Source organism: Streptacidiphilus melanogenes, assembly GCF_000787835.1.
GTDB lineage: Bacteria > Actinomycetota > Actinomycetes > Streptomycetales > Streptomycetaceae > Streptacidiphilus > Streptacidiphilus melanogenes.
Window position 1 is genome coordinate 1,151 of the sequence record NZ_BBPP01000011.1, and the last position, 56,877, is coordinate 58,027.

Here is a 56,877-nt window from a genome sequence, read left to right on the forward strand (position 1 = left end):
GAGTTGCCCGTCGTGGTCCAGGAGTCCGAGGACTTCAGCGACGAGGCGGCATAAGTCCCGTTCGCACCCGAAGCCGTACTCGTCGCAGCCAGCACCAGCGGCTCAACCTGGACTGCCTGGGCCTCAGAAGCGCCCCGGCGAGGCCCGGAGTCACCCGTCACACCAGGCAGCGCGACGGTCGCCACCAGGCGCCGGTCCTTGCGGTCGTTCACCGTCCGCACCGGCGTCTCCACCCGGCAGGCAGCCCGCGCCGGCGTGGTCAGCGCACAAGCCGGCAAGGACACCAACGTCAACCGCCCGGCGAAGTCCCCGCCGAACGCCTCCGCCCAACTCCCGTACGCGACAGAGACATCAGCGCTGCCGGAGGACGTCGATCCGTCGCCCGCGCCACCTGGACCACGATCCCGCGCACACCCGCCGCCACGGCCGCCCGATGATCGGCCACCACGACACGGACCGAGGCCGGACCGCTCCCAATCACCGCCCGCTTCGCGCCCCCCACGGCCGTCGCCAGAGTGCCCGCCGGGGCCACCGTCACGCCCACAGCCGCCCCGAGGTTGCCCGCGCCGGTAGCGGGCGTCTTCGACGCCACCGCCTTACCCGAAACCGCCGCTTGGCCAAGCGTCACCGAGAACGTCGACGCCGCTGGCCACACCGGCTTCACCGGCGCCTGCGAGACCACATGCGTGACAGTGTCCGTGCCATGCGCCGGCGTGCCCTTGACCGGGTGCGAACTCGGCAGGCCCTTCACATCCCGCGGCTTCCACACCTTCTGCGGATGCGGCCGCCCCCCGTGCCTCTCCACCGCCGCAGCCTGCTGCGCCAGCACAGGAAGCGGCGCGGCCAGCAACCCCACCAGGACCGCCAACACCGTCACCAACGTCCACCGACGCCGTCCGCCCGCACGCCGTCCGCCCGGACGCCGTCGCCCGGACGACGCGGACGCAACGACCCCCACGGCCGCCCTCCACAGTCCCATGCCCCCGCCAACCCCTTCGTCGAGAACCACTCCGGCGAACTGGTGACGCCCCAGGGCCCGAAAACCCGCCCTCCACGACGTCGCACCGGGCAGTGAAACACCCTCGACCGGGTCCACATCAGGCGCGCCGGGCCCATCTGGCATCAAGCTGTCAGCTTTCGTGCACGACCGGGATTCCGGCGCGTCCGTGCTCCTACAGTCCGGACGATCGCGCCGACTTGGCGGTCGGTGCCCTGACCACAGTGATCTGGAGGACCGGTGAGAGGATCACCTCCCACTCGACGACGAACGCGCCTCAGTCTGGCGACCGCCGCCGTGGCCGTGGTGCTGGTCGGCGCGCTGCCGTCCAGCGCCCTGGCGGCCGACACCCCCACGGTGCCGTCGGGCGGCAGCTCCAACACCGCCACGGCGTCTTCGACGCAGTCGGCCAAGCCGTCGAAGGCGCCCGGCAAGAGCTCCGCGCCGTCCGCCGGCAAGGGGAAGGCGCAGGCCGGCACCGCGCGGCCGGCCACGACCAACCCGCTGCTCAGCGGCATGGCCACCGCGATGGCGAAGGCCAAGAAGACGCACAAGCCGGTGCAGGTGGACGTCGCGACAAACCCCTACACCACCCTGACGGCCAACCCCGCCGGGCACTTCACCGCGCAGGAGTTCCTCAACCCGCAACGGGCCAAGGTGGGGGGTTCCTGGAAGCCGATCGACACCACGCTCGTGAAGAACGCGGACGGGAGCGTCCGGTCCAAGGTCACCCTGGCGTCGGTCAAGCTCTCCGGCGGCGGGAGCGGCCCGCTCGCCGTGGTGGACGACGGCGCCGGGCACGTCCTGACCTTCACCTGGCCCGGCGGCGCGCTGCCTGCTCCGACACTCTCGGGCGCCACGGCGACGTATGCCAACGTGTACCCGGGCGTGGATCTGAACCTGGTGGCGCTGCCGACCGGCGTGCAGGACGTGCTGGTGGTCCACAACGCCAAGGCCGCCGCCAACCCGGCGCTGAAGTCCATCCGACTGGGTGTCACGGGCCAGGGGCTGTCGGTCGGTTCCACGTCCGCTGGCGGGGTGACGGCCAAGGACGCGAAGGGGCACGAGGTCTTCGGCGGACCCGCGCCCGCCATGTGGGACTCGTCCGGCGCACCGGCGCCCGGCGCCGCGACGGGCAAGGACGCGCCGCACGCCGACGCTGCCGCCAGCCCGCACATGGCGAAGATGCAGGTCGCGGTCGCGCACGGGTCGGTGACCGTGACGCCGGACCAGTCCATGCTGACCTCGAAGTCCACGGTCTGGCCGGTCGAGATCGACCCGCAGTGGGTCGAGAACCCGCAGAACTGGCTGGAGCTCTGGTCCAACGGGAACTCCGTCTACGACGGCAACCCGTGGCCCTACAGCGGCTACGACACCTCGGCCGTCCGGGTCGGCAACTCCGCGGGCACCCTGGTGCGCTCGCTGATGTCGTTCTCGGCGTTCAACCTGCCCAAGCCCCCTGACTTCAGCGCGTACCCCGGTGACCAGAGCAAGAACGTCACCTTCGTGACGGGGGCGTTCCTGAACCTGATCTCGCAGAGTGCCACCTGCCCCTCGACCCAGGCGTGGCGGGCCAACCAGTTCAACACCGGCTCCAACTGGTCGAACCAGAACGGCGGCAGTGACACCAACCTGTGGCCGACCTCGGGCAGCGACTTCACCAACCCGATCAGCACCTTCGGCGGGTCGACCAACTGCAAGAACAACTGGTTCAGCGTCAACATCACCCAACAGGTGCGGGACGTCTACAACGCCGGCGGCGGGACATACACCATCGGTCTGCGTGCGGCGAACGAGGGTTCGACGACGAACAACTACGGCTCGTACTTCGTGCAGAACGCGGGCGGCAACAACCCCAACGTGACCGTCAACTTCGTCTCCGAGCCCTGGTGGGGCACCCCGTCGGTGACCAACACGCCGATCGGTAACCACAGCGGGTCCAAGAACCCGTGCGGCTCCACCCAGCAGACGGCCGGCTATCTGCCGGTCCAGGCGGCCAACGTCGGTATCAGCATTCCGCTGAACGACCTGGACTCCCGGCAGGCGTCCTGGGCGCTGATGCTCGACGACTACCCCGGCGGCCCCCAATCGAGCTACTACGCCGGGACGCTGACCACGGGCTACGGGTACCAAGTCGCGCCGACCACGGTCACCGGGCAGATGCTGACCCAGGTCTCCCCGACCGGCGGCAACGGATTCGACGGCAGCCCGGTCACGCTGCAGGACGGCCACACATACGGGCTCTGGGGCCAGGCCCTCGACGACGAGTGGATGACCAACGGCACGTTCGTGAACCCGAACGGCCAGGACCTGTACAACGCCTGGAACAACAACGGCAACCCCTACCCGGCGCCGGCCAGCCCCAAGTGCTGGTTCACAGCCGCGCTGACTCCGCCCAACCAGCCCACCGTCACCCAGTCCACCTTCCCTGCCACTGGCAAGCAGCTGGCCTCGTACCCGACCGTGGGCACCGGCGGCACGATCACGATCAACGCCACCGCGCCCACCACCGGGATCGACCACTTCGACTGGGCGCTCAACACCACCAGCACGAACGAGGGCGCCGGGAACTGCACCGGCATCGCCAACGCCGCCTGCGGCACCGTCAACGCCAGCGCCTCCGGCACGTCCGGCCTGGGCACCACCAACGCCACCGTGCCGATCACCCTGGCGTCCGGCGCGGGTGACGGCGAGCACTGGGGCACCAACTACCTGTACGTCTCCGCAGTGGACAAGGCCGGCAACGTCTCGGCCTACATGCGCTACGACTTCTTCCTGGCGCAGGCCTTCCAGCCCGTGTCCTTCGGCAACGTCAGCGGTGACGGCACCCCGAACCTGATGGGCGCCGACAAGAACGGCAACCTGATCATCTACCCGACCAACCTTGACCCGGCAGGCTCCGTCAACGCCGTCCAGGCGGCACCGGCGGCGTCCGCGCCCAACGGGAGCTCGTGGTCGACCGCCTTGATCACGCACCGCGGCGCCGAACGGGTTCAGCCCACGGACGACCTTTTCGCCTTCGACAGGGACAGTTCCGGCAACGGACACCTCTCCTACTACTACAACTCCCAGACCGCGTCGGCCAGCACCCAGCCCGGCTACACCCCGCCGACGACCTTGAACGCCTTCGCGCAGACCCAGCAGGCCGTGGTCACCCGGCCGAGCTGTACGCCGGGGGCGCTCAACGGCGGCTGCGTCGGCTACGACCCGACCTGGAACTCCGTCCAGCAGATCATCGCCCTCGGGCCGGTGCGCGGCGGCTGCACCATCAGCCTTCCCACCACGGCGTGCAAGACCAACCTGGTGACCGTCGAGAGCTACCAGGGCAACACCCGGGTCTGGCTGTTCTCGCCGGCCGGCACCGGCCAGGTCACCAACCCCGTGCTGCTCTCGGTCTCCCAGCCGGGCTGGGACTGGTCGCGGATGCGGGTCATGGCCCCGGGCAACGCGGCGGGTCACCCCGGCGGCTCGGGCGGCATGCCCGACCTGTGGGCGGAGGACCCCGCCGGTACCCTGTGGCAGTTCACCAACCACTCGGACACCGGCACCCTCGGCGCGGGTCTTGGCGACCTCAGCAACAAGCAGCAGTTGGGCAGCACGGGCCAGTTCGCCCCCTACACCTGGGTCAACACCGCCGGTGACCTCAACGGCGACGGCAACCCGGACCTGTGGGCGATGAGCCCGGACGGACAGGTCTCCGTCCTGCTCGGCCCGATCGGCAGCAACCTGGCCTCCCAGGGCCAGACCACCGCCACCGCCATCAACTGGGGCGCCACCGCGGGTGTGAGCAACCTGCAGGGCACACCCATCACCAGCGGCATCAACGGCCAGATCGTCAACGACGTCACCGGCGGCCCCTCCGGTCAGAAGTGCGTGGACGACGAGTACGGCAGCACGGCCAACGGCACCACCATCGAGCTGTACGACTGCAACGGCACCCGTCCGCAGGGGTGGGCCTTCCACCCGGACGGCACGATCAGGTTCATGGGCGGCGACGGTCAGCAGAACACCTGCATGGACACGAGCGGCTCCCTGGTCCAGGCCACCAAGGTCACGCTGCAGGCCTGTGACCTGGTCAACCGGGCCTCGTACCAGACCTGGCGGATCATCCCCTCGCCCTCGGCCGCCGGCCACTACTGGATCTACAACCCGGCCGCGGGCATGTGCCTGGACGACTCGGGCGCCAGCAACAGCAACCTCAACCCGTTCCAGCTGTGGCCGTGCTGGGACACGGCGAGCAACCCGGACCCCGCCCAGCGCTTCGTCCTGCCCACCGGTCAGGGCCAGACCCAGACCGTCGAGGCCGAGTCCACCTGGGGAAGCGTCAACGGTCCGGCGACCCAGATCCAGGGCAACTGCTGCGGCATCTCGCTCTCCAACGGCGAGCAGCTCTACTTCCCCGGCACCGCCCAGAACCAGTCGGTCACGATGAACTACTTCGTGGCGAACGCGGGGACGTACTCCGTCACCGCGGCACTGACCAAGACCAACGACCGCGGCCAGGTGTCGGTCGCCGTCGACTCCGGTACGGCGCAGGCGACCACACTGCCGTTGACCTACGACGCCTACCAGGCGTCGGGCGTGTCCATCGTCCCGGTCCACTTCGGGACGGTGACGCTCAGCGCCGGAATGCACAGTTTCACGTTCACCATGACCGGGACCAACGCGGCGAGCGTCGGCAACCGGTACGTCATCGGCATCGACACGCTGAGTCTGGTTCCGACCGTCGGCAACGGCCCGAGCCTCGGGCTGAACATCCCGGCCACCGGGCTGACGGGCGTGCCGGTCACCGCGGACTCGACCGCGACCTACCCGGGCACGACCGCCGTCACGGGGTACAGCTTCGACTTCGGCGACGGCACCGTCGTCGGACCGCAGGCGGCGGCCTCCGCGAGCCACACCTACACCTCGACCGGGACCTACACGGTCAAGGTCACCGCCACCGACGCCGGCGGCGTCACCGCCACCAGCTCGGCCTCGGTCGTGGTGACCGGCGGCGCGACCAGCCAGTGGAAGCTCTCGGACGGCAGCGGGACGACCGCCGCCGACACCGGCAGCCCCGGTGGTGACGCCGGTACGCTCAGCACCTCCGGCGTGACCTGGAGCCCCAACGGATCGGCGGCCTTCGACGGCACGGGTCAGATCACCGCGGCGCCGAGCGTCGACACCTCGAAGTCGTTCTCCGCCGCGGCCTGGGTCAATCTCCGGGACACCTCCACCTACCACTTCGTCCTGGCCCAGGCCGGGACCAACATGGAGTCGTTCTACCTGGACTACGACCCGCCGCAGCACTCCTGGGCGATGGTCATGCCCACCAGCGACAACCCGGGCCCCGGTTGGACCTGGGCCGCGGCCCCGGCCTCGGACGTGTCCCTCAACACCTGGACTCATCTGGTCGGCACGTTCGACGCGACCAGCGGCACCATCCGCCTCTACGTCAACGGTCAGCTGGCCGGCACCGGAACCACCCACGCGGCCTGGAACAGCGCCACCAAGACCGGCAGCGCGCTGGTGATCGGCGCGTCCGACCGCGCCGGAACCCTCGCGTACCGCTTCAACGGCAGCATCGCGGACGCCCGCGTCTACCAGCAGACCCTGACGCCCGACCAGGTCTCCTGGCTCTTCCAGAACAGCGCGTTCACCTCCACCAAGACGAGCGGGTCGTTCTACAGCCCGACCCTGACCGGCAAGTGCATAGACGACTACACCGCCAACCAGACCGACGGCACCCACGTCAACGAGTGGGACTGCAACGGCGGATCCGCACAGAACTGGACGCTGAGCCCCAACGGGTCCCTCTCCCTGACAGCCTCCAACGGCACCAAGTGCCTGGACATCACGGGAGGGTCCAGCGCCACCGCCAACGGCACGCTGGTGGAGTTGTGGGACTGCCAAGGCGGGGCCAACCAGCAGTGGGTCGCCCAGTCCGACGGCAACGGCAACGTCCACCTGCTCAATCCGAACTCCGGGCGCTGCCTGGACGACCCGGGCGGCTCCCTGAGCAACGGCACCCAGCTGCAGATCTACGACTGCCTGGGCAACGCCAATCAGGCCTGGACTCCCCCGCTGGGTACCAACCTGGCGGCCGGCGGCGTGGCGACTGCCTCCAGCCAGCTCACCGGCTGGGAAGCCACCCAGCTGACCGACGGCATCTACCGGGGCGCCGGGACGGTGCGCGGCTACTCCAGCCAGAAGGACAGCAGCGCCAACACCAATGAGTGGGCCCAGGTCGACCTCGGCACCACGCACCAGATCGGCGAGGTCGACCTCTACCCGCGCGACGAGGCCGCCAACGCCATCGGCATGTGCTTCCCGGTCACCTTCACGATCCAGACCAGCGTGGACGGCACGAACTGGACCACGGTGGCCAACGAGGTCAACTACCCCAAGCCCGGCGACGCACCGCAGCAGTTCCGCTTCAACGCGACGGGGGCGAGGTACGTCAAGGTCAACGCCACGGTCCTGAACGCCGACCAGTACGGCGACCACTACCTGCAACTGCGCCAGATCGGCGTCCAGGGAACCTGATCGGCCCTGTGCGACACGACACGACGGCCCGCCTCGGCATTCTCCGAGGCGGGCCGCCGCCGTCCGTCCGGGTCAGATCCACCGACGTCGCGCGGCCTTGACCCCGGCCTCGAACCGGCCGCTCGCGCCCAGCCGGCGCATCAGCTCGGCCACCATCCTGCGCTCGGTCCGCAGCGACATGTTGAGCCGCTTGGCGACCGTGGCATCGGTCAGTCCCTGGGCGAGCAGAGCCAGCAACTCCCGCTCCAGATCGGTGGGCCCGCCGCAGCCCTGACGGCTCCCCGTCGGCGACGAGGCGCACTCCGGACAGGCATGGGTGATCAACTGATGCATGTTTCCCCCCGGTTTCCCACCGACGCATGCAGCTCCGACGGCAGGTGATCAGACACGCTCATGACAAAGTACCAACGCGATCAAGCCGCGAAACGCCCCTGACGTCGGCGATTCAACCCGTCCGACATGGCCGCAGGCGTCCTCGTGACCGAAGTCCCGGAACCACGATCGACGGTCGCCATCCCGACAGCCAGACTTTTGCGTGGGCGTGCAAAGGCTCTGCGACCGGGCCACCGTGCTCCGGAACGCATCCTCAACTCCCGCTCAACAAAACGCGACAGGCGCATGCCCGGGCACCGCCTGGGTATCGAGGTCCGTACGGACGCGCCCGATCCGCGGGAGGAACGTGTTCCGGATCGGGGTACGGGGGTGCCGATTGTTCGGGGACAGCCGCGTGCGCCGCGGCGTGCTGCTGCTCTGCGCGGTGATCGGCGTCGTGGCGGGGATGTGCATCTGGTTCGCGCGGGGGCTCCCGGACTTCCGGGAGAACCTGCTGCTGAACCTGGCGCCGGAGATGCTCACCACAATGGTCACCCTGCTGGTCATCCAGCCGGTCCTGACCCGGCTGGAGGAGGAGCGCGTCCGCGAGCACCTCAGGCTCGACTACCCCTCGTTCTGCGACAAGGTGGCACAGACCGGCGACATCGTCTGCGTGCTCGACACCTTCTCCTACCTGCTGTCCGGTGCGAGCGCCATGCGCTTCGCGGAGGCGGCGCGGACCGCGATCCGGCGGGGCGCGACCGTGCGCGTGATGTTGCTCGACCCGGACTCGATGGCGGCCCGCCAGCGTTCGCACGAGCTCAGCGCGGACGTGCGCCGCGAGGTCATGCGCAACCTGCGGGAGCTGCGCCGTCTGGAGGCGCAGCTCCCCGAGGAGCAGCGGGACCGGCTGCAGGTGCGGGTGTACGCCGCCGCGCCGTCCATCCAGCTGTACCGGTGCGGGGAACGGATGATGGTGAGCTTCTACCCGGTGGACCGGCTCTCGGGCGAGGGGCAGCAGTTGGAGGTGCGGATCACCACGCCGCTCGGCTCCTTCGTCTCCGAGCGATTCGCCGAGCTGTGGAGCCGCTCCCGCAGCGTGAACGAGGTGCTGACCCGGCACGTGCAGTTCGTCGACCCGGACACCGGGGAGTCGGGATCCCCCATGTGGCTGGAGTACGTCGACGACGACGGCGTCCTGTACCTGAGCGACCAGCGGCTCGTCGTGGAGCTGGCCCGGCACCGGGACCGCCCGGTGACGGTGCGGGTGGACGGCGGTACGGAACAGGACCACGAGCTGGAGCTGATCGACACCGAGGAGGTCGCCCTCCTCGGGCGGCTGCGGGCCGCGTTCACCGAGAAGTACGGCGTGGACGCGGAGGTGTTCGTGCGGATCAAGGGCCTCCCCCGTGCGATGATTGAGGTGACGTCGGCCGAGCGTGCGCCGGGAGGGCGCGGCACGGCGGAGAGCCAAAGAGGTTCAGTGCGTGGCAGTGCAGAACGGTGATCGGCCGGTGTTCCGGGCTCTTGCCCTCCCCCATCTCGACGCGCTCCTCGCGCGGGCCGGCCTGGACGAGGCGGACCGCCTTCGGGCCAGGGCCGTCGCCGAGGTACTGCCGTTCCGGACCAACTCCTACGTCGTCGACGAGCTGATCGACTGGCAGGCGGCGCCCGAGGACCCGATGTACCGGCTGGTCTTCCCGCAACCGGACATGCTGCCTCGTGCGGACGTCGACCGCGTCGCACGGATGCTGCGTGACGGCGCGTCCCCCGACCGGCTGCGGACGGACGTGCGCGAGATCCGGCTGCGGCTGAACCCCCACCCGAGCGGCCAGCGGGATCTCAACGCGCCGCTGCTGGACGGCGAACCGGTCGAGGGCATGCAGCACAAGTACGCCGAGACGCTGCTGTTCTTCCCCCGGCAGGGCCAGACCTGCCACGCATACTGCTCGTACTGCTTCCGCTGGCCGCAGTTCGTGGGCGAGCCGGACCTGCGGATGGCGAGCGGGGACGCGGCGGCGCTGACCGCGTACGTGCGCGCCCATCCGGAGATCACCGGCGTCCTGATCACCGGCGGGGATCCGCTGATCATGAGCAGCGCCGTGCTGGCCCGCTACGTCGACCCGCTGCTGGAGATCCCGCATCTGGAGTCGGTCCGGATCGGCACCAAGGCGCTGTCGTACTGGCCGCACCGCTTCCTGACCGACCCGGACGCGGACGAGCTGCTGCGGCTGTTCGAGCGGGTCGTCCGCAGCGGACGCAACCTGGCGCTGATGGGCCACTACTCGCACCCGCGCGAGCTGGAGCCGGAGGCGGCCGTGCGGGCGCTGCACCGGGTCCAGGGCACGGGCGCGGTGGTGCGCTGTCAGGCGCCGCTGATCCGCGGCGTGAACGACAGGGCCGAGGACTGGGCGGTGCTGTGGCGGCGGCTGGTCGCCCAGGGCGCGGTCCCGTACTACATGTTCGTCGAGCGCGACACGGGTCCGCAGGACTACTTCGCGGTGCCGCTGGCCCGCGCGTACGAGCTGTTCCGGGAGGCGTACGCGCAGGTCTCCGGGCTGGCCCGGACGGTGCGCGGTCCGATCATGTCGGCGACGCCGGGCAAGGTGCAGGTCGACGGCGTGGCGGAGGTCGGCGGGCGGCGGTCGTTCGTGCTCCACTACGTCCAGGCGCGCGACCCGGAGCTGGTGGGGCGTCCGTTCTTCGCCTCCTACGACCCGGACGCCCGCTGGCTGACCGACCTCAAACCGCTGCCGGGCGACGGCCCGCTGCCCGGCCTGGACTGACGCCACCGCCGCGTTCGGCCCGGCGGGTCGTCACGGCGGCCCGCTCTGGCGCGGGTTGGGGAAGAGCAGCCGACGGCGCGGTCGGGGCCCGGCGGCGACGAGGCGGTCCCACTCGGGGTCCGGGATTCCGGGCACGGTGCGGCCCAGCGCGGTCCAGGACGCCGCGATGGCGTGGAACAGCGGCGTGTCGCTCGACCGTGCGGCACCGGAGGGGGCGCGCCGCGAAAACGGTTCCGCAGAAGTCACGCAAGGGTCAACGAAGCGGGAGGGGCTGCGGGCACGCGGCGTCAGCCTGCCGGGCGAGCGTGCCGCGACCGGCGGAGCGCCCCCGACCCGGAACCCCGCGCCTCCGGCACGGCCGTCGGCGGCCGCGGTCGGGTGCCCTCACGCCAGGTGCGCGGGCTCCGCGCGGTGGGGCGGGGTGGAGATCTTCTCGGAGCGGACCACGGTGACCTTGAGGTGCTTCATGATCGGCTGGTCGCTCTGGGTGCTGTAGTCGCCGATGGCGCACAGCACGTTCATCTCCGGCATGTAGCCCGCCGCGCAGCCGCGCGGGATGTCGTAGGGGACGGCGAGGTAGCCCGCGAGGGAGCGGGTGGAGCCGTCCCGGGCGGTGGCGGTGACGTCGACGGGGTCGAACTCGGTGATGCCGCGTTCGCGCATGTCGTCGGGGTTCATGAAGACCAGGGTGCGCAGGTTCCGGATGCCGCGGTAGCGGTCGTCGTCGGAGTAGATCGTGGTGTTCCACTGGTCGTGCGAGCGCATCGTGCCGAGTGCGAGCATGCCGGGCGCGGGGACGACGTCCGGCAGCGCGGCGGCGGAGAACTCGGCCTTGCCGGACGGGGTCTCGAAGACCAGCTCGCGGGCCGGCTGCTTGATCCGGAAGCCCAGCGGCAGGCGCACCCGCCGGTTGAAGTCCTCGAAGCCGTCCAGGACCTCGGCCATGGTGTCACGGATGCGGTCGTAGTCCTCGACGTACCACTCCCACGGGGTGCTGCTGCCGGGCAGGGCGGCGCGGGCGATGCCCGCGATGATCGCGGGTTCGGACAGCAGGTGTGGCGAGGCGGGCTGCTTCATGCCGCGCGAGAGGTGGACCATGCTCATCGAGTCCTCGACGGACATCGCCTGCTCGCCGGTGCGCTGCCGGTTTTTCTCGGTGCGCCCGAGGCACGGCAGGATCAACGCCTGGCGTCCGTGGACGAGGTGACTGCGGTTGAGCTTGGTGCTGACGTGCACGGTCAGCTCGCAGTTGCGCAACCCGGTGTAGGTGTAGGGCGTGTCGGGCGCGGCGAGGGCGAAGTTGCCGCCCATGCCCACGAAGACCTTCAGCTCGCCGCGGTGCATGGCCTCGATCGTGGCCACCGTGTCTTTGCCGTGCGCGCGCGGCGGGTCGATGCGGCAGACCTGGCCCAGACGGTCCAGGAACTCCGCCGTCGGGCGGTGGTCGATGCCGCAGGTGCGGTTGCCCTGGACGTTGCTGTGGCCGCGCACCGGGGAAGGGCCCGCGCCCTCGCGGCCCAGGTTGCCGCGCAGGAGCAGCAGGTTGACGATCTCACGGACGGTGTCGACACCGTGCTCGTGCTGGGTGACGCCCAGACACCAGCTGACGATGCTGCGGTCGGCGTCGCGGTAGACGCGGGCGGCCGTAAGGATGTCCGCGCGCGGCACGCCGGACTGACGTTCCAGCTCCTCCCAGGAGGTCGCCTCGCAGACCTTCCGGTACTCCTCGAAGCCGTGGGTGTGCCGGTCGATGAAGAGCTGGTCCAGCGCCTTGGCGTCGGTCCTCGCCTGCTCCAGGATCGCCTTGGCCATGCCGCGCAGCAGCGCCATGTCGCCGCCGATGCGCGGCTGGATGTTCAGCGTGCTGGTCCTCGTCGACTTGTTCAGCGCCATGTCGACGAAGTCGTGCGGGATGATCGCGCGCCGCGCGGCGGCCTCGACCAGTGGGTTGACGTGGACGATCTGCGCGCCCCGCTGATAGGCCTCGGCGAGCGCGGTGAGCATCCGCGGCGCGTTGGAGGCGGCGTTGACGCCCATGATGAACAGCGCGTCCGTGGTCTCCCAGTCCTTGAGGTCCACGGTGCCCTTGCCGGTGCCGAGGGAGGCGGTGAGCGCCCGGCCACTGGCCTCGTGGCACATGTTGGAGCAGTCGGGCAGGTTGTTGGTGCCCAGTTCGCGGGCCATCAACTGGTAGAGGAACGTGGCCTCGTTGCCGAGCCGGCCCGAGGTGTAGAACGCCGCCTGGTTCGGATCGTCCAGTGCGCGCAGCGCGCCGCCGACGCGTTCGAAGGCGTCCTTCCAACTGATCGGCACGTAGTGGTCGGTGGACGCGTCGTAGACCATGGGCTCGGTCAGCCGGCCCTGGTCCTCCAGCGCGAAGTCGCTCCACTGCGAGAGTTCCTCCACCGTGTGGGCCGCGAAGAACGCGCGGTCCACACGCTTGCGGGTCATCTCCCAGGTGACGTGCTTGATGCCGTTCTCGCACAGGTCGAGCTTCAGGCCCTTGACGTCGTCGGGCCAGGCGCAGCCGGGGCAGTCGAAGCCCCCGTTCTCGTGGTTCATCTTCATGACCGCGCGCGGTCCGTCGACGTACTCGCCCGCGCGCATCAGGAACTTGGTGACGCTCTTGGCCGCGCCCCAGCCGGCGGCCGGATGGTGGTAGGGCCGGAACTCCGGGCGCTCCGTGGGCGGGGCTCCCACGCTGGGCTCCATGTCGGCCCGGGGAGACTGCTCCTGCTGCGGGTCCTCGGAGTTGTTCATGACACTCACCTTCCCGGCTGGTGGAAACAGGCTAATCCCGTTGATCAACGCGGGCCAGACGATCAGCGTGAGCCCGTTTGCGAGGCCATCGCGATGGGGCTTGAGTGGGGAGTAGTCGTCCCGAGGAGGAGCCATGTCGCACCACAAGTCGAACAAGGCCGTCGAGGGCGACCCGGACACCGGCCACGGCGGCGGTCTGCCCCGGCGTCCCGACGAGGACGAGCTGGAGGAGCGCACCGAACTGGACCGCGAGGAGGTCGGCCTCGACCCCGAACCGGAGGACGACGACGCCTGAGGCCCTGCGGGCCGTGCCTGCGGCGCTCAGGGCCGCAGCACCACGACGGCCTCGTCCGTGTAGGTGAGGAAGGTCAGCGTCTGCTGGAAGTACAGCTCGACGCTGTCCTTGTCGTGCGCGGTGTAGCCGATCGACAGGTCCTGCCCCAGCCGCAGCTCGAAGTCGCCACCGCGGGTGGACAGGACGTAGCCGCCGCTGAGCGCGGGCGCCCAGATCAGCTCGCTGTCGACCAGGCGCTCGACGTGCTTGGCGACGGGGTAGCCGTGGTCGGAGGTCTCGCTGACGGAGGTGTACTGGTCGGCGCCCAGCAGCACCGCGTACGGGCCGTCGACGCCCGCCAGGCGCAGCGCGGTCAGCGCGCTGCTGACCACGTCGGGGAAGGCCTCGGGTTCCGGCGGGAGGCTGATCGCGGGGTTGGAGCTGCGCACGCGCAGACCGTCGATGCCCGCCGCCGGATAGCCGTCGAAGATCGCCTGGTCCTCGGCGAAGGCCATCACCCGGGCCGCGTCCTTGACCGGCTGCCAGTCGGAGTCCTGCGCGCCGCGCTCCACGTCGTCGACCGCGGCGCGGCCGACCGTGAACGGCACCCGCAGCTCGACCAGCTGCCGCGCCTCCCGCAGGCGCGCGGTGACACGCGCCGCCGGCGGCTCGACGTCGGTGAGGTGTCCCGTCCCGACGGCCGCCAGCTCCGGGCCGCTCGGGCCCGACACGTCCACGACGCGCCGCCCCGCGACATGCCGTCGGAAGGACCGCCGCGCCTCCTCCTCGATCTGCGCCCAGGCCGCGGCCGTGATCGGGGCGAGCTCCCGGTGCAGGTTGTTCATGCCGCTGCTGGCCGCCATCATGACGCTCCTTTGAGACTGCCGATGCCCAGGGACCCACTCGCCTCGGCACCGGCGGGGACGCCGTCGAGGAAGTCCGCGCTCGGCACGAAGAACAGGCATCCGGTGACGGGGGTGGAGAAGTCGAGGATCCGGTCGGTGTTGCCCGGCGGGTCGCCGAGGAACATGTTGCGGAGCATCCGCTCGGTCACCTCGGGCGAGCGCGCGTAGCCGATGAAGTAGGTGCCGAACTCGCCGCGCCCCACCGCGCCGAACGGCATGTTGTCGCGGACGATCTGCCGCTGCCGCCCGTCCTCGCCGACGATCGTGTTCAGCGCGACGTGCGAGTTCGCGGGCTTGACGTCGTCGGGCATCTCCACGTTGGAGTCCTTGCTGCGCCCGATCACCCGCTCCTGCTCCTCGGTCGGCAGGTCGGCCCAGGCGGCCATGTCGTGGAGGTACTTCTGCACGATCACGTAGCTGCCGCCGCGGAACCGCGGGTCCTCGTCGGTGATGTACACCGCCGCCTCGGCGGCCTGGTCCTCGGGGTTCTCGCTGCCGTCGACGAAGCCGAGCAGGTCGCGCTCGTCGAAGTACGTGAAGCCGTGCACCTCGTCGACGACGGTGACGACGTCGAGCAGGCGGTCGGTGATCAGGCGGGCCAGCTCGAAGCACAGATCCATGCGCCGGGCGCGGATATGGAAGAGCAGGTCGCCCGGTGTCGCCGGCGCGTGGTGCACCGGGCCGTCGAGCGCGGGGAACGGGTGCAGGTCGCGCGGCCGCGGTCCGTCGAAGAGCCGGTCCCAGGCGTCCGAGCCGATGCCGGCCACGCAGGTGAGCCCGTCGGTCGGGGCCCGGAAGCCCACGGACCGCACGATGCCCGCCAGGTCCTGGAGCAGTTCCCGCACGCTCTCCTCGCCGCCGTCGGCGATGGTCCCGACGAGGAAGACGGCGGCCGGGGTCAGGGGTCTGACGATGCTCTGCGGTGTCGGCATGGGGCTCCTAGACTGGTGGGGCTCGTTCGACGTCGGCCCGGAAGGGAGGCGGTCCGCATGCAAGCCGCCAGAGGCGACTGGCTGTCGATGCAGGGCCGCGCCGCGGCGTACGGCAGGATCGCGCGGGTCACCGAGGTGCTGGGCGAGGCCGGCGCCCCGCCCTACCGGGTGGAGTACCCGGACGGCCGCTCGGCCGTCGTGGGGCCCGGGCCCGGCTCGCACATCCGCTGCGTCAAGCAGCGTGTGGAGACCATCCACCCCGACGCGTCGTATCTCTGATCCTCCCGCCTGTCCGTCCGTGCGAGCTGACCGTCCGTGCCAGGACGTGCCACGGCCGCCGTACGTGAACGGCGGCCGCAGTGGTGCGTCGGGCGCGTCCTCGATCCGTCCCTGACCGCTGAACGGGTGATGCCACCTTGGCGTCTGCTCGACGTCCGCGCCGTCAGCCGACGGCTCCCGCTCCGTGCTCCTTGGGATGCTCCAGTTCGCAGTCGGACCCGGGATACACCTCGGCCTGGTGCCCGTCGTCGAACTCGACCAGGTACGGAGGGCCGCCGTCCGGCCCGATCACCTTCAGGACCCGCCCGTAGTGGTCCGGGGTGCCCACCTGATGTCCGAGAAATCGCAGCCGGTCCCCTGCCTTGGCCTTCATCTGCCCCTCACCGCCTTCTTCCTCGCGTCCTTCAAGCTCACCACCCTGCCGGGGGACCAGCAACCGATGCCCGGCCCCGACAGCCCACGCGCGGGATAGCGTGCCGCCATGCAGCAGCATCGAGTGAACGAGACGGACACCGCGATCGCACTGGGCAGCGGGGATGTGCCGGTGCTGGCCACGCCGCGGCTGATCGCCTGGATGGAGGCGGCCACCGTCGAGGCGGCCGGACCGTTCGTGGGGCCGGAGCAGACGAGCGTCGGGACGGCCGTGCGGGTGGACCACGTGCGGGCCACGCCCGTCGGCGGGCGGGTGGAGGTCCACGCCACGGCCGGACCGGCGGACGGGCGACGTCTGACGTTCGAGGTGCGCGCCGTCGACGGGGACGGACGGCTCGTCGGCGCCGGCGAGATCCAGCGGGTCGTCGTCGACCGGGGGCGCTTCCTCGGCGCGCTCGAACGCCCCGCCGGCGGCGGGGCGTGACCCGCGTCGTCGGCGTCGCGGATTCGGCGCTGCTCGGGGCACGGGTGATCCAGCTGCTGCGCCGTCTGAACGGCTGGTCCGCGTCGCTGGACTGCGAGTTCACCCCGCAGGTGGCCGAGATGGCGGCGCTTGCGCTGACCTGCGCGGCGCCGGAGAGCCATCCGCGGGAGCTGCTGCCCGCCGCTGTGAACGTGGTGTGGGCGCAGACCGTCGACGACCGGTTCGACGTCGACGCGAAGAGCGCCGACGACGTCGAGCGGCTGATCGCCCGCTGCCGGGCGGTGGCGCGCGGCGCGGCGCCCGATCCGGGCGACGCCGTCGAGGCGGCGCTCGCCTCCCTCGTGGGCCGGTTGTCGGCCACCGCGCTCGCGCCCGCCCTGATGCCGGTCTGGCTGCGGCGGCTGGACCTGATGATGGACGCCTGCCGCTTCGAGTGGCTGCTCGGCCGGGCCGGGGTGGAGGCGGAGCGCCCCACGCTGGAGGAGTACCTCGCCCACCACCACAGCGTCGGCTTCGGCACGATCTGCGTGGCCTGGTGGATGTCGACCGGCGGCCCCGAGCTCCCCGGCCGTCTCGACGCCCTGCTCGCAGCGGCCGACGAGATGGAGTGCGCGGTGCGGCTGGCCAACGACCGGCGCACCGCGCCGCGCGAGAGCGCCGTCGAGGGTTGCGCGGCCAACGCCACGGCTCTCGGCGCGGACGCCGTGTGGCTGGACGAGCGCATCCACGCCTACCTCGACGCAGGCCACGCCCTGCTGCGGCCGCTGGAGGCGACGCTGCCGCAGGCACGGCAGCTGGGACGGGTCGCGGACTGGCTGGTCGGCCTGTACGGGGTCACCGAGGCCCGCCTGGGCGGCCGGGTTCCCGGTCAGGGCGGATGAGAGCCCCCGTGTCGTAGGGCGCGGCTACGATCGGACCTGCCCGTCGTGATCGTCTCGATCGCGGCGATCGGGGACCCGAGGGAGACACCCATGAGCAAGGCGAAGCGCGAGGACCGGCCGTCTCCCTCAGGGGGCGGCGGCGCCGACACCCATGACGTGATCCGCGTCCACGGTGCGCGCGAGAACAACCTCAAGGACGTCGCGGTCGAGATCCCCAAGCGCCGGCTGACGGTGTTCACCGGGGTCTCCGGCTCCGGCAAGAGCTCGCTCGTCTTCGACACGATCGCCGCCGAGTCGCAGCGGCTGATCAACGAGACCTACAGCGCCTTCGTACAGGGCTTCATGCCGACCCTGGCGCGGCCCGACGTCGACGTGCTGGAGGGGCTGACCACGGCGATCCTGGTCGACCAGCAGCGCATGGGCGGCGACCCGCGCTCGACGGTCGGCACGGCCACCGACGCGAACGCGATGCTGCGCATCCTGTTCAGCCGGCTCGGGAAGCCGCACATCGGCTCGCCGAAGGCGTACTCCTTCAACGTGCCCTCGATCAGCGGCGCGGGCGCGGTCACCCTCGAGCGCGGCGGCAAGCAGGTCAAGGAGCGGCGCAGCTTCAGCATCACCGGCGGCATGTGTCCGCGCTGCGAGGGCCGCGGCTCGGTCTCGGACATCGACCTGACCCAGCTCTTCGACGAGTCCAAGTCGCTCGCCGAGGGCGCGCTGACCGTGCCCGGGTACACGCCGGGCGGCTGGAACTACCGCCTCTACGCCGCGTCCGGCTTCGTCGACGAGGACAAGCCGATCCGGAAGTACACCAAGAAGGAGCGCAACGACTTCCTGTACCACGAGCCGGTACGGATGAAGATCGCGGGCATCAACATGACCTACGAGGGTCTGGTGCCGCGCATCCAGAAGTCGATGCTCTCCAAGGACCAGGACTCGCTGCAGCCGCACATCCGCGCGTTCGTGGACCGGGCGGTCACCTTCGCGGTCTGCCCGGAGTGCGGCGGCTCGCGGCTGAGCGAGGCGGCACGGTCGTCGAAGGTCGACGGGAAGAACATCGGCGACGTCTGCGCCATGCAGATCAGCGACCTGGCGGAGTGGGTGCGCGGCCTGGACGAGCCCTCGGTCGCGCCGCTGCTGGAGTCGCTGCGGCACCTGCTCGACTCCTTCGTCGAGATCGGCCTCGGCTACCTCTCGCTGGACCGCCCTTCGGGGACGCTCTCGGGCGGCGAGGCGCAGCGGGTGAAGATGATCCGCCATCTCGGGTCCTCGCTGACCGACGTCACCTACGTCTTCGACGAGCCGACGATCGGCCTGCACCCGCACGACATCCAGCGGATGAACGAGCTGCTGCTGCGCCTGCGCGACAAGGGCAACACGGTGCTGGTGGTGGAGCACAAGCCGGAGGCGATCGCGATCGCCGACCACGTCGTCGACCTCGGCCCCGGCGCCGGTTCGGCCGGCGGCACGGTGTGCTTCGAGGGCACGGTCGACGGGCTGCGCGCGAGCGGGACGGTGACGGGCCGTCATCTCGACGACCGGGCGGCGGTGAAGGAGTCGGTGCGCAAGCCGACCGGGACGCTGCCGATCCGCGGGGCGTCGACGAACAACCTGCGCGACGTGGACGTGGACATCCCGCTCGGGGTGCTGGTCGTGGTGACGGGCGTCGCCGGCTCCGGCAAGAGCTCGCTGCTGCACGGCTCGCTGCCGAAGCAGTCGGAGGCGACGGCGACGGGCGTGGTCTCGATCGACCAGGCGCCCATCCGCGGTTCGCGGCGCAGCAATCCGGCCACGTACTCGGGTCTGCTGGAACCGATCCGCAAGGCGTTCGCGAAGGCGAACGGGGTGAAGCCGGCGCTGTTCAGCTCCAACTCGGAGGGCGCCTGCCCGAACTGCAACGGCGCGGGCGTCATCTACACGGACCTCGGCATGATGGCGACGGTCTCCAGCGTCTGCGAGGAGTGCGACGGCAAGCGGTTCGACTCCTCGGTGCTCGACTACCGCCTCGGCGGCAAGGACATCAGCGAGGTGCTGGCGATGCCGGTGGCCGAGGCGGAGGAGTTCTTCGGCTCGGGCGACGCGAAGACGCCCGCGGCGCACGCCATCCTGGCACGCCTGGCCGACGTCGGCCTCGGCTATCTGACACTCGGCCAGCCGCTGACCACGCTCTCGGGCGGCGAGCGGCAGCGGCTCAAGCTGGCCACGCAGATGGCGGAGAAGGGCGGCGTCTACATCCTGGACGAGCCCACCACCGGCCTCCATCTCGCGGACGTGGAGCAGCTGTTGGGCCTTCTGGACCGGATCGTGGACGCGGGCAAGTCGGTGGTGGTCATCGAGCACCACCAGGCGGTCATGGCCCACGCCGACTGGATCGTCGACCTCGGTCCGGGAGCCGGCCACGACGGCGGCCGCGTCGTCTTCGAGGGCACCCCGGCGGACCTCGTCGCCGCCCGCTCCACCCTCACGGGCGAGCATCTGGCCGCGTACGTGGGCGCCTGAGCCCGCCGCCGCGGCCCCAGGCGCCCTGCTTCCGCCGCCCTCAGCGCTCCGGGCGGCGGGCCCAGGCGAGGACGGAGCGGTTGAGGGTGGCGTGGAACGCACCCGCGTCGGACAGCTGGTGTTGTTCCGTCAGGAACGCGTCCGCGCGGGCGCGGTCGAGCGTGCCCCTCTCGACCGCACGGGCTGCGGCGCGGGCGAGGCCGATGATGTTGGCCAGATCCTCCTGGGTGCTGTAGACGACGAGTTCGACGTCGGTCCGCACTTCCGCGAAGCCTGCGCCGACCAAGTGGCGGCGCAGGTGGCGGCCGATGTCGCGGTGGGCGATGTCCGCGCCCACCGCGTCGGCGACCGCGCGGGCCGCCTCGGGGTCCGTCGCGGCGAGGGTGAAGGACGCCCAGTCCGGCTCCAGGATCGCGACCGCGCCGCCCGGCCGCAGCACACGGAGGATCTCCCCGAGCACGGCCGCGGGGCTCGCGACGTGCTGCAGCACCCGCTCGACCCGGCAGCCGTCGAAGGACGCGTCGGCGAAGGGCAGTCGAGCGCCGTCGGCGACGGCCAGCCGGACCGGGCGGCCGCAGGCGCCGAGGCGTTCGCGGCCCGCGCGGAGCATCTCCGCGCTGAAGTCCACGCCGACGGCGTCGAAGCCGTCGTGTTCCAGCCGCACGAGCTCGTGGCCGGTGCCGCAGCCGAGGTCGAGGACCCGGCCGCCGGGCCGCGCCTCGAAGCCCGCACGCAGCGTCCTCTTCGGTGCGTGCAGGCCGCGGTCGGCGTGGTCGAGGTACCGCACGAGTTCGGCGGCGCGGCTGCTGGCGTCGACGTCCGAGAAGGCGTTCACCCCGGCCGCCTCCACCGGCACGGTCACGGGCACCGCCCGCAGAGGCGGAGTTCGGCGTCGGCGAGGGTCACGCCCGTTTCGGCGCAGGTCTCGTCGGGGTCGGCGGTGACATCATCGTGGCGCGGGTTCGGGTCATACGGGTTCAGATCGTGCGGGATCGCGTGGTGCGGGTTCACTGCAGGGCCTCCTTCGGGCGGGTGACGAAACGGCGGTCGATGAGAGCCGGGACGAGGGCGGTGAGCATCGCGAGGGCGGTCAGCGCGAAGGCCCACGGGTAGCCGGTGGCGGAGGCGATCTGGCCGAAGGCGAGGGCGCCGACACCCATGCCCGCGTCGTAGGCGAAGTTCCACAGCCCGCTGACGGTGCCGAACCCGGCCGCGGGGACGCGGGTGTACATCAGCGTCAGGGTGGAGTTCTGGGCGAAGCCGAAGCCCGCGCCGAACACCGCCATCGCGACGACGACGCCCACCGGCCCGTCGGAAGCGGTCCCCGCCAGGGCCATCAGCAGCGTGCCGAGGACGGCCAGCAGCAGCCCGGGGATCACCAGGCCGGCGGGGCCGCGCCGGTCGCCGCGGCGGCCCGCGACCCAGCGGGCGGCCGTGGCGGCGGCGGGTTGGACGAGCAGCCCGGCGGTGACGGTCCCGCTCTGCGCGCGCGGGACGATCAGCGGGAGGAAGGTGACGACGATCCCGGCCGCGAGCGTGGTGGCGGCGAACACCAGGGCGGGACGCAGCAGTTCGCCGCTGCGAAGGCCCTGGCTCATGCTGACGCGGCGTCCCGACTCCTTGATCCGGTCGGGCAGGCCCGGCACGGAGACGATCGCGGCCAGGGCGGCCGCCGCGCCGGTGGTGAACACCACGCCGTAACCGGCGTGTGCGGCCAGCCAGACGCCCAGCGGCAGCGCGACGAGCGCGGGAACACCGCTGACGATCCCGACCAACGCCAGGCCCTCGCCCCGCCGTTCGGCGGGGACCAGGGACGCCGTGAGCGCGCCGCCCGCGACGACGGTGAACGCGAAGCCGACGCCGCGCAGCACACACACGGACACGACGAGCCACAGCGCGCCGGACGCGGCGAGGGCCGGAGCGGGCGCACCGAGCAGCGCCAACCCGGCTGCCAGCACGACGCGGTAGCCGAGCCGGCCGACCAGGGCCGGGGTGACCAGCTCACCGGCGACGGTGGAGAGCATCAGGGCGCCCGTGGCCAGCCCGGCCGTCCCTCCCCCGCCGCCGTGGGCCGCGGCGAAGTCGGGGACGGCGGAGAGCAGCAGGTAGAAGCTGGTCGAGCCGCCGAGCAGGGAGACGAAGCGCAGCAACAACGGCCGGGTCACCAGCGGCGGTCGGGGCGCGACGGCGGGAGGGGAGGAAGCGACGGTGTTGGTCACGGCAGGACGTTAAGCGGCCGACCGGACCGCCGGTAAGCTCCAGTTCCGTGCCTCCGGAGTGGTCCAGTTCCTCGCCCGAGCTGCTGCTGACCGTGGACCGGTCCAGCGGCCGGCCGCTGCGCGCGCAGGTGGAGCAGGCGCTGCGCGACGCGATCCGGTCGGGGCGGCTGCGGGTGGGCGAGCGGCTGCCGTCCTCGCGCGAGCTCGCGCGGACGGCGGGGGTCTCGCGGGGCCTGGTGCAGGAGTGCTACGCCCAACTCCAGGCCGAGGGCTACCTGGTGAGCCGTCCCGGCTCTGCGACGCGGGTTGCGGCGGGTGCGGGCGCGCCCTCGGGCGCCGCGCGGTCGTGCCCGGCCGGGGAGCGGCTGCTGGCCGACTTCCGCTGGGGCGTTCCCGATCTGCGGTCGTTCCCCGTACAGGACTGGCTCTGGGCGACGCGCGAGGCGGCCCGCGCGATGCCCGTGTCCGCGTTCGGCTACGGCGACGCGCGTGGCAGCGCGGAGCTGCGGGAGGTGCTGGCCGGGTACCTGCGCCGGGTGCGGGCCGCCGCGGCCGATCCGGAGCGGATCGTGGTGTGCAACGGGTACGCCCAGGGCCTGGGCCTGACGCTGCGGGTTCTCGCGGACGGCGGCGCTCGGACGGTGGCCTTCGAGGACCCGGGCTCCCCTGTCACCGTCGGGGCGGCCGCGGCGGCGGCCGGTCTGCGCGCGGTGCCCGTCCCCGTGGACGCGCACGGCCTCGACGTGGCGGCGCTCGGGCGGACCGACGCGCGGGCGGTGGTGGTCACCCCGGCGCACCAGTGGCCGACCGGCGTCGCGCTCGCCCCGGAGCGGCGGCTGGCGCTGCTGGCGTGGGCCCGCGAGCGCGACGGGTTCGTCATCGAGGACGACTACGACGCCGAGCACCGCTACGACCGTGAGCCGGTCGGTGCGCTCCAGGGGCTGGCGCCGGACCGCGTCGTCTCCCTCGGCACGGTCAGCAAGTCCCTCGCCCCGGCGCTGCGGATCGGCTGGATGCTCTGCCCGCCGCAGCTCACGGACGCCGTCGCCGAGCAGAAGGGCCTGAGCGACCGCGGCACGCCGACGCTCGAACAGCTCGCCCTGGCACGGCTGATGGAGTCCGGCCGATTCGACCGCCACCTGCGCCGGATGCGCGCGACCTACGCGTCGCGTCGCGACGCCCTGCTGGACGCGCTGGCCGAGCACGCCCCGGACGTGCGGGTGACGGGCCTGGCGGCCGGGTTCCATGCGGTCGCCCATCTGCCGGAGGGGGCCGAGGAGCAGCGGGTGGTCGCGGCCGCGCGGGCCCGGTCGGTGGGCCTGCACGGCATGAGCGCGTGCCGCGCCTCGCGCGACACCCGCCCGCCACAGCTTGTCCTCGGCTTCGGCGACGTCGGCCTCCGCGCCCTCACGGCGGGCGTCGCCGCCGTCGGCGACCTGCTCGGCGACCCCTCCCGCCCCCGCTAGCCCGTCGACGCGTCGGCCCGCCCCGGCCTCCGACAGCCCCGCCAGGACCAGGGGCCCTCAGCCAGGTCGCCCCACGCCCGCCGGCCCGGCGCCCGCCCGTTTGAGTGCCCCGCCCCCCGCGCGCGGCGCGGCAGACCAGGACTGATGACAGTGGCTGACATCGGGTGTTACCGTAGTTGATGTCAGCCACTGACATAGTCCAGGAAGGACCCCTGCCATGCGCGTCTTCATCACCGGCGCTTCCGGCTGGATCGGCTCGGCCGTCACCGACGAACTGCTCGCCCACGGCCACCAGGTCGTCGGGCTCGCCCGCTCCGACGAGAGCGCGGCCGCGCTCGAAGCCAAGGGCGCCACCGCCCACCGGGGCAGCCTCGACGACCCCGAGAGCCTCGCCAAGGCGGCGGGCGCCGCCGACGGCGTGATCCACCTCGCCTTCAAGCACGACTTCACCGACTACGCGGGCGCAGGCCGCACCGAGCACGCCGCCGTCGAGCGGATGCTCGACGCGCTGGAGGGCAGCGAGCGGCCGTTCCTGCTCGCCTCGGGCCTGGCCTCCGGCGTGACCGGACGCCCGGTGAGCGAGGAGGACCCCTCCCCCTTCCACGGCGTCGACTCCATGCGCGGCGGCAGCGAGAACCTCGCCCTCGCCGCCGCGGATCGCGGCGTCCGCGCGGTCGCGCTGCGCTTCTCCCCGACCGTCCACGGCCTCGGCGGCGACCACGGGTTCATCGCGGTGCTCGCGAAGATCGCCAAGGAGCGCGGCGCGGCCGGCTACATCGGCGACGGCGCGAGCCACTGGGCCGCCGTGCACCGCACCGACGCCGCCCGAATGGTCCGGCTCGCGCTGGAGAAGGCCCCCGCAGGGTCTCGGATGCACGCGGTGGGCGAGAGCGGGATCCCCTCCCGCGACATCGCCGCCGCCCTCGGCGACCAGCTCGGCGTGCCGACCACCACGGTCGCCCCCGAGGACGCCGAGAGCCACTTCGGCTGGATCGGGCACTTCTTCGGCATGGACATCACCGCGTCCAACGCCCGCACCCGGGAGCTGCTCGACTGGACCCCGACGGGCCCGACCCTGATGGAGGACATCGCCGCAGGGGCGTACGCGGTGTAGGGGCAGCCTCAGACGGCGCAGTCCGCGGTGGCGCGTGCGGGCGGCTGCTCGGAAGCCGCCTCCACGGCAGGCTCGGCGGAGCGTGGCGGCTGAACGGGTTCCGAGCGGGCACCGCTGCGGGTCGCGCCCACGCCGGCGGTGACCACGAGGGCGACGCCGAGCGCCGGCCCCGCGCCGGGCACCTGGTGCAGCACCACGACGCCGATCAGCAGGGCGATCGCGGGCTCCAGGCTCATCAGGGTGCCGAAGGAGGAGGCGGTGAGCCGTCGCAGGGCCTGGAACTCCAGCGCGAACGGCACGAGCGGGCTCAGCACCGCGAGGCCGAGCATGATCAGCGCGGGCCCCCAGGAGAGCCGTCCGTCGAGCGTCGGCGCGGCCACCAGCATGGAGACGACTCCGGCCACCGGGATGGAGACGGCGAGGCCGCTCAGGCCGGTGACGCGGTCGCCGACGTGCTGGGTGAGCAGGATGTAGGCCGCCCAGCAGCAGGCGGCGGCCAGCGCGAAGGCGAGGCCGACGGGGTCGACTCCGCCGTGCCAGGGCTCGGTGAGCAGGACGACGCCGAGCCCGGCGGCGACGGTCCACACCCGGCGACCGTGTCCAGGGCCGAACAGGGACACCGCGAGCGGGCCGAGGAACTCCAGGGCGCTGGCGGTGCCGAGGGGCAGGCGGGCGATGGCGAGCGCGAAGAACACCATCAGCCCCGAGGTCACCACGCCGAGGACGACGCAGGCGGCGAAGTCGCGGCCCTCGAAGTCGCGGCGGCGCGGTCGGACCAGCACCAGCAGCACGATCCCGGCCCACACCAGCCGCATCCCGGCGGTGCCGAGGACGCCGAGCGTGGCGAACATCGGGACGGTGAGCGCCGCGCCGAGCTGGACGGTGCTCATGGAGGCCACACCCATCAGCGTCCCCGTGCGGGCGGCGCGGCGGGGGCCGACGCCGGAGGGGGAGGCCGTCGGGGCGGGGTGGTGGCTGGTGGTGCTCATGAGTCGAGTACACCGCGCGACAAACGTTCACGTCCACGTGCGGATCATGGACGTACCGTCCAGGAATCCCGAACGATGGCGAGGATGTCCCCGACAATGGCCCCATGGAGACACGCCGCCTGCAGGTTCTCGTGGAGCTGGCCCGCCTCGGCTCGATGCGGGCCGTGGCCGACGCCCTGCGCACCACGACCTCCACGGTCTCGCAGCAGATCGCCACGCTGGCGCGGGAGACCGGCGCACCGCTGATCGAACCGCACGGACGGCTGGTGCGGCTCACGCCCGCCGGGCGGCGTCTGGTCGAGCACGCGACCGTCATCCTGGCCGCCGTGGAGGCGGCGCAGCGCGACCTCTCCCCGGAAGCGGAGCCCAGCGGCACCCTGCGCGTGGCCGGCTTCGCGACGGCGCTGCGCGCCCACGTGCTGCCGATCGTGGCGGGGCTCGCCGACGAGCATCCGCGTCTGCACGTCCTGGTGCGCGAGCACGAGCCCGCCGAGGCGCTGGCCATGCTGGCGGAGGACGAAGTGGATCTGGCCCTCGTCTACGACTACAACCTCGCGCCCGCGACCGCGGACCCGACCGTGGCCGGCGTTCCGCTGTGGACCGCGGCCTGGGGTCTGGGTGTCCCGGCGAGCGAGCCCGACGCGGGGAAGGCCACCTCGGCGGAGGTCTTCGCCCGCTTCCGCTCGGCGGACTGGATCGGCAACTCCCGCAACACCGCGGACGAGACCGTGATCCGCACGCTCGCCTCGATGGCCGGGTTCAGCCCACGGATCACGCACCGCTCGGACAGCCTCGACCTGGTCGAAGCCATGATCACCGCAGGTCTCGGTGTCGGCCTGCTGCCGATGGGCCGCGCCACCGTTCCGGGCGTCCGCCTCCTGACCCTGACCGACCCGCAGGTGTCCCTGCGCGCCTACGCCGTGACCCGTCGCGGACGTTCGGACTGGCCCCCGCTCGCCCTCCTCGCCGACCTGATCCGCCGCCGCGCCCGGCGCGACCGCCCGGACGGGCCGGATCGCGCCGGCGAGTGGCCGGTCCCAAGGCTGTGAACGGCACCGGCGCTGCCGGCGGACCGTCAGCCGCCCGCGTGCGGGTCCATGGTGACGAACCGTGCGGCGGGCAGCGCGGCCTTGCCCGTGCAGGGAGTGCCGGTCGGCGCCGGCCAGGCGCTGAAGTCCACCGCGCCGTCGGCGGCCCGGGCGAGGCGGATGTCCAGACAGCCACCGCCCGGCTGCGGGACGGCCAGGACCGCGAGGGCGCCGGTCGAGACGTACGCGTCCGCGCCGAGCGCGGGCGGTGACGCGGCGGGTGTCGTGGCGGGTGACCGGACGTCAGCCGGTCGCCCGGCGCGCGGTGCGGCCGGACGGACTTCCCGGACGATACCGGTCACCCGTTCCGCCTGGGCAACGGTCGCGGGCCAGGGGGTGTCCGCGGAGGTCCGGGTGTCGTAGCGCCTGGCGACGGCCAGGAGCGCCGCCTGGCGCGTCGCGGCCGCGCCGATTTCTGCGACCGCGAGGCCGGTGGGGCAGGTGAGGTCGCGGGGTGCAGCGGTCGGGCCGTGCGGGCCGACCGTGAAGCGGTAGCACCGCAGGTCCGCCGGGCCGAGGTCGGTCTCGCCCTGGACGGTGGCCCGCACCGGCCCGGGACCGAGCGCCGCGTCGATCACGAGCGCGGGGCCGCCGCCCGGGGTGTCCGTCGTCGTGCCCAACGAGGTGACCGCGCCGCCGCCGTACCTGACCACGACCGCCGCGAAGGTCGCCGCGGTCAGCGGCCCGTCGGAGGCGGCGTTGCCCAGCATCAACTGCACCGCGTCCGCACGCGCCTGGGTCACCCCGGCCCGCGCCGGGACGTCGGCGGCGCTCGCGCACCCGGCCGCGCCCGTCACGAGCGCCAGCACCAGGGTCGCCGCAGCGGTCCGCCCGCACCGACCTGTCGGCACGCCGCTCCCCCTTCCGTGCGGCCGCCGCTCCGGCGCCCACTCTCGCACGCAACTGGCCTGCGGTGCCGTGGAGTCGGCCGGATCCGGCCACGCACGTGACCAAGGACACGGCAGAGCTGCGGGGACATGCCGATAGGGTGTGCCGATGGCCGAAACCGTTCGCTCCGCCCGGACCCGTCTCTACCGCGACGGCAAGCTCGTCCTGGAGGACTTTCCGCTCCCGGAGATATCCGATCACCTCGCCGAGTCCGGCACGGTGGTGTGGCTCGACCTGTGCGCGCCGACGCCGTCCGACTTCGAGACGATCACCGAGGAGTTCGGCCTGCACGAGCTGGCCGTCGAGGACGCGCGGCACGAGCACCAGCGGCCCAAGCTGGACCGGTACGGGGACCACTGCTTCCTCAGCATGTACGCGGTGTGCGCGGGCCGCGGCGGCGAGGAGCTGAACATCAGCGAGCTGTCGGTGTTCGTCACCGCGAAGGCGCTGATCACCGTCCGCCCCGACGACCGGTTCGACATGGACGACGTGGTGGTGCGCTGGGACAACGCCCCCGCGCTCGCCGAACACGGCGTCGGCTTCCTGCTCCACGGTCTGCTCGACCAGGTGGTCGACGGGCACTTCCGGGCCGTGCAGGAGATGGACGACCGGATCGAGGAGATCGAGGAGGGCCTCTTCGACGGCACCGCCGGCGAGGTCCAGGACATCCAGCGGGCGGCGTTCGCGCTGCGCAAGAACCTGGTGCGGCTGCGCCGGATCGTGCTGCCCATGCGCGAGATGGTCAACACCCTGATGCGCCGCGACCTGCACTTCGTCAACGACTCGATGGTGCCGTACTACCAGGACGTCTACGACCACGTGCTGCGGGTGTCGGAGTGGACGGAGTCGCTGCGGGACATGGTGGGCTCGATCATGGAGACCAACCTGACCATCCAGGGCAACCGGATGAACATGATCATGAAGAAGGTGACCAGCTGGGCGTCGATCGTCGCCGTCCCGACCGCCGTCACCGGCTTCTACGGCCAGAACGTCCCCTACCCCGGATTCAACACCACCTGGGGTTTCTGGTGCTCCACCGGCGTCACCGTCGCACTCTCGGTCGCCCTCTACTTCAGCTTCAAGCGCCGCGACTGGATCTGATCACCACGGCACCGGCGTGCCGTCCCACGACAGGAACGCGCCCGTCGGGCCGTCCTCGGGGAGCAGCGCCAGTCGGACCGCGCCGGCCGCGGCCTCGGCCGGGTCGCCGTCGCTGGCGGCGGCGCGCTCGTTGAGGTCGGTACGCCGCAGACCGGGCGCGAGGGCGTTCACCTTGAAGCCCTCGGGAGCCAGGGTCTGGGCGTAGAAGAGGGTGAGCGCGTTGAGGGCGGTCTTGGAGCTGCGGTAGGCCGCCCCGGAGCCCGCCGCGAGCGCGAACTCGCGGGCCGGGTCCGCGCTCCAGGCGAGCGAGCCGGTGCCGCTGGAGATGTTGACGATCCTCGGCGCGGGCGAACGGCGCAGCGCCGGGAGGAAGGCGTTGGTGACCGTCAGCACCCCGAAGAGGTTGGTCTCGAAGGTCCGCCGGAAGGCGTCGAGGTCCGCGTCGGGCGCGGTGCTGCCCTCGGCCATCATCCCGGCGTTGTTGACCAGGATGTCCAGCCGCTCGACCTCGGCGGCGGCCTTCGCGACACCGCTCGGGTCGGTGACGTCGAGCACGAGCAGCCGCACGTCCCCCGTCCCCTCCCCCTCGGCGTTCAACTCCGCGACGGCCTCCCGCCCGCGCCCGGCGTCGCGCGCCCCGAGCAGCACGCGCACGCCGGACGCTGCGAGCTGCCGGGCGATCTCCTTGCCGATCCCTTTGTTGGCGCCGGTCACGAGTGCGGTGGTTGATGCGTTGTCCATGCCCCCCAGCCTTCCCGACCGGCCGCCGGGTAGCCAGGTGGGAACTGTGCCTGGCTACGGACCGTGAACCGTTGCGACCACGGCTCTTGGGGTCGGCGCGCACGCGCCACGGCAGGGACCGGGCCGGCCCCCCTACAGGTCGGCGAAGCGGCTCCCGTCGTGGTGAACTGCGGTGCGTCCTGGAAGAGGAAGGCGTGGCCTGCGTCAGGCAGAGGAGGACACGGGCGTGGCGGAGGGGGGCGGCGAGGTCGGTTGCGTTGGGGGACGGGTCGAAGGCGTCCTCGGCGCCGTCGGCGACCAGGACGGGGGCGTGGTTGCGGTCCGTGTGGCGGCCGGTCGGGTCCTGGCCGGACATCCAGCGGGCGATCGCCGCGTCCCCCGCGGCCCGGGACCGCCGACGTGGATTCGGCCAACCTGGCTTTCGGGCGCGCCACTTCGTGCCACTGTGCCCCCTCTGCGCGCATCCGTGCGCCCGCTGCCGGTAGGGATAGCCGGGTAGGGCATGTGTCAGGGGCACAACCACAGGAGGGGGCCGGATGAGCGGCGAGACAGCCGGACGCTGGGGCAGGGCCGTCGTCGTGGGCGGAGGCTTCGCGGGGTTGGTCGCGGCCCGCGTGCTGGCGGACCGGTTCGACGAGGTGACGGTGCTGGAACAGGACCAGGTGACCCCTGAGACGGGGGTGCACCCACACGCGCCGCAGGGGTGGCACGCCCACGCCCTGCTGGCGAAGGGCGCGGAGGTGCTGGAGCGGCTCTTCCCCGGCCTGCGCGCCGAGCTCCGTGAGCAGGGCGCGCCGGTCTACGACTACGGGGAGCGCGTCAGCTTCCTGCTGCCGACCGGCTACGCGCCGCGCGCCCGCACCGGCGTGCTGATCCAGTCGTTCACCCGCGACCTGCTGGAACGCGGCATCCGCCGCCGCGTGCTGACGCTGCCGCAGGTGCGGTCCGTCGCGCCGGTCCGGTGCGAGCAGCTGACGGCCGGGCCGGACGGACGGGTGACCGGAGTCCGCTACCGGGTGCTCGGCGACGAGGGCGCGGGCGCAGGCGCGGCCGCGGGCGCGGAGCTCGTCGAACTCGAGGCGGACCTGGTGGTGGACGCCTCGGGCCGCTCGGGGCGGCTCGAGGACCGGCTGCGGGCGTTCGGCGTGCACGCCCCGGCGCCCCGGGTGCTGGACGCGCGGATCACCTACACCACCGTGCACCTGCCGCGCCCGGACGGTCTGGACTACGACGTCGCCTACCAGATGACGTTCGCGCCCGGCATCCCGCGCGGCGGCGTCCTGCTCGCCGTCGAGCACGGGCGCTGGACCTGCTCGCTGTTCGGCTACGGCGACCAGACGCCGCCGACGGACCCCGAGGGGTATCTGGACTTCGCGCACTCGCTCGGCAACCCGCATCTGGGCGAACAGCTCGCGGACCGCGCCGGCGGCGAGCCCGTCCACCGGTACACCAACGTCAACAGCCGTTGGTTCCAGTACCACCGCAGTCACGACTGGCCGGAGCGGCTAGTCTCGCTGGGCGACGCCGTATGCGTCTTCGACCCCGTCTACGGGCAGGGCCTGACCGTCGCGGCCTTGGAGGCGGACCTGCTGCGCCGGATGCTCGCGGAGCGCCGGGACGCCGGAAAGGGGCTGGACGGGCTCGCCCGTCGCTACCAGCGCGGGGTGGCCCGGGTGGTGCTCGCGCCGTGGACGGTGTCGGGCAACTCCGACCTGATGTGGGACCCGGAGCACCGGCCGCTGGGCGCGCGCATCGCCCACGCCTACAACCGCAGGCTCTTCGCCGCGGCGGTGCACGACCCGGCCGTGTGGGCGCGCTTCGCCCGGGTGGTGAACATGGTCGCCTCACCGGCGACCTTGTTCCATCCGTCCGTGCTGGCCAAGGTCCTGCGGCCGGGCGCGGACCGGCGCGCGGCGTCGACGCTCCCGGCGGGGACGCCGCACCCCGCCCCGGCACAGGCGGGAGCGCAGTCGGTGTCGGCCGGTCAGGCGGGTGCGGACGCGTCGGACTGACCCCTGCCGGGCGGGATCACTCGTCCGAGTGGTCGGTCCTGCTGCAGGCCAGCACACCGGGGAGGGCGGCGATGTGCAGCTGAAGCCGCTGCGGGTCGCCGCTGCCTTCCACGGCGATGGAGATCTCGACGGTGGGCTCGTCCATCTGCTCGAAGAAGAGCGTGGCCCCGGCGGGCCGGCCCGCCGAGAGCGTCGCCAGCTCCGCCAGCACGAAGTCCCGGTCCAGGCAGGCCTCGACCAGCTCGCGCAGCATGCCCAGGCGCTGGACGTAGGTGATGCGGTAGGTGTACCGGGTGATGCGCAGCGAGGGCAGCAGGTGGACGAGCGGACGCAGCGCGAAGGTGGCGAGCAGGTACCCGGCGGTGGCGACGGAGGCGAGGATCGGCAGTTCGGCCCCGGCGGCCGCGCCGATCGCGGCGACGAGCCAGATGCTGGCCGCGGTCGTCAGGCCGTGCACGGACGTTCGCTGGACGAAGATGACGCCCGCGCCGATGAAGCCGACGCCGGAGACGATCTGGGCGGCCATCGTGGCCGGGTTGATGTGGATCGCGCTCCCGTAGCGGGTCATGTCGAGGAAGCCGTACTTGCTGACCATCACGAAGAGGGCGGCGCCGACCCCGACCACCATGTAGGTGCGCAGCCCGGCCGCCTTCTGCCGCAGTTCCCGCTCCAGGCCGATGACACCGGACAGCAGGAAGGCGAAGGCCAGGCCCAGGAGCTGGCTCCATCCCTCGCCGAGCGGCTGGGTGACCTCGAGGGCGGTGAACTGTGCCATGGCGCCATCGTGCCCCGGCCGACGCCGTCGGCGGCGGAGGTCGGCCCGGTGTCGCGCGGCCGCGTCAGGGGGCGTGGGAGTCCAGTCGGGCCCGGTGCCGTTCGCGGGCGGCGGCCAGCTGCCGGCCGAGGTCCTCGTGGTGATGGGACTGGTGCCATCTGAGGATCACGTCGCGTCCCGGGATCCCCGCACGTTCCCGTTCGACGACCAGGCGGCGGATCTCCTCCAGCTCCGGTTCCGTCGAACACTCCCACACGCGGTCGAGCGCGAGGAGCCGGTCGAGTTCGTAGCGCGTCCGGCACTCCGGGCACTTCGGCAGGTTCTTCTCCTCCGCACGCACCATCGCCTTCAGGGCCTCGCGCAGCGGGCCCGAGGTCCGCGCGCTTCGGGCCCGGAAGCCGAGGAGCGCGTCCCTCTTCACCCACTCGACGGTGATCAGCCGCTGTTCCCTGACCTGCTCCGCGCCGTCCGGGCCCCGGCCCAGCAGGTGCGCCCGGTACAGCCGCAGCTCCCTGCCTTCCACGCCGATGGTGGGATGGTCGGCCGGATCGAGCTGCCACTCCAGCCGGTACTCGCGGCTGACCGCCCCGGGACCGAGCTCCACCTGGAGGTCGAGACTCCGCGGGTCGTCGCCACACGGAACGGCCGCCGCGTCGTGCTCCGGGCCGAGCGGCGAGCCGTCCGGTCCGAGGTCCCGGCAGCGCAGCAGCGTCAACTGCGCGAGGTAGCGGCGCAACCGGAGGGCCGTCCAGGCCGGGCGCTTCGGCGGGCGGACGCGGACCAGGGCCTCCCCCCGCACCGTGCCTGTCGCCTCGTGGGCGGAGAAGTCCACCGTCAGGCAGTCGCGTTGGTCCGTCGGCGCCGTCACCTCCGCTACGACGCCCGACGCCCTCCGGCCGGTTGCGGTCGGAGGGCGTCAGGTGAGCGGGTCGGCGCCGCAGGGGTCAGCCGTTGAGGTCGCTGTCGGGGATCCAGGAGCCGTGGATGCCGGCCGTGACGCGGCGCGGCAGGTGGACGGCGGCGATCTGGTCGAGGCCGGAGGCGTCGAGGACCAGCAGCTGGGAGGCGTCCTGCTTGAGGTCGGAGACGACGGTGAGCAGGTAGCCGTCGTCCTCGGCGGAGGCCGAGGCGGAGGGGACGAACACCGCCTCGCTCGGCATCCGGGCGTCGCCGATCTGACGGATCCGGCGGGCGCCGGTGGTGCGGTCGTACTTGACGACGCCGTAGCCGCCGAAGCCCTTCTCGTCGGGGAAGGAGATCGCGTACTGGTAGCGGTTCTCCGCACCCAGGTAGTCCTCGTTCAGGGTGGGGAACTCCACCGGCAGGTCGTCGATGATCTGCTCGTCGACGGTACCGGCGGCCAGATCGATCACCCAGCGGCGGGTGTAGGAGCGGGCGTTGGGCTCGGTGCCGCGGCCCGGGGCGCCGACCCACCAGTTCCAGGAGAGCTGGAAGCCCTCGCGGTCCACGGTGGGGCCCTCCAGGACGATGCGGCCCTGGCCGTCCTCATAGGCGTTGGCGGTGTGCAGCATGTTGCCCGGCTCGACGGAGAACCAGCGGATGCTCCCGGCACCCTGCGGGCCGCGCGGCATCACGCCGATCCGGGCGGGCTGCTGGTCGTTCCAGCCGTAGGGGATGCCGGAGTGCTCGTTCGGGTCGAAGGTGACGGTGCCCTCGACGAAGACGACGTGGTGGCGGGTGATGGCGAAGTCGTGCTTGAGGGAGGCGGTGGCGCCGGGGATCTCGGCGCTGTGGACGATCTCCCCCTTGGCGTCGGCGACGTAGTGGACCAGGAACGGCGGGAACGGGGAGGAGGCGAAGAAGTGCAGCTCACCGGTGACCGGGTCGGTCTTGGGGTGGGCGGTCATGGCGCTGCGCAGCTTGCCGTCGAAGTCGTAGGCGCCGACGGTCTCCAGCTCGGGGGTGAGCTCGAAGGGCAGGTTCGCCTCGCACAGCGCGAGCAGGCGGCCACCGTGCTCGATGACGTGGGTGCCGGCGACGCTGGCGGTCAGGTCGGGGCCGTGCTCGGTCATGTAGGGCGCGCCGTCGAGGGCGGGGGTGTGCACCCAGCGGTTGCGGTACCACTCGGCGCGGCCCTCGCGCAGCCGGATGCCGTGGACCATGCCGCTCCCCTTGAACCAGTGGGTCGGGGTGACGCCGGGCTTCGGGTTGTGGCTGTTGCGGATCAGGCGGCCGGTCAGCTCGGGCGGCAGGGTGCCCTCGACGGTGAGTCCGGTGGCGGTGACCTCGTCGACGGCGGGGGTGTAGTGGCCAGTCAGGTAGGGCTTGTCGGCGGTCATGGCGGTTACCTCGTCTGCTTGGTTCGGTACGGGACGGACGCGGGGAAGGGGGTCAGTCGGCCTGCTCGGCGCGGGACTTGAGGCTGGCGAGCCAGCCGGTGAGGGACTGGTGGAGGGCCTGGCCGAGCTGCTCGGCCGCCGCGTCGACGGGTGCGCCGCTCCAGGACTCCTCGGTGTGCACGCTGACCTGCTCGCCGGTCGGCTCGAAGGTCCACACGTGGACGCCGTCGATGCCGCTCGCGGGACCGCCCCAGACCACGCGTCGGCCGGGGACGACCTCGCGGATCGTGGAGGTGATGTCCAGACCGTGGGTCTGCCAGCGGAACGAGGTGCCGGGCAGCAGCGGGCCGTCGAGCTCGGCTCGGTCGACGTCCGTGTTCCACTCGGCCCAGGCGTCGATGTCGGTGTGGACGGCCCAGACGCGATCGAGGGGCGCGTCGATGACGGTGGACAGGCGGACGATCACGGGAGCGGTCTCGTCGATGGTGAACATGGCGGTGGTTCCTCTCGATGGGTGGTGCGGTTCGGTCAGTGGTGCGCGGCCGACTGCGGGGCAGGGCGGACGGCTGTGGGTGCGGGCGCGCATCGACGGGAGAGCAGCAGCGCGAGGGCGGCCGTGGCGGCCAGAACCCCGGAGCCGATGCCGAAGGCGAGGCGGTAACCCGTCGTCAGCGCCTCCAGGTGCGGCTGGTGAGCGGCGGCGTGGGCGGTGGCGGTGCCGGCGAGGGTGGCCAGGACGGCCAGGCCGACCGCTCCCCCGACCTGGCGGGTGGTGTTGACCAGGCCGCCGGCCAGCCCCGCGTCCTCGGCGGGGACCCCCTCCACGGACAGCGCGGTGAGCTGGACGAAGGCGACGCTCAGGCCGAGGCCGATCAGGATGCTGGGTCCGGCGACGTCGGCGGCGTAGCTGCCGTGGGCGCTGATCCGCGACAGCCACAGCAGTCCGGCGGCCTCGGTCAGCAGGGCGCAGGTGACGGCGGCGGTCGCGCCGAGGTGGCGGGAGATCCGCGGCGCCAGCGTGGAGCCGAGCATGTTGGCGAAGGCGAGCGGGAGTTGGCCCAGTCCGGTGGCCAGCGGGCTGAGGCCGAGTACCTGCTGCTGGTACAACGGCAGGAAGAAGAACAGCGCGATCCACACCGATCCCAGCAGCGCCATCAGCAGGTTGCCCGCGGTGACCCGGCCGGTGCGGAACAGGCGGGGCGGCAGCAGCGGGTTCGGGTGACGGCGCTCGACCACGACGAACGCGGCGAGCAGCACGGCCGCGAGGGCGAAGCCGCCGAGGACCGACGGCGCGCCCCAGCCGCTGCCGCGCGCGGTGGTGAGGCTCCACACCAGCGCGGTGAGGGCGGCGGTGACCGTGGCGGTTCCGAGAAGGTCGAAGCGTCCGGGCGCCTGGGCCCGCTCCTTCGGCACCGAGGCGGCGACGGCTGCAAGGACCAGGACGGCGCCGATCGCGACCGCGTAGAAGATCCACGGCCAGCCCCAGGCCTGGGTGAGCGCACCGCCGAGGAGGACCCCGGCCGCGCCTCCCGCGCCGGACACCGCGCCCCAGACCCCCAGCGCCCTTCCCCGGCCGGCGCCCGGCGGGAAGAGGTCCATCACCAGGGCCAGCGCCGCGGGGGCGATCGCCGCCGCGCCGAGGCCCTGGGCCGCCCGGGCGGCGATGAGCACCGCGGGCGTGGGGGCGAGGCCCGCGGCCAGCGAGGACAGTGCGAAGACCGCGAGGCCCGCCAGCAGGACGCGCCGTCGGCCGAGCAGGTCCGCCGCCCGGCCACCGGCCAGCAGCAGGGCCCCGAACGCCAGACCGTAGGCGTTGACCACCCAGGTGGTGCTGCCGTCGGACAGGCCGACACCCGAACGGATCTGGGGCAGGGCCACGTTCACGATCGATGTGGCCAACATGACGGTGAACTGCGCCCCGGCCAGTGCTGCGAGAGCGGCTCCGGGGCTGCGGTGGGTGCCGTTGGGTTTCACGGGGGGACGCTCCTTGTCCGGGGGGCCGCGAGGCTGGCAACCGGTGGGGTTGACGGCTCGTAGCCTGGCCGCGCCCGCTGTCCACTTCCCAGCCCTGGCGAGCGCCTCCCGCTGTCCACGGCTGTCCAGAGCTGTCCACCGCGGTCCGGGACTGCTCACCCAGGTCCAGCCGGTCGACGGTGTCGGCCCGAGCGGCGGCTGTCTATAGTCCGGAGCAACGGGACGTCCCAGTGCCTCCCCGTTCCCGTCCCCGTCCGAGAGGCCCGCCGTACCCGTGCCCGATCCCCGCTTCAGCGTCCTGTCCGAGGACTTCGCCGCCGCTCCCCACCGGTACTTCGCCCGGCTGCGGGAGCAGTCGCCGGTGCACTACGAGCCGGCGGTCGACAGCTGGTTCGTCTCCCGCTACCCGGACGTGCGGCGGGTGCTGACCGACCATGAGGCGTTCACCACCGAGACCTTGCAGGTGCGCGCCGAGCCGGTGATGCGCGGACCGGTCCTGGCCCAGATGACCGGGGCAGAGCACACGGCGAAGCGGAAGATCGTCGTGCGGGGCTTCACCGGGCAGGCGCTGCAGGACCAGACCCACGTCATCCGCGCCAATGCCGCGGAGGTCCTCGCGCCGCTGCTGTCGCAAGGGCGGATGGATCTCGTCAACGACTTCGGCAAGCCCTTCGCGGTCCGGGTGACCCTGGACGTGCTCGGCCTGGACAAGGAGGACTGGCGACAGGTCAGCGCCTGGCTCGCCGGGGTCGGCGAGTTCATCACCAGCATCGCGCTCACCCCCGAGCGCCGCCGGCACTGCATGGACTGCGCCCTGGGTCTGGAGGCCTACCTCGTCCCCGTGATCGAACAGCGGCGCCGCCACCCCGGCGAGGACCTGATATCGCTGCTGAGCACGACCGAGTTCGACAGTGTCGCCATGAGCACCCGCGAGGTCACCGCGCTGATCATCAACGTGCTGGTGGCCGCCGTCGAGCCCGCCGACAAGACCCTCGGTCTCCTCTTCAAGCACCTGATCGACCACCCCGAGCAGTTGGCGCAGGTCCAGCGCGACCCGGCGCTGCTGTCCGCGGCGATCGCCGAGACGCTGCGCTACACCCCGCCGGTGCAGCTCATCCCGCGCCTCGCGGAGCAGGAGGCCGTGTTCGACGGCGGCGTCGTGCCGGCGGGTGCCACCGTGTTCTGCATGATCGGCGCGGCCAACCGCGACCCCGAGGCGTTCACCGCCCCGGACGCCTTCGACATCCACCGCCAGGACCTGGGCACCGCACGGTCGTTCACCGCCGCCGCCCAGCACCTTGCCTTCGGCACCGGACTGCACCAGTGCGTCGGCGCCGCCTTCGCCCGCGCCGAGATCGAGACCGTGGCCGCGCTGCTGCTCCCGCTGCTCGACCGGGTCCGCCACAGACCCGGCTCCGAGTACCGGGAGTCGGGCCTGTACACGCGTGGTCCGGTCGCCCTGCCACTGGATTTCACGCCGGCGCCCGACGCGGTCGCCGCCCACAGCTGACGGCGCCCTGCCGCGTCCGCCCGGACGCCTCGGCACCCCGGCCGCCCTTGGTTAGGATCAAGGCGGCGGGGGCGCCGGACCGGGAGCGTACCGCAGGTCCGGAGGGCACGACGCGGTGCCGGGACACGGGGAAGGGGAGGCCGTCATGGCGTCCGTGGGAGAGAGACTGAGCAGCGCGCGCGTCCAGGCCTTCGTCGGCCGGGACGAGGAGCTCGAGCGCTTCGCCGACGCGTTGGCCGGTGAGGCCGACGCCCCCTTCGCGTTCTACGTGTTCGGACCGGGGGGCATCGGCAAGTCGACGCTGCTGCGGCGGCTCGCCGACCAGGCCCGCGCGGTCGGCCGCACGATCCTGGACCTGGACGGCCGCTTCGTCAGCCGGGACCCGGCCGACTTCGAACGCGAGGCCGCGCCGTTCCTGAAGACGCCCGGCACGGTGCTGTTCGTGGACTCCTTCGAGCACTGCCAGTGGCTGGAGAGCTGGCTGTGGCAGCGCTTCCTGCCACGCGCCGCCGACGACACCCTGGTGGTCCTGGCGGGCCGGCTCGCCCCGCACCCGCAGTGGACCGCCGACCCCGCCTGGACGGAGATCCTCCACGTCCACGAACTGGAGCCGTTCTCCGAGGAGCAGGCCCGCAGCCTGCTGACCACCACCCAGGTCCTGCCCGGCCTGCGGGAGCGCATCCTGCGCTTCGCCGGAGGCAACCCGCTGGCGCTCTCGCTGGCGGCGGCCGCGGGCACGGCCGACTGGGGGCGGGAGGAGACCTGGGCGCCCTCGGCCGACATCCTGCGTCCCCTGCTGGCGGGCCTGATCGGCGAGGTGCCGACGGCGGCCCACCGGCGTGCCCTGGAGGTGGCCGCCCAGGCGTACTCGACGTCCGAGGAGCTGCTCACGGCGGTGCTGCCCGACCAGGACGCCCACCAGTTGTTCACCTGGCTGCGGGAGCTGCCCTTCATGGAGTCCACCCACCGGGGGCTCCACCCGCACGACGCCGCCCGCGAGACGTTGGCCGCCGACCTGCGCTGGCGGGCCCCCAACGCGTTCGAGACGATGCGGCAGCGCCTGGCCGAGGAGTATCTGCGGCTGCTGCGCGAGGCGCCCGAGGAGCAGGTCTTCACCGTCACCGACGAACTCTTCCACCTCTTCCGGGACGGTCGGATCGTCGCCCGCACCCGCACCTGGTCCCGCGAGGACGAGGTGCACGACCGGCCGCTGCACCCCGACGACCTCGACACCGTGCTGCGCATGGCGGAGGAGACCGAGGGCCCCGCCTCCGCCGAACTGGTGCGCTACTGGGCCGAGCGCCAGCCGCAGGCCTTCAGCGTCTACCGCCTGGTGACGACGGGCCGGGTCGTCGCGTTCACCGCCCGACTCGCCCTGGCCGCCCCGCCCGACCCCGAGGACCTGGCCGCGGACCCCGTGGTGGCGGCCGCGTGGGAGTACACCGAGACCGCCGGGCCGGTCCGGCCCGGCGAGCACATCGGCGTCAGCCGCTTCTCGGTCTACCCCGAGCGCTACCAGGTGCCCTCCCGTGTCATCGACCTGAGCAGTTCCCGCGCCCAGGCGGAGTCCGCGCGCGCCCGGGGCCGCGCCTACGGCTTCGCCGTCTGGCGGGACGCCGAGGCGTGGGCCGAGCGCGTGAAGGGCAGCCTCGCCGACACCGGTGCGCGCCCCCTGGTCGGCGGGGACAGCTACGGCGTGTTCGCCGTCGACTGGCGGCGGACCCCCGTCGAAACGTGGCTGCGCCACTTCATCTCGGCCACCGCCGTCCCGCCGTCCGGGCCGTCGGGCTTCTCGCGCGCCTCGTTCGACCAGGCCGTCCGTGAGGCCCTGGCTCACTGGCGCGACGCGGGCGCGTTCGCGGCCTGCGCCCTGATCCGCGCCCGCCTGGCCGCCGATCTGGCCGACCCTGTCCCGGAGCTGCGCGAGCTGCTGCGCCGCGCGGTGGACGGCCTCGCGGCCGACCCGCGCGGGGTGCGCGCCAAGGAGGCCCTGACGGCGGGTTACTTCTCCGGCGCGCCCACCCAGGAGGCCGCCGCCCGCCGCCTCGGCCTCCCGTACGGCACCTACCGCCGCCACCTGCGCCACGGCCTGGACCTGCTCTGCGAAGCCCTGTGGGAGCAGGAGCTGCACGGGTCCCGCTGACGGCGGGCCGAAGGGCCCGTCAGCAGGGGCCGGTGCCGGGGCCCCCGAGGTGGAACGAGGTCGGGGTGATCCGCCCGGCGTCGTACAGGGCGGGGCTGGTGGCGGCGATGGTGAGCCGGGGGCGGTCGGCGGCGCCGAGCAGCCGGTAGCCGGATATCCAGCCGGAACCGTGAGCTGTGCCGAAGCGGCCGTCACCCATCTGCTCGCAGGTGCTGTCCGTGCCGTGGGCCACCTCGCCGAAGGCGGTGACCACCTGGGCCCGGGTGTAGGAGCCGCCCCACAGGGAGCCGGGGAAGTAGCCGACGGCCTGGGCGTCGTAGAACACCCACCAGTCGCCCGCGAGGTTCAGGATCGAGAACTGGGCGGTCGCTCCGGGGCGCAGGGCCATGCCCGCCTTCGCGGTGTGCGAGACCTGGACGAAACCGCAGCCGTTGTAGCAGCTCTCCGCGCCGTCCACCCAGTGGTAGACGAACAGGTGCGGCAGCAGGTCGCCGTTGAGGCCGAGGTCGACGGTCCAGCCGATCTCGACGGTGGACTTCTGGTCGGTGGACTGCAGGGCCAGCTCCTGCAGCGAGTGCGCATCGGTGTCGCCGGCCTTGATCGCCGGCTCCGCCTGGAGCATCCGGATGGTGGCGCCCGCGGTGTCGGTGTTCTGACGCCCGGACACGTAGTCGTAGCAGGCGCCGAACCAACAGATCGGGCCGCTGCCGTTGACCAGCGGGGGCAGCCCGGGCGGGGTCGGCGCGGCGATGGCGGTGGGCGCGGCGGTGGGCGCCGCGGCGAGCAGGCCGAGCGCGGCGGCGAGCGCGGTGGCGCCGCTGACCAGGGCGTGACGAATGCGCATGGGGTCCCGTTCCGGTGCGAGGAGGAGGGGTGGGGAAGGAGGGCGGAGAGGAGTGCGGTGTGCGAGCATGACGTAAGCAGTGCTGTAAGTGTGATTAAGTGTCAGACTTACATCGGCGGCCAAGCTAGTGCCGCCGCCTCGTTCCGGCAAGAGCCCCTGCGGCCGTAGCCTCTGCGGATGTGACACGAGTGAACGAGCCGACCGATCGGCAGGCCCTCGGCCGCCGGGTGCTCCGGCTGCGCACCGAGCGCGGCCTGACCCAGCGCGCCCTGGCCGAGCCGGACTACACCCCCGCCTACATCTCCACGCTGGAAGCCGGCAAGGTGCGTCCCTCCGAGACCGCGCTGCGCTACCTGGCCGACCGGCTCGAGGTGAGCTACGAGCTGCTGGCCACCGGTCGCCCCCCGCAGCTGGCCGGCGAGTTGGGGCTGCGGCTGTCCGAAGCTCGCCAACTGCTCTGCGCCGGCGAGTCGGCGCGGGCGGTCGAGGAGTTCCGGGTGCTCGCCGCCGAGGCCGAGCGCCACGGCCTCGCCGAACGGCAGGCGGCGGCGCTGCTGGGCATCGGCGACTGCGCCCTGGATCTCGGGGAGCTGGACCTGGCCATCGAGTCCTTCGAACGCTCCGAGGTGCTGCTTCGGGACGCGCCGCTGCCGCAGCGGGTGCCGGCCCTGCGCGGGCGGGCCGTCGCCCACCTGCTGGCCGGCGACCTCCGCTACAGCTGCTACCTGCTGGAGAGCGCGATCGACCGGCTCAACACCGACGGCCTGGCCGACCCCCACGCCCTGCTGCTGCTCTACTCCGCGGTGATCGCCCCCTACATGGACCTCGGTGCGCACCGACGCGCCGCCCGGGCCGCCGATCTCGCGCTCGCGCTGGCTCCCCAGGTCGACGACCCCGCGCTGGTGGCACGGCTGCACCGCGGGGTGGCCCGTACCCTGCTGGCCGAGGGCCGGGCCGCCGAGGCCGAGGCGTCACTGACCAGGGCCGAGGAGCTCTACCGGCACCTGCGGATCGGCACCGAGCTGGCCCACTGCCACTGGATGCGCGGCTACCTCCGCGCCCAGGACGGCGACCTGCTCACGGCCGAGCGCGAACTGCGGCTCGCCCGCGAGCTGCTGGCCCGCGGTCAGCCCACCCTCTACACCCAGCAGATCGACGTCGAGCTCGCCGACGTGCTGCGCCGCGCGGGCCGCCCGGAGGAGGCCTCCGCGCTGCTGACGGATCTGGTCGACGCGCTGGGCCCCGGCCGGGGCGCGGTGCACGCCGGTGCGGCGCACCGACTCCTGGGCCGGATCGCCGAGCAGCGCGGCGACGCGACGGCAGCCGAGGAGCACTACCGGGCCGCGCTCGCCCTGCTGGTCGACACCAGCGCCGCCGCCGACCTGGCCGACCTCTGTCGGCTGCTCGGCGATCTGCTGCGCCGCAGCGGACGGCTGGAGGAGGCACTGGACACCTACCGCGACGGCCTGCGGCACCGGGCCGCACCGGGCACCACCACCCTCGGCCCGGCCCCGGCAGGGCCGCCCCTCTGACGGACGACGCAGCTTCAGCAGCCCGGCCGCTCCCGCCGTTCGGGGGAAAAGAAGGGGACGGAATGCGGGACGCGGCTCACCTGAACGGGAATTCCCCTGCCGTCTGGTACGGATTATCCGGCTTGGTGCGCTCTTGTCACAGGTGACAGAAGGAGAGACCTTGGGCTGGAAACTCACACGGCGGGCTACGGCGACGGCGCTTGCCGGAGCCATCGCCGTCGTCTCGGCTCTCCTTGCGCCGGCTCATGCCGACACCCGGCACAGCCGGCACGCACCCCTTCCCCCGCGCCTCCCACGGGACTTCCGCGGGAAGGGCACGTACATCGTCCCGGATCTGGGCATCACCGTGCCGTTCAGCTGGGAGGGGAGGAACGGCGACAGCCAAATGGTCGCCGGAGGCCCGGGGTATCCGATCTGGTTCACCAACCTGATCTACCACGGCAAGCTCTACACGCTCACGTACAAATGGCCCGGCCTGACCGAGCATCCCTGCTCTCAGATCCCCGGATTCGACCTGGACCAGTTGAACCAGGCGCTCGGCGGCGCGCGGTTCGTCGGGCGGGAGGTCCTCCAGGGGAAACCGGACCGGTATGTGAACCACTGGCGGGTCGGAGTCGTCCTACCGAAACTGCCTCCGGGGAACTTCCTGCGGCTTCCCCTCGCCCTGGGTGACGTCTACGTCGACCAGAACGACCGGGGTACGTTCTGGCAGGTGCTGCAGTTCGGCGTCCAGAACCTCTTCGACCCCGAGCTGGACGAGTGGCTGGTGATGCGCACCTTCGAGCACAAGCCCGGCACGGTGACGCTCCCCAGCAGCTGCGCAGCCTGAATCCGCACCAACTGATCACTACACTGCGCCCGTGGACACCGACACCGCGGGGCGACGAAGGCAGGCGCGGGCGAGCCTGGACGGGCTGGTGCTGGGGGACGCGTTCGGCGACAGCTGGTTCCTCCGCTCCGACGAGCCCGCCGAGGAGCTTCTCGCAGCCCGACGGCCGCGCCCCGCGCCGTGGTTGTGGACGGACGACTCGGCGATGGCCTTCGTCCTCTTCGCCCACCTGACGCAGCACGGCGAGGTGCGCCCCGACCTGCTCGCCGGGGACTTCGCCGCGCGGTACGCGAGCGATCCCGACCGGGGTTACGGCCCGTCCATGCACAACGTGCTGCGGCGGATCGGCGAGGGCGAGGACTGGCGGGTCGTCACCACCGGCCACTTCGGCGGGCAGGGCTCCTTCGGGAACGGCGCCGCGATGCGGGTCGCGCCGCTCGGCGCCTGGTTCGGCGCCGACCTGGCCGCCGTGGTCGAGCAGGCGCGGCTCTCGGCACTGATCACGCACGCGCACCCCGAGGCCGTCGCCGGTGCGGTCGCGGTGGCGGTCGCTGCCGCCCTGGCCGCCTCCGGGGCCGGGCGGGCGGTTCCGGTGCGCTCCGAGTTCCTGCGGGAGGTGGCCGGCCACGTCCCGTCGAGCGACGTCCGCTCCGGGCTGCTGACGGCGGCGGGCTTCCCGGACGGTACGTCGGTGCGTCATGCCGCGTCCGTGCTGGGCTCGGGGACGCACCTCTCCGCTCCGGACACCGTCCCCTTCGCGCTGTGGAGCGCCGCGGGCGGCCTGGACGATCTGCCCGAGACGCTGTGGCGGACCGTCGCCGGGTGGGGCGACCGGGACACGACCTGCGCGATCGCCGGCGGAGTCGTGGCGGCCCGCGCCGGCACGGGCGGCGTCCCTGGCGCGTGGCGTCAGGCGTGCGAACCGATCCCCGGCTGGAGCGGCTGGACGCTCTTGTGAGGCCCGGTCGCCCAGGGCCGGCCGCCGGCTGGAAGGCCCACAGCCGGCCCCGGCGCACCCGGGTGGGCGCGGCTACGTGCCGTTCGGGTCCCAGCTCTCCGCGCCCGGCTCGTGGCCGAGGGCGGACGGCATGCCCGCGAGCTCGTGGAGCGCGGAGGTGCCGGCGAGCCTGTAGAGGACGGGGTCGGGCCGGGCGGGCGGCTGCGGCGGGAACAGGCCGTTCCGGTACGGGAGGTTCCTCTCGGCTCGACGCGGCATGCGAAGATCGGGGAGTCGACCCGAGGAGAACGTCAGCGTGAACGCATCCCACCTGCTCGTGACCGGCTGCTACACCCCGGAGATGAACGGCCACGGCACCGGCCTCACCTCCTACCGGCGTGATCCGCACGACGGCTCGCTCACACCGCTCGACACGCTGGCGCTGCCCTCCCCCTCGTACGTGATCCGGCACCCGTCGCTTCCCGTCCTCTACACGGCGAACGAGGCCGGCGAGGAGGGCTCGGTCAGCGCCGTGGCGATCGGGCCGGACGGCTCGCTGCGCGAGCTGGCCCGAGTGCCGAGCCAGGGCGGGTGGCCGTGCCACCTGGCCGTCGACGAGACGGGTCGCGAACTGGCCGTGTCCAACTACCGCACGGGCTCCATGCTGCTGCTCGACCTCGACGAGGCGGGGCTCCCGGCCAAGGCGACGCGCCTCTGGCGCGGGGACCCGACCGCCCTCGGCCCGCACGGCGACCGGCAGGACGGCCCCCACGCCCACATGGCCGTCCCCGGCCCGGACGGGCTGTGGCACGTGGTGGACCTGGGCACCGACCAGCTCCACGGCTTCCGCGACGACGAGACCGAGGCCGTCACGGCCCTGCCCGAGGGGACCGGCCCCCGCCAGCTGGTACGCGGCGCGGACGGCATGGCGTACGTGGTCGGTGAGCTGGACTCGCGCCTGCACGCCCTGCGCGAGACCGAGCCGGGGGTGTTCGAGGTGCTCGGTTCCGTCGCCGCGAGCGCGGCCACGGCGGAGTCCGGCAACTTCCCCGCCCACCTGACCGTGAGCGAGGACGGAACCCTCCTCTACCTCTCCAACCGCGGCGCGGACACGGTGGCGCTGTTCCGCACGGTACCGGGCGGCGTGCCGCGCTTCGAGGCGGAGTTCCCGTCCGGCGGTTCCTGGCCGCGTCACATGGAGCTCCGCGACGGTCACCTCTACGTCTCCAACGAGCGGGCCGAGACTCTCACCGTCCATGCGGTCGACCCGGCGAGCGGTGCGTTGACCCTCCGGCACGAGTATCCCCTCGCCTCGCCGACCTGCGCCGTCGCCGTCCGCCTGGACTGACCGGGCCCAGGCGGACGCGGTGTGAACGCCGCGCCGGGAATGCCGGCGGCGTCGGCCGTGTTGACGTGCTCACGAGGTCCGGGCTCCCTGCCGGGCCCCGCGGAAAGAAAGGGGAAACCCCGTGAAGGTGCGCAACTCACTGCGTTCGCTGAAGAAGCAGCCCGGTTCGCAGGTCGTCCGTCGTCGCGGACGGGTCTTCGTGATCAACCGGCGTGACCCGCGGATGAAGGCCCGCCAGGGCTGAGTCCGCCAAGGCTGAGCCCGCCAGGGCTCGGACGGACCCTTGTCCGCCCGCTCCACGCAGCACCCGGCAGGGCCCCGGTTCAGACGTCTCCGCGGACCAGCGCGCACACGAAGGCCTCTTCGATGGCGCGCATCCGCGGGAACACGGCCGGGGCGATGGTCGGGGTGATCTGCGCGTTCACCGAGAACGTCAGGGAGCGGCGGCCGTCGGGCGTGCCGACCGCGAGCTGGGTGTAGCCGGGGGTGTTCCCGGTGTGGCCGTAGACCACGCCGCAGCGCGTCGTGTAACGGAAGATCGCCAGCCCGGCCTCGTTGCGGCCCGGCCCGGGCGGCTCGGAGCTGCCGTCGACGAAGGTGAGCTGCTGCCGTCGGACCCACGGGGCGACGAGCCGGCCGCCGGCGTAGGCGCGGATGAAACGGCTGAGGTCTCCCGGCGTGGACACGATGCCGCCGGACGCCCAGCTTCCGGAGTTGCCGAACTCCGTGCTCACGTCCTCGAAGCCGGTCGGCGTGGGGGCGTAGCCGTGCAGGTAGGGCCGCGGCAGGGTGAAGCCGGACGGGAGGCTGGTCGCGCGGAGCCCGAGCGGGGCGTAGACGAGCCGGGCCAGGAGCGACTCGTACCGCTCGTGGGTCGCCGCCTCGGCCATGAGGGCGACCGCGATGTTGTCGGAGTTCGAGTAGGCGTACTGGGTGCCGGGGGTGAACTCCAGCGGCTGGTCGGCGACGAAGTGCAGCAGGCGCCGGGAGTCGAACCGGTGGTGCGGGTCGTTCTGGATGATCTTCACGAACTCCGGGGAACGGCTGTAGTCCGGCAGCCCGCTGGTGTGCTGCAGCAGCTGACGCAGAGTCACCTTTCCCCAGTCCGCCGGGAGCTGCGGCAGGCGCTTGGCGATGGTGTCGTCGAGGCTCAGCCGCCCGCGGCTGACCAGGGCGAGGGCCACGGCCCCGCTGAACGTCTTCGCGACGCTCGCCACCCGCATGTGGTCGTCGATCTGCGGCAGCCGCCCGGTCTGCAGGTCTCCGGCACCGGCCCGCACCACGACGGTGCGGCCGTCGATGCGGAACACGGCGATGGCCCCCGGGGGGCCGCCCGCCTGACGCACCAGACTCTCCAGCAGCCGCTGCAGGCGTCGGTCCTGGTTCTTGCCCGGTCGCTCGGCCTGCGCGGGGACGGCGGCCGTGAGGGCGAAGCAGAGGGCGGTCAGCGCGGCGATCGCGGCGGACCGCCGACGGGCGAACGGCATGGGACTCCTGCCTCCCGGCTCCCGAGAGAGCCGACGTCAGCACCGGCGGGCGGGTTTCGGCTCTCAACGTCACCGCGCCCGCGTCCGCCGAAACCTCCCTGAAGCCATGTCACCCGCCTGCGGCCCCCCGCGAGTCCGGTGCACTGGGGGCTACATGCCGTGGTCCTGGCCCGTGCACGCGTCGAAGTAGCGCGTGGGGTCGAAGTGCTGGCCCTTTCCGGGGAAGTACCACTCGAGCGCCCGGTAGGCCGTCTGGCCGTGGCAGGTGCCCAGGTCGAACGCGACGACGGTGGCCTGCTCCGCGCTTCCCTGCGCGACCGACTGGCCCGGCCCCACGTACTCCGCCGAACCGGTGCCCTCGGCCTTCGCACCGCCCCACGACGACCAGTTCAGATCGGTCACGATGCCGGTGGGGTCGCCGTTGTTGGACAGCCCCGCGGGCCGGGCCACGCCGTACCCGCGCACTCCCGGCGCCCACACGGTTCCCAGCACCGGCAGCGAGGCGGCAACGGCGGAGGCGGCCGAGGTCGGCGTTGCCGGCGCGGCGGACGGCGTCGGCGCCGTCGCTGCGGGCGTGCCGCTCAGCGCCGTCCCGGTGACGCCCGACGGCGTGCTCGCGGACGCGGACGGCGCGGTGGCGACGCCGCTGGGGCTGGAGCCCGCGTCGGCACTGCCGGTGGTCGAGCTGCAGGCGCCGAGCAGCACCACGGCGCTCAGGACGGTGGTCGCGACAGCTGCGCGGCGAACGGCGGAGCGCATGAGGGGTCCCCCTGGGATGTCAGTGTTCGTGGCGAGGTGAGCGGTTGTTCCCAACCTGTCGCTGGAACTCTAGCCAGCGCCGGCACCCACTTCTGCTCGTGCGCGCCACGGACCTGCAACAGCCTTGTGACAGCGGCCGACCCGCTCAGGCCTGCAGGCGCCGGTAGCTCTCCGGGTGCGTGGCCAGGAAGTCCGCGAAGGACTGCGGGGCGCGGCCCGTGAGGGCGCGGACGGCGTCGGAGACGACGTCCATCTCGCCGGACGCGACGGCCTCGTAGGAGCTGACCCAGCCGGCGACCTCCCAGTCCGGCGCGCCGTAGACGGCACGCGAGGCGTACGCCTCGGCCTGGGTCTCCGGGTGGTAGCTGACGGTCCGTCCGGTCACGCGGCCGATCGTCGCGGCGATCTCGGCGAAGCTGAGTGCCTCCGGCCCGGTCAGGTCGTAGGTCGCGGCGTGGTGCCGACTCCCCGCGCCGCCTCCCTCGGGGTCGAGCAGCACGGCCGCCGCGGCGTCGGCGACGTCGTCGTGGGTGACGGCGGCGACACGCCCGTCACCCGCGGGGCCGCGCAGGACGCCGTCGTCGCCGGTCATGGCGACGAGGTCGGACTGGTAGCTGCTGTCCCGCAGGAACGTGAACGGCGCCCCGGTGGCGCGGATGTACTGCTCGGTGTGCCAGTGGTCGCGGGCATAGGTGAACGTGGCGTCGGGCGCGGCGCCCAGGTAGGACAGGTAGACGAGCCGGCGTACCCCCGCAGCCAGCGCCGCGTCGACCGCCGCCTTGTGGATCTCGACCCGGCCCGGCCCCTCGTGCGCGGAGCAGAGGAAGAGCGAGGTGACGCCGGTCAGCGCCCGGCGCATGGCCTCCGCATCGTCGTAGGAGGCCTGCGCGGTGTCCCGCACGGGCAGCTGCGCCAGCTTCGCGGCGTCCCGCCCGAGCGCGCGGACGGTGACGCCCTCGTCGGCGAGTCGCCGGGTGATTCGTCCGCCGACCCGTCCGGTCGCTCCGGTGACCGCGATGACCTCGTCCATGCCCGCTCCTCTTCCCTCTGCACGTCCCTCGTGCCGCGCTGACCGCCACTCTGCCGGGCGGGCCTCGTTCGCGCACGCGGACATGCGGACGGGCCCGCACGGACCGCGCGGGGGCCGGTCAGACGAAGCCGAGCTCGGGGAAGTCCTGACCGAGGACCTGCTTCGGATCGGCTCCGAGCACCTGGTGGAGCAGGGTCGCGTAGACGGAGCGGAAGTCGGTGGTGAACCTGAGGTCCCCGGCGTCGAGGTCGGTCAGGCTCGGCTGGGCGCCGTGGAAGCCGCCCCTGACCGGCGTGCCCGCGACGAAGAGCGGCGCGGCCGTGCCGTGGTCGGTGCCCTGGTTGGCGTTGGCCTGGACGGGCCGCGGAAGACCGGGTCGAGCAGCAGGGCGCGCAGCAGCGCGGTGAGGTCGCGCCCGGGGCCGTAGGCGGCCTGGAGACGGCCCATCACGTCGGCCGGGACCGGTCCTGGCGCGGCGTAGCGGTTCCACATCCGGGTCACCACCCAGTCGTGCGAAGCGGGTTGGGCCACGAGCAGGTCCACGAGCCCGACCGAGTCGTAGTCGGCGGTGGTGCCGAGGACGGTCTTGGGGGTGTCGTCGTGCGCGGCGGGCACGAACACGAGCTGCCCGTTCGCACGGTCGAGCCGCCAGCCGGTGAGCGCGCGGGCGGCGGCGCGGACGTCCTGCTCGGTGTAGTGGCCCACGCCGAGCGTGAACAGCTCCATCAGCTCGCGGGCCAGGTTCTCGTTCGGGGCCTGCTTGGTGCTGCCGATCTCGTCGAGCCAGACGGCGAGCGCGGGGTCGTGGACCATGGCCTGTGCGAGCGCCCCGAAGTCGCCGCCACCGAGGCTGCGCAGGTTCTGGTTCTGCTGGAGCATCAGCGCGGCGCTGCGCACCTTGACGACGGAGGTGGCCCAGTGCCCGTGCCAGAACCAGGTGCGCTTCTCCACCAGCGGCGCCTCCACCCGGACCATGCGGTCCAGCCACCAACCGCCCAGCTGGAGGTACTGCCCGGCGCGTTGCCGGTTGGCCTGCTTGCGCGCGGCCGGGTCGTGACCCGGGGCCGGGACGTCCGCGAACGCCGGGGGCGGAGTCGCCGCGACACCGGGGTCGGCCGTGCCGGAAGCACCGGCGAGCAGGTCGGCGACGGTGGCCTCGTACCCGGCCTTCTCGGCGGCGTCGATCTCCTCGGCCCGCCCGCCGAACCCGGCCCGCCGCAGCAGGTGCGCCACCTGTGTGCGCGTCGACGCCGCCGCATCCGCCGTCACCGTGCGCCTCCCCGACCCCGAGCGCGATCCCGTCCCTGTCCGGTCCCGGCCGACCGTAGGCGGGCACTTTGTGGAATCTCTGTGGCCGCCGTCCATATGATCGGACCGACCGCCGTCCGGGTCGAGCACGTGCACGAGCGCATCCGCCGGCAGCTGGACCGGCTGACCGACATCGCCGTCAACACCGGCGTGTCCGGCCGGCGCGCCCGCGACGAGGCGCACTGGCGGGCCCGTTTCCCGGACACCGACCCCCTCCCCTGGCTCGACGACCCGGCGCACCCGAACGCCCGGCCACCGCGTCATGGCCGACCACGCGCTGCGCGCCATGGGCCTCGGGGAGCTGGGCGAACTGTGAACGTCCCCCGCCCGTAACCCCTTGTGGGTCGGTCAGGTTACTTCCGTGTGACGCGCGAAGGACGCGGCCCGTCCGTCGGATACGGTGACGGCACCCCCGCGGCACGAGGGTGTGCTCGCGTCCTTCCTCCCACCCGAGGAGCTCGACGCCGATGAGACTGACCCCGCACGAGCAGGAACGGCTGATGATCCACGTCGCGGCCGACGTCGCCCTGGCGCGCCGGGCGCGCGGGCTGCGGCTCAACCATCCCGAGGCGCTCGCGATCCTCACCGTCCACGTGCTCGAGGGCGCGCGCGACGGACGGACTGTCAGCGAGCTGATGGCGTCCGGACGGTCGGCCCTCGCCCGGGACGACGTCATGGACGGCGTGCCCGAGATGATCCGCGACGTGCAGGTGGAGGCGACGTTCCCGGACGGGACCAAGCTGGTGACCCTGCACGACCCCATCCAGTGAGCGGCGGACGAGACGTGATCCCAGGCGAACTGCTGCTCGACGACGGCATGGTGGAGCTCAACGCGGGCCGGGAGGTGACCGCGCTGACGGTCGTCAACACCGGGGACCGCCCGGTGCAGGTCGGTTCCCACTACCACTTCGCCGAGGCGAACCCGGGGCTGCGCTTCGACCGTGCGAGCGCTCGCGGACGGCGGCTGAACGTGCCCGCGGGCACGGCGGTGCGGTTCGAGCCGGGCATCGCGACGACCGTGGAGCTGGTGCCGCTGGGGGGCCGCCGCGAGGTGTGGGGGCTGCGCGGCGAGACGGCGGGGCGGGTGGACGCATGACCGACTCCACCTCCACGGCGAGGACCAGCGCCGCCGCGCTGACGGTGACCCGGCGCCGCTACGCCGACCTCTACGGCCCGACGGCCGGGGACCGGATCCGGCTGGCCGACACCGACCTGTTGATCGAGGTCGAGCGGGACCTGTGCGGCGGGGGCGACGAGGCGGTCTTCGGCGGCGGCAAGGTGATCCGGGAGTCGATGGGCCAGAGCCGCGTCACCCGCGCCGAGGGCGCACCGGACACGGTCATCACCGGTGCGGTGGTGCTGGACCACTGGGGCGTCGTCAAGGCCGACGTCGGCATCCGCGACGGGCGCATCACCGCACTCGGCAAGTCCGGCAATCCCGAGACGATGGACGGGGTGGACCCGAATCTGGTGATCGGCCCGGAGACCGAGGTGATCGCGGGCAACGGCAGGATCCTGACCGCCGGCGCGGTGGACGCCCATGTGCACTTCATCTGCCCGCAGTTGTTCGAGGAGGCGCTGGCGAGCGGGGTGACCACGCTGCTGGGCGGCGGGACCGGCCCGGCCGAGGGGTCGAAGGCGACGACGATCACGCCGGGCTCCTGGCACCTGGCCCGGATGTTCGCGGCGGCCGAGCAGTACCCCGTCAACCTGGGCCTGCTGGGCAAGGGCAACACCGTCTCGGCGGAGGCGCTCCGCGCCCAGCTGCGCGGCGGCGCCGTCGGGTTCAAGATCCACGAGGACTGGGGCGCCACCCCCGCCGCCATCGACGCGTGCCTGCGCGTCTGCGACGAGAGCGGGGCGCAGCTCGCCCTGCACACGGACACCCTCAACGAGGCCGGATTCGTCCAGGACACCCTGGCCGCGATCGCCGGACGCGGCCTGCACGCCTACCACGCCGAGGGCGCGGGCGGCGGGCACGCACCGGACATCATCACCGTGGTCGCCGAGCCCAACATCCTGCCCAGCTCCACCAATCCGACGCGGCCGCACACCTGCAACACGGTGGCCGAGCACCTGGACATGCTGATGGTCTGTCATCACCTCAGCTCCGACGTCCCGGAGGACCTCGCGTTCGCTGAGTCGCGGATCCGCCCGTCGACGATCGCGGCGGAGGACGTGCTGCACGATCTCGGCGCGATCTCGATCATCAGCTCGGACTCGCAGGCGATGGGCCGGATCGGCGAGGTGGTGCTGCGCACCTGGCAGACCGCGCACGTGATGAAGCGCCGCCGCGGCACGCTGCCCGGGGACGGCCGCGCGGACAACCTGCGGGCGCGCCGCTACGTCGCCAAGTACACGATCAACCCGGCGATCGCGCAGGGCCTGGACGCGGAGATCGGCTCGGTGGAGCGGGGCAAGCTTGCCGACCTGGTGCTGTGGACCCCGGCGTTCTTCGGCGTCAAGCCGGACCTGGTCGTCAAGGGCGGCCAGATCGCCTGGGCGCAGATGGGCGACGCGAACGCCTCGATCCCGACGCCGCAGCCGGTGCTGCCGCGGCCGATGTTCGGCGCGACCGGGCGGGCCCCTTCGGCGAACTCGCTGAACTTCGTGACCGGGTGGGCGCTGGAGGACGGTCTCGCGCAGCGGCTCGGCGAGGAGCTCGGCGTCGCCAAGTCCTTCGCGCCGATCCGGAACACCCGCGGGGTGCGCAAGGAGCACCTGCGCGAGAACACCGCGCTCCCCCGGGTCGACGTCGAGCCGGACACCTTCACCGTGCGGATCGACGGCGAGGTGGTCGAGCCGCACCCGGCGGAGGAGCTGCCGATGACGCAGCGGTACTTCCTGTTCTGAGGAGGCCGGGTGACAGACCTCGCGATCCCCGCCGCGCTGCTGGTCCTCGCCGACGGGCGCTTTCCGGCCGGTGGCCACGCGCACTCCGGCGGCGTCGAGGCGGCGGTACGGGCCGGCCGGGTCGGCGACGCCGACAGCCTGCGGGCGTTCTGCGCCGGACGCCTCCACACCACCGGCCTGACCTCCGCCGCGCTGGCGGCTGCGGCCGCCGCCGGGACGGACCCGACGGCCCTCGACGAGGCGGCCGAGGCCCGCACGCCCTCGCCCGCGCTGCGGGCGGCCTCCCGCCGCCTGGGCCGGCAGCTCCTGCGCGCCGCACGAGCGGCGTGGCCGCACCCTGCCCTGGAGCGGCTGGCCGACGCCCTCCCGGGCGGCGCGCACCAGCCCGTCGCCTTCGGCGTCGTCGCCGCGGCGGCGGGCCTCGGCCCGGCGGAGGCGGCGACGGCCGTGGCCTACGAGTCGGTCTCCGGTCCGGTGACGGCCTGCGTGCGGCTGCTCGGCCTCGACCCGTTCCAGGCGACAGCGGTCCTGTCCGGGCTCACCGACCCGATCGGCGCCGTCGCCCACGAGGCGGCGGCCACCGCCGCCCTCGGCGACGTCGACCTGCTGCCGACCCTGGGCGCACCGCTGCTGGAGATCTCCGCGGAACACCACGCCGCCTGGCCCGTCCGCCTGTTCGCCTCATGACCGGCCGACCGTCATCGGGGGGCACCGACCGTCGTACGGCCCGCCGTGCACGGCGCGGCGCGCCGGCTCCTCGCGCCTGCGGGCACGGCGTCGCGCGCGCGACGCGGAGTCCGGCAGCAGTCGGGTCCGGCACGCGTGCGCGTGGCACGGCGCGGCCCCGCCCCCGGGACGGGCCCCCTTCCGCCTGGTCTGCGCCACTCGCGGGACCGGCTCCGCCCACGCTCCCAAGACTCGGGCCCGGACGGGCACTTCCGACCATCACCCCACCTCCCACGAGAGCGGAGCGACCGTGCACCGTGACCCCGACCTCCCCGTCCACGACCACCACGCCGCGCCGGTCGCGACGCTTCCGGGCAGCGGCGTTCGGCGCGCCCTGCGGATCGGGCTCGGCGGACCCGTGGGGTCCGGCAAGACCGCGACCGTCGCGGCGCTGTGCCGGGTCCTGCGCGACGAGCTCTCGCTCGCGGTCGTCACCAACGACATCTACACGACCGAGGACGCCGAGTTCCTGCTGCGCAACGCCGTGCTGCCGCCGGAGCGGATCACTGCGGTGGAGACCGGCTGCTGTCCGCACACCGCGATCCGCGACGACATCAGCGCCAACCTGGAGGCCGTCGAGGAGTTGGAGGCCGCCCTCGGGCCGCTCGACCTGGTGCTCGTCGAGAGCGGCGGCGACAACCTGACGGCGACGTTCAGCCGGGGGCTGGTGGACCACCAGATCTTCGTCATCGACGTCTCCGGCGGCGACAAGATCCCCCGCAAGGGCGGCCCGGGCGTGACCGGCTCCGACCTGCTCGTGGTGAACAAGACCGATCTGGCGCCCCTGGTCGGCGCGGACCTGTCGGTGATGGCCCGCGACGCCGCCGCGCAGCGCGGCACACTGCCGGTGGTGTTCTGCTCGCTGGTCGCGCCGGGCGGGGTGGCGCAGATCGCGGACTGGGTGCGGGCGCGCCTCGCGGACTGGCGGCGCGGACCGGTGGCGTGAGCGGCGTGAGCCGCCTGAGCGCCGTCGCCCGGATCCGCGCGGCCGCGGACGGGCGCGGCAGCACGGCCCTGCGGGAGCTGACCGGGGACGGCCCGCTCGCGCTGCGCCGCAGCCGCCACCCGGACGACGACGGCGCGGCGCACGTCGTCCTCGTCGGCGCGATGGCCGCGCCGCTCGGCGGCGACCGACTGCGGGTCGAGGCCGTGGTGGAGCCCGGGGCGCGGCTGCTGGTCACCAGCGCCGCCGCGACGGTGAGCCTGCCGGGGCGTGTTCCGGCGCCCGCGCACTACGAGCTGGACCTGAGCGTCGGCGCGGACGCCGAACTGGTGTGGCGGCCCGAGCCGGTGATCGCGGCGGCCGGGAGCGTGCTGCGTCTGTGGACCCGCGTGCGTCTCGCCCCGGGCGCGCGCCTGCACCTGCGCGAGGAGCAGGTCCTCGGCCGCCACGACGAGCCGCCGGGCCGTCTCACTTCGCGCCTGACGGTCCGCCAGGGGGAACGGCTCGTCCTCGACCAGTCGACGGACGTCGGCGCGGGCGCGCCGTCGGGCTGGGACGGCCCGGCCGTCCTCGGCTGCCGCCGTGCGCTGGGTCAGCTGCTCACGACGACACGGCCGCTGTCGGTGCCCGCACCGACGACCGGGCTCGCGGTCGACACGGCCGTCGACGCGGCGGCGTTCCCCCTGGGCGACGGTCTGACGCTGCTCACGGCCGTGGCCACGGATGCGGCGGGCGTCCGCGCGGCGCTCTCCCCGCGCGGCGGACCTGACGGACGTGCGGCTCCGCCCCCGGGGTGACGTTGTGCGGGACGGTAGGCGTGTGGCTCAGTGCTCGCGGAAGCCGCCGAGGAAGCGGCGGAAGAGGCCGCCCTCGCGGGGCAGCGGAGCGGCGGGCGGCGGAGCGGTGGCCCGCTCCGTGGCGATGGGCTGGTCGTAGTCCGCGCGGGCGATCGCGTCGATGGTCTGGTCGACGTCGAAGTCCTCGGAGCCCGCGATGGCGGGCACGAAGCCGACCAGCATCCCGTCCCGCATGACCTGCGCCTCGAGGCTGATGGTGTCGTCGGTGTCCCAGAGGGCCTCCCGGCCGTCGGGCAGCACCACCCGCACGCCGATCTGGTACACGCCCTCGCGGGCCAGGTGGGCGTTGACGCCGCGCTCCCGCAGCGCGTCCACGACTCGAAGCGCTCGGTTCTCTTCCATGGGCCCACCATAACGGGACAGATCGACTGCTCCCCTCAGAAAAGGCTGAGAATCCCCGGCGTAGTCCGCCTACATCCCCGGGAGTAGGCCCGAGTCGCGACGACGCATCCGGTGTCCGACGCGGCACGGGGGCGCTGCGGCGGACGATCGGGGCATGGAGACAGCCATCGCCCTGGACGGGGCAACCAAGCGCTTCGGCGAGCTGACCGCCGTCGACGGCCTGAGCCTGACGATCGGGCGCGGCGCGACCGTCGCACTGCTGGGTGCGAACGGCGCGGGGAAGAGCACCACCGTGGCGATGCTGATGGGCCTGCTGCCGCCCGACGAGGGCGAGGTCACGGTCGCCGGGCGCGCGCCGCGCCAGGCCGTCGTGGAGGGCACGATCGCGGCGATGCTGCAGGACAGCGGGCTGATGCCGGGCGTCACGGCGGCCGAGCTGGTCCGGCTGGCGCGCCGGATGTATCCCGCGCCGCTGCGGGTGGAGGAGGCGCTGGAGCTGGCCGGGTTGCGCGACCAGGCCCGGCGGCGGGTGGACCGGATGTCCGGCGGTCAGGTGCAGCGGCTGAAGTTCGCGCTGGTCGCCGTCGCCGGAGCGGACACGATGCTGCTCGACGAGCCGACCCGGGCCCTGGACGTGCAGGGCCGACGCGAGTTCTGGTCGGCGATGCGCAACTGCGCGGCCGCCGGCCGGACGATCGTCTTCGCCACCCACTACCTCGACGAGGTCGAGGAGAACGCCGAGCGCGTCGTCGT

At 72.9% G+C, this 56,877-nt stretch carries 53 protein-coding genes (1 of these 53 running past the window's edge); 27 read left to right on the forward strand and 26 right to left on the reverse strand.

Annotation, left to right across the window (positions count from 1 at the left end):
* Positions 1 to 221: hypothetical protein (locus TR49_RS45545; protein WP_236653366.1), on the reverse strand; the 221-nt coding region annotated here is incomplete at its 3' end.
* A 68-nt stretch (positions 222 to 289) separates the two neighbouring features.
* Complete coding sequence (locus tag TR49_RS14620) at positions 290 to 877, reverse strand: hypothetical protein (protein WP_042381757.1); 588 nt, start codon at positions 875 to 877, stop codon at positions 290 to 292.
* 417 nt (positions 878 to 1,294) lie between these two features.
* On the opposite strand from TR49_RS14620, the gene TR49_RS14625 reads away from it, so the two are divergent.
* The gene (locus TR49_RS14625; protein WP_042381759.1) at positions 1,295 to 7,525 is read left to right on the forward strand and encodes a ricin-type beta-trefoil lectin domain protein; all 6,231 of its coding nucleotides are present in this window, start codon (positions 1,295 to 1,297) and stop codon (positions 7,523 to 7,525) included.
* Positions 7,526 to 7,597: 72 nt separating this feature from the next.
* On the opposite strand, the gene TR49_RS41485 is transcribed toward TR49_RS14625, so the two are convergent.
* Positions 7,598 to 7,858 (reverse strand): LuxR C-terminal-related transcriptional regulator, encoded by a 261-nt coding sequence (locus TR49_RS41485; protein ID WP_084724905.1) that lies wholly within the window; start codon positions 7,856 to 7,858, stop codon positions 7,598 to 7,600.
* Between the two features lie 394 nt (positions 7,859 to 8,252).
* Here TR49_RS41485 and TR49_RS14635 point away from each other — a divergent pair, with 394 nt between their 5' ends.
* A complete protein-coding gene (locus TR49_RS14635) occupies positions 8,253 to 9,344 on the forward strand; it encodes a hypothetical protein (RefSeq protein ID WP_152627265.1) in 1,092 nt (363 codons plus the stop codon).
* Positions 9,325 to 10,623 carry a KamA family radical SAM protein gene (locus TR49_RS14640; RefSeq protein WP_042381761.1) on the forward strand — a complete coding sequence of 433 codons (1,299 nt, stop codon included), beginning with the start codon at positions 9,325 to 9,327 and terminating at the stop codon, positions 10,621 to 10,623. Before TR49_RS14635 ends, TR49_RS14640 begins: the two co-directional genes overlap by 20 nt.
* Before the next feature lie 30 nt (positions 10,624 to 10,653).
* On the opposite strand, the gene TR49_RS42765 is transcribed toward TR49_RS14640, so the two are convergent.
* Positions 10,654 to 10,869, reverse strand: coding sequence for a hypothetical protein (locus tag TR49_RS42765; protein ID WP_152627266.1), 216 nt, complete (start codon positions 10,867 to 10,869; stop codon positions 10,654 to 10,656).
* A gap of 138 nt (positions 10,870 to 11,007) precedes the next feature.
* Complete coding sequence (locus TR49_RS14645; RefSeq protein WP_152627284.1) at positions 11,008 to 13,335, reverse strand: FdhF/YdeP family oxidoreductase; 2,328 nt, start codon at positions 13,333 to 13,335, stop codon at positions 11,008 to 11,010.
* Positions 13,336 to 13,516: 181 nt separating this feature from the next.
* Between TR49_RS14645 and TR49_RS44505 the strand changes: the two genes are divergently transcribed.
* A complete protein-coding gene (locus TR49_RS44505; RefSeq protein WP_169789987.1) occupies positions 13,517 to 13,678 on the forward strand; it encodes a hypothetical protein in 162 nt (53 codons plus the stop codon).
* Positions 13,679 to 13,704: 26 nt separating this feature from the next.
* Here the strand turns inward: TR49_RS44505 and TR49_RS14650 are convergent, their stop codons facing one another.
* Positions 13,705 to 14,502: a family 1 encapsulin nanocompartment shell protein gene (locus TR49_RS14650; RefSeq protein ID WP_042382018.1), complete on the reverse strand. Its 798-nt coding sequence runs from the start codon at positions 14,500 to 14,502 to the stop codon at positions 13,705 to 13,707.
* 17 nt (positions 14,503 to 14,519) lie between these two features.
* Complete coding sequence (locus tag TR49_RS14655; RefSeq protein ID WP_042381765.1) at positions 14,520 to 15,494, reverse strand: Dyp-type peroxidase; 975 nt, start codon at positions 15,492 to 15,494, stop codon at positions 14,520 to 14,522.
* 57 nt (positions 15,495 to 15,551) lie between these two features.
* Between TR49_RS14655 and TR49_RS14660 the strand changes: the two genes are divergently transcribed.
* The gene (locus TR49_RS14660) at positions 15,552 to 15,773 is read left to right on the forward strand and encodes a DUF1918 domain-containing protein (protein ID WP_042381766.1); all 222 of its coding nucleotides are present in this window, start codon (positions 15,552 to 15,554) and stop codon (positions 15,771 to 15,773) included.
* Positions 15,774 to 15,936: 163 nt separating this feature from the next.
* On the opposite strand, the gene TR49_RS14665 is transcribed toward TR49_RS14660, so the two are convergent.
* Positions 15,937 to 16,146: a DUF1918 domain-containing protein gene (locus TR49_RS14665; protein WP_042381769.1), complete on the reverse strand. Its 210-nt coding sequence runs from the start codon at positions 16,144 to 16,146 to the stop codon at positions 15,937 to 15,939.
* Positions 16,147 to 16,254: 108 nt separating this feature from the next.
* Between TR49_RS14665 and TR49_RS14670 the strand changes: the two genes are divergently transcribed.
* The 3 genes from TR49_RS14670 (at position 16,255) to TR49_RS14680 (ending at position 20,009) form a co-directional block, all read left to right on the forward strand.
* Entirely contained in the window at positions 16,255 to 16,629 is a 375-nt protein-coding gene (locus TR49_RS14670) for a thioesterase family protein (protein WP_042381770.1), read from the forward strand.
* Positions 16,626 to 17,510 (forward strand): terpene synthase family protein, encoded by an 885-nt coding sequence (locus tag TR49_RS14675; protein WP_042381771.1) that lies wholly within the window; start codon positions 16,626 to 16,628, stop codon positions 17,508 to 17,510. Before TR49_RS14670 ends, TR49_RS14675 begins: the two co-directional genes overlap by 4 nt.
* Before the next feature lie 90 nt (positions 17,511 to 17,600).
* The gene (locus TR49_RS14680; protein ID WP_042381772.1) at positions 17,601 to 20,009 is read left to right on the forward strand and encodes an ATP-binding cassette domain-containing protein; all 2,409 of its coding nucleotides are present in this window, start codon (positions 17,601 to 17,603) and stop codon (positions 20,007 to 20,009) included.
* A 40-nt stretch (positions 20,010 to 20,049) separates the two neighbouring features.
* On the opposite strand, the gene TR49_RS14685 is transcribed toward TR49_RS14680, so the two are convergent.
* The 3 genes from TR49_RS14685 to TR49_RS14690 are packed head-to-tail and all read right to left on the reverse strand — an operon-like array spanning position 20,050 to position 22,228.
* Positions 20,050 to 20,871, reverse strand: a complete 822-nt coding sequence (locus tag TR49_RS14685) for a methyltransferase domain-containing protein (protein ID WP_160311599.1) — start codon at positions 20,869 to 20,871, stop codon at positions 20,050 to 20,052.
* Positions 20,868 to 21,020: a hypothetical protein gene (locus TR49_RS43825; protein ID WP_160311600.1), complete on the reverse strand. Its 153-nt coding sequence runs from the start codon at positions 21,018 to 21,020 to the stop codon at positions 20,868 to 20,870. The genes TR49_RS14685 and TR49_RS43825 overlap by 4 nt, the downstream gene beginning before the upstream one ends.
* Complete coding sequence (locus tag TR49_RS14690) at positions 21,017 to 22,228, reverse strand: MFS transporter (protein ID WP_042381773.1); 1,212 nt, start codon at positions 22,226 to 22,228, stop codon at positions 21,017 to 21,019. Before TR49_RS14690 ends, TR49_RS43825 begins: the two co-directional genes overlap by 4 nt.
* 47 nt (positions 22,229 to 22,275) lie before the next feature.
* On the opposite strand from TR49_RS14690, the gene pdxR reads away from it, so the two are divergent.
* Positions 22,276 to 23,694 carry a MocR-like pyridoxine biosynthesis transcription factor PdxR gene (gene pdxR, locus TR49_RS14695; protein WP_042381774.1) on the forward strand — a complete coding sequence of 473 codons (1,419 nt, stop codon included), beginning with the start codon at positions 22,276 to 22,278 and terminating at the stop codon, positions 23,692 to 23,694.
* Between the two features lie 217 nt (positions 23,695 to 23,911).
* Positions 23,912 to 24,808, forward strand: coding sequence for an SDR family oxidoreductase (locus tag TR49_RS14700; protein ID WP_042381776.1), 897 nt, complete (start codon positions 23,912 to 23,914; stop codon positions 24,806 to 24,808).
* Between the two features lie 8 nt (positions 24,809 to 24,816).
* Here TR49_RS14700 and TR49_RS14705 read toward each other — a convergent pair whose 3' ends face one another.
* Positions 24,817 to 25,797, reverse strand: coding sequence for an EamA family transporter (locus TR49_RS14705; RefSeq protein WP_063770093.1), 981 nt, complete (start codon positions 25,795 to 25,797; stop codon positions 24,817 to 24,819).
* Between the two features lie 104 nt (positions 25,798 to 25,901).
* Here TR49_RS14705 and TR49_RS14710 point away from each other — a divergent pair, with 104 nt between their 5' ends.
* The gene (locus tag TR49_RS14710; protein ID WP_042381777.1) at positions 25,902 to 26,846 is read left to right on the forward strand and encodes a LysR family transcriptional regulator; all 945 of its coding nucleotides are present in this window, start codon (positions 25,902 to 25,904) and stop codon (positions 26,844 to 26,846) included.
* 26 nt (positions 26,847 to 26,872) lie between these two features.
* On the opposite strand, the gene TR49_RS14715 is transcribed toward TR49_RS14710, so the two are convergent.
* On the reverse strand, positions 26,873 to 27,736 hold the full coding sequence (locus tag TR49_RS14715) for a hypothetical protein (RefSeq protein ID WP_152627267.1): 864 nt from the start codon (positions 27,734 to 27,736) through the stop codon (positions 26,873 to 26,875).
* A gap of 145 nt (positions 27,737 to 27,881) precedes the next feature.
* On the opposite strand from TR49_RS14715, the gene TR49_RS14720 reads away from it, so the two are divergent.
* On the forward strand, positions 27,882 to 28,874 hold the full coding sequence (locus TR49_RS14720) for a magnesium transporter CorA family protein (RefSeq protein ID WP_042382024.1): 993 nt from the start codon (positions 27,882 to 27,884) through the stop codon (positions 28,872 to 28,874).
* On the opposite strand, the gene TR49_RS14725 is transcribed toward TR49_RS14720, so the two are convergent.
* On the reverse strand, positions 28,875 to 29,615 hold the full coding sequence (locus TR49_RS14725) for an SDR family oxidoreductase (RefSeq protein WP_042381779.1): 741 nt from the start codon (positions 29,613 to 29,615) through the stop codon (positions 28,875 to 28,877).
* A gap of 536 nt (positions 29,616 to 30,151) precedes the next feature.
* Here TR49_RS14725 and TR49_RS14730 point away from each other — a divergent pair.
* Positions 30,152 to 31,627: an NAD(P)/FAD-dependent oxidoreductase gene (locus TR49_RS14730; RefSeq protein WP_052434299.1), complete on the forward strand. Its 1,476-nt coding sequence runs from the start codon at positions 30,152 to 30,154 to the stop codon at positions 31,625 to 31,627.
* Between the two features lie 16 nt (positions 31,628 to 31,643).
* On the opposite strand, the gene TR49_RS14735 is transcribed toward TR49_RS14730, so the two are convergent.
* The 5 genes from TR49_RS14735 to TR49_RS14755 form a co-directional block, all read right to left on the reverse strand.
* Positions 31,644 to 32,402, reverse strand: coding sequence for an MgtC/SapB family protein (locus TR49_RS14735; protein ID WP_042381781.1), 759 nt, complete (start codon positions 32,400 to 32,402; stop codon positions 31,644 to 31,646).
* A gap of 64 nt (positions 32,403 to 32,466) precedes the next feature.
* Positions 32,467 to 33,270 carry a hypothetical protein gene (locus TR49_RS14740; RefSeq protein ID WP_042381783.1) on the reverse strand — a complete coding sequence of 268 codons (804 nt, stop codon included), beginning with the start codon at positions 33,268 to 33,270 and terminating at the stop codon, positions 32,467 to 32,469.
* 76 nt (positions 33,271 to 33,346) lie between these two features.
* Positions 33,347 to 34,702: a carotenoid oxygenase family protein gene (locus TR49_RS14745; protein WP_042381785.1), complete on the reverse strand. Its 1,356-nt coding sequence runs from the start codon at positions 34,700 to 34,702 to the stop codon at positions 33,347 to 33,349.
* A 52-nt stretch (positions 34,703 to 34,754) separates the two neighbouring features.
* Complete coding sequence (locus tag TR49_RS14750) at positions 34,755 to 35,195, reverse strand: SRPBCC family protein (protein WP_042381787.1); 441 nt, start codon at positions 35,193 to 35,195, stop codon at positions 34,755 to 34,757.
* A 35-nt stretch (positions 35,196 to 35,230) separates the two neighbouring features.
* Positions 35,231 to 36,676, reverse strand: a complete 1,446-nt coding sequence (locus TR49_RS14755; protein ID WP_042381789.1) for an MFS transporter — start codon at positions 36,674 to 36,676, stop codon at positions 35,231 to 35,233.
* 274 nt (positions 36,677 to 36,950) lie between these two features.
* On the opposite strand from TR49_RS14755, the gene TR49_RS14760 reads away from it, so the two are divergent.
* Both TR49_RS14760 and TR49_RS14765 read left to right on the forward strand, forming a co-directional pair.
* Positions 36,951 to 38,186, forward strand: a complete 1,236-nt coding sequence (locus TR49_RS14760) for a cytochrome P450, cyclodipeptide synthase-associated (RefSeq protein WP_042381792.1) — start codon at positions 36,951 to 36,953, stop codon at positions 38,184 to 38,186.
* A gap of 145 nt (positions 38,187 to 38,331) precedes the next feature.
* Positions 38,332 to 40,329, forward strand: a complete 1,998-nt coding sequence (locus tag TR49_RS14765) for an ATP-binding protein (protein WP_042381793.1) — start codon at positions 38,332 to 38,334, stop codon at positions 40,327 to 40,329.
* A gap of 19 nt (positions 40,330 to 40,348) precedes the next feature.
* On the opposite strand, the gene TR49_RS14770 is transcribed toward TR49_RS14765, so the two are convergent.
* On the reverse strand, positions 40,349 to 41,173 hold the full coding sequence (locus tag TR49_RS14770) for a neprosin family prolyl endopeptidase (protein ID WP_042381796.1): 825 nt from the start codon (positions 41,171 to 41,173) through the stop codon (positions 40,349 to 40,351).
* Positions 41,174 to 41,361: 188 nt separating this feature from the next.
* On the opposite strand from TR49_RS14770, the gene TR49_RS14775 reads away from it, so the two are divergent.
* From TR49_RS14775 to TR49_RS14785, 3 genes are all read left to right on the forward strand, one after another.
* Positions 41,362 to 42,705 carry a tetratricopeptide repeat protein gene (locus TR49_RS14775; RefSeq protein ID WP_042381798.1) on the forward strand — a complete coding sequence of 448 codons (1,344 nt, stop codon included), beginning with the start codon at positions 41,362 to 41,364 and terminating at the stop codon, positions 42,703 to 42,705.
* A gap of 160 nt (positions 42,706 to 42,865) precedes the next feature.
* A complete protein-coding gene (locus TR49_RS14780; protein ID WP_152627268.1) occupies positions 42,866 to 43,534 on the forward strand; it encodes a hypothetical protein in 669 nt (222 codons plus the stop codon).
* A 31-nt stretch (positions 43,535 to 43,565) separates the two neighbouring features.
* Entirely contained in the window at positions 43,566 to 44,492 is a 927-nt protein-coding gene (locus tag TR49_RS14785; protein ID WP_042381802.1) for an ADP-ribosylglycohydrolase family protein, read from the forward strand.
* 72 nt (positions 44,493 to 44,564) lie between these two features.
* On the opposite strand, the gene TR49_RS14790 is transcribed toward TR49_RS14785, so the two are convergent.
* Positions 44,565 to 44,750, reverse strand: coding sequence for a hypothetical protein (locus TR49_RS14790; protein WP_042381803.1), 186 nt, complete (start codon positions 44,748 to 44,750; stop codon positions 44,565 to 44,567).
* Between the two features lie 37 nt (positions 44,751 to 44,787).
* Between TR49_RS14790 and TR49_RS14795 the strand changes: the two genes are divergently transcribed.
* Together TR49_RS14795 and ykgO are read left to right on the forward strand one after the other, a co-directional pair.
* On the forward strand, positions 44,788 to 45,819 hold the full coding sequence (locus tag TR49_RS14795; protein ID WP_052434300.1) for a lactonase family protein: 1,032 nt from the start codon (positions 44,788 to 44,790) through the stop codon (positions 45,817 to 45,819).
* A gap of 121 nt (positions 45,820 to 45,940) precedes the next feature.
* A complete protein-coding gene (ykgO, locus tag TR49_RS14800; protein WP_042381806.1) occupies positions 45,941 to 46,063 on the forward strand; it encodes a type B 50S ribosomal protein L36 in 123 nt (40 codons plus the stop codon).
* 79 nt (positions 46,064 to 46,142) lie between these two features.
* On the opposite strand, the gene TR49_RS14805 is transcribed toward ykgO, so the two are convergent.
* The 4 genes from TR49_RS14805 to TR49_RS14820 all read right to left on the reverse strand — a co-directional run bounded on the left by TR49_RS14805 (position 46,143) and on the right by TR49_RS14820 (position 50,364).
* The gene (locus TR49_RS14805) at positions 46,143 to 47,306 is read right to left on the reverse strand and encodes a serine hydrolase domain-containing protein (protein ID WP_042381808.1); all 1,164 of its coding nucleotides are present in this window, start codon (positions 47,304 to 47,306) and stop codon (positions 46,143 to 46,145) included.
* A 150-nt stretch (positions 47,307 to 47,456) separates the two neighbouring features.
* On the reverse strand, positions 47,457 to 48,065 hold the full coding sequence (locus TR49_RS14810; protein ID WP_052434301.1) for a hypothetical protein: 609 nt from the start codon (positions 48,063 to 48,065) through the stop codon (positions 47,457 to 47,459).
* 145 nt (positions 48,066 to 48,210) lie between these two features.
* A complete protein-coding gene (locus TR49_RS14815; RefSeq protein ID WP_042381809.1) occupies positions 48,211 to 49,095 on the reverse strand; it encodes an NmrA family NAD(P)-binding protein in 885 nt (294 codons plus the stop codon).
* Between the two features lie 252 nt (positions 49,096 to 49,347).
* Positions 49,348 to 50,364 (reverse strand): DUF1800 family protein, encoded by a 1,017-nt coding sequence (locus tag TR49_RS14820; protein WP_052434302.1) that lies wholly within the window; start codon positions 50,362 to 50,364, stop codon positions 49,348 to 49,350.
* A gap of 506 nt (positions 50,365 to 50,870) precedes the next feature.
* Between TR49_RS14820 and TR49_RS14830 the strand changes: the two genes are divergently transcribed.
* The 6 genes from TR49_RS14830 (at position 50,871) to TR49_RS14855 (ending at position 55,722) form a co-directional block, all read left to right on the forward strand.
* The gene (locus tag TR49_RS14830) at positions 50,871 to 51,173 is read left to right on the forward strand and encodes an urease subunit gamma (RefSeq protein WP_042381811.1); all 303 of its coding nucleotides are present in this window, start codon (positions 50,871 to 50,873) and stop codon (positions 51,171 to 51,173) included.
* 14 nt (positions 51,174 to 51,187) lie between these two features.
* The gene (locus tag TR49_RS14835; protein WP_042381812.1) at positions 51,188 to 51,499 is read left to right on the forward strand and encodes an urease subunit beta; all 312 of its coding nucleotides are present in this window, start codon (positions 51,188 to 51,190) and stop codon (positions 51,497 to 51,499) included.
* Positions 51,496 to 53,256 carry an urease subunit alpha gene (locus TR49_RS14840; protein ID WP_042381813.1) on the forward strand — a complete coding sequence of 587 codons (1,761 nt, stop codon included), beginning with the start codon at positions 51,496 to 51,498 and terminating at the stop codon, positions 53,254 to 53,256. The genes TR49_RS14835 and TR49_RS14840 overlap by 4 nt, the downstream gene beginning before the upstream one ends.
* Before the next feature lie 9 nt (positions 53,257 to 53,265).
* Positions 53,266 to 53,943 carry an urease accessory protein UreF gene (locus TR49_RS14845; protein WP_152627270.1) on the forward strand — a complete coding sequence of 226 codons (678 nt, stop codon included), beginning with the start codon at positions 53,266 to 53,268 and terminating at the stop codon, positions 53,941 to 53,943.
* A gap of 289 nt (positions 53,944 to 54,232) precedes the next feature.
* Entirely contained in the window at positions 54,233 to 54,928 is a 696-nt protein-coding gene (ureG, locus tag TR49_RS14850; RefSeq protein WP_042381814.1) for an urease accessory protein UreG, read from the forward strand.
* Positions 54,929 to 54,933: 5 nt separating this feature from the next.
* Positions 54,934 to 55,722 carry an urease accessory protein UreD gene (locus TR49_RS14855; protein ID WP_236653368.1) on the forward strand — a complete coding sequence of 263 codons (789 nt, stop codon included), beginning with the start codon at positions 54,934 to 54,936 and terminating at the stop codon, positions 55,720 to 55,722.
* A gap of 27 nt (positions 55,723 to 55,749) precedes the next feature.
* Here the strand turns inward: TR49_RS14855 and TR49_RS14860 are convergent, their stop codons facing one another.
* Positions 55,750 to 56,124, reverse strand: a complete 375-nt coding sequence (locus tag TR49_RS14860) for a hypothetical protein (protein ID WP_042381815.1) — start codon at positions 56,122 to 56,124, stop codon at positions 55,750 to 55,752.
* Between the two features lie 154 nt (positions 56,125 to 56,278).
* Between TR49_RS14860 and TR49_RS14865 the strand changes: the two genes are divergently transcribed.
* Positions 56,279 to 56,877 carry the 5' portion of an ABC transporter ATP-binding protein gene (locus TR49_RS14865; RefSeq protein WP_063770094.1) on the forward strand. It continues 475 nt past the right edge of the window, so only the first 599 of its 1,074 coding nucleotides appear in the window; it begins with the start codon at positions 56,279 to 56,281; its stop codon lies beyond the right edge, outside the window.

Bases quoted from the DNA above. Each gene is read 5' to 3' on its own strand.
- TR49_RS14665 (WP_042381769.1), bottom strand. From the start codon at position 16,146: ATGAAGGCCAAGGCAGGGGACCGGCTGCGATTTCTCGGACATCAGGTG.
- TR49_RS14660 (WP_042381766.1), top strand. From the start codon at position 15,552: ATGCAAGCCGCCAGAGGCGACTGGCTGTCGATGCAGGGCCGCGCCGCG.
- TR49_RS14830 (WP_042381811.1), top strand. From the start codon at position 50,871: ATGAGACTGACCCCGCACGAGCAGGAACGGCTGATGATCCACGTCGCG.
- TR49_RS14720 (WP_042382024.1), top strand. From the start codon at position 27,882: ATGGCCGAAACCGTTCGCTCCGCCCGGACCCGTCTCTACCGCGACGGC.
- TR49_RS14725 (WP_042381779.1), bottom strand. From the start codon at position 29,615: ATGGACAACGCATCAACCACCGCACTCGTGACCGGCGCCAACAAAGGG.
- TR49_RS14680 (WP_042381772.1), top strand. From the start codon at position 17,601: ATGAGCAAGGCGAAGCGCGAGGACCGGCCGTCTCCCTCAGGGGGCGGC.
- TR49_RS14860 (WP_042381815.1), bottom strand. From the start codon at position 56,124: ATGGAAGAGAACCGAGCGCTTCGAGTCGTGGACGCGCTGCGGGAGCGC.
- TR49_RS14710 (WP_042381777.1), top strand. From the start codon at position 25,902: ATGGAGACACGCCGCCTGCAGGTTCTCGTGGAGCTGGCCCGCCTCGGC.
- TR49_RS14705 (WP_063770093.1), bottom strand. From the start codon at position 25,797: ATGAGCACCACCAGCCACCACCCCGCCCCGACGGCCTCCCCCTCCGGC.
- TR49_RS14840 (WP_042381813.1), top strand. From the start codon at position 51,496: ATGACCGACTCCACCTCCACGGCGAGGACCAGCGCCGCCGCGCTGACG.
- TR49_RS14745 (WP_042381785.1), bottom strand. From the start codon at position 34,702: ATGACCGCCGACAAGCCCTACCTGACTGGCCACTACACCCCCGCCGTC.
- TR49_RS14770 (WP_042381796.1), bottom strand. From the start codon at position 41,173: ATGCGCATTCGTCACGCCCTGGTCAGCGGCGCCACCGCGCTCGCCGCC.
- TR49_RS14805 (WP_042381808.1), bottom strand. From the start codon at position 47,306: ATGCCGTTCGCCCGTCGGCGGTCCGCCGCGATCGCCGCGCTGACCGCC.
- TR49_RS14750 (WP_042381787.1), bottom strand. From the start codon at position 35,195: ATGTTCACCATCGACGAGACCGCTCCCGTGATCGTCCGCCTGTCCACC.
- TR49_RS14655 (WP_042381765.1), bottom strand. From the start codon at position 15,494: ATGCCGACACCGCAGAGCATCGTCAGACCCCTGACCCCGGCCGCCGTC.
- TR49_RS14815 (WP_042381809.1), bottom strand. From the start codon at position 49,095: ATGGACGAGGTCATCGCGGTCACCGGAGCGACCGGACGGGTCGGCGGA.
- TR49_RS14765 (WP_042381793.1), top strand. From the start codon at position 38,332: ATGGCGTCCGTGGGAGAGAGACTGAGCAGCGCGCGCGTCCAGGCCTTC.
- TR49_RS14730 (WP_052434299.1), top strand. From the start codon at position 30,152: ATGAGCGGCGAGACAGCCGGACGCTGGGGCAGGGCCGTCGTCGTGGGC.
- TR49_RS44505 (WP_169789987.1), top strand. From the start codon at position 13,517: ATGTCGCACCACAAGTCGAACAAGGCCGTCGAGGGCGACCCGGACACC.
- TR49_RS14700 (WP_042381776.1), top strand. From the start codon at position 23,912: ATGCGCGTCTTCATCACCGGCGCTTCCGGCTGGATCGGCTCGGCCGTC.
- TR49_RS14735 (WP_042381781.1), bottom strand. From the start codon at position 32,402: ATGGCACAGTTCACCGCCCTCGAGGTCACCCAGCCGCTCGGCGAGGGA.
- TR49_RS14645 (WP_152627284.1), bottom strand. From the start codon at position 13,335: ATGGAGCCCAGCGTGGGAGCCCCGCCCACGGAGCGCCCGGAGTTCCGG.
- TR49_RS41485 (WP_084724905.1), bottom strand. From the start codon at position 7,858: ATGCATCAGTTGATCACCCATGCCTGTCCGGAGTGCGCCTCGTCGCCG.
- TR49_RS14650 (WP_042382018.1), bottom strand. From the start codon at position 14,502: ATGAACAACCTGCACCGGGAGCTCGCCCCGATCACGGCCGCGGCCTGG.
- TR49_RS14670 (WP_042381770.1), top strand. From the start codon at position 16,255: ATGCAGCAGCATCGAGTGAACGAGACGGACACCGCGATCGCACTGGGC.
- TR49_RS14790 (WP_042381803.1), bottom strand. From the start codon at position 44,750: ATGCCGCGTCGAGCCGAGAGGAACCTCCCGTACCGGAACGGCCTGTTC.
- TR49_RS14810 (WP_052434301.1), bottom strand. From the start codon at position 48,065: ATGCGCTCCGCCGTTCGCCGCGCAGCTGTCGCGACCACCGTCCTGAGC.